We start from the raw sequence: 57,671 nt of genomic DNA, 5'->3' as shown, positions 1-57,671 counted from the left end.
TGGTGTTCGAGAGATAGACCGACGACACCTTGTCGAAGGTGAGTTCTCCGTCCGGCTTCGGATAGTCGATCGGCTTGCAGTCCTTCGCCGGCTTCAGCGTGGCGTAATCCGGTTTGCCGTGGCCTTTGGTGCCGAAGAAGGAAAAGCCGAACAGCGAATTCGTCCACATGTCGAGCCCGCCCAGCGCGATGCCGGCCATGGTGCCGAATTGCGACCAGAGCGGCTTGACGTTGCGCACCGGCTTGAGGTCGTCCCCGATCGGCGAAGACCGCCATTCTTCCTCATAGGCGTTCAGCCGATCCTGGGCCCGGCCCGCCTTGATCGCTTCCGCCGCTTTCTCCGCTGCGAGCATCCCCGACGTCATGGCGTTGTGCACGCCCTTGATGCGCGGCACGTTGACGAAGCCGGCCGAGCAGCCGATCAGCGCACCGCCCGGAAACACGAGCTTCGGCACCGACTGGAAGCCGCCCTCGGTGATCGCCCGGGCGCCATAGGCGATGCGCCTGCCGCCTTCGAGTAGCTCGGCGATGTCCGGATGGGTCTTGAACCGCTGAAACTCCTCATAGGGCGAGAGATAGGGGTTCGTGTAGTTCAGATGGACGACGAAGCCGACATAGACCTGGTTCTCGCCGAGGTGATAGACGAAGGAGCCGCCGCCGGTGGAATTGTCGAGCGGCCAGCCGAAGGAGTGCTGGATCAGGCCGGGCTTCGACTTTTCGGGTTTGACCTCCCACAGTTCCTTCATGCCGAGGCCGAACTTCGCCGGCTCGCGGCCCGCATCGAGCCCGTAGGCCTCGATCGCGCGCTTGGCGAGGGAACCGCGCACGCCTTCGCCCAGGAAGACGTATTTGCCGAGAAGCGCCATGCCGCGCTGGAAGCTGCCGCCGGGCTCGCCCGCTCGCGTGACACCCATATCGCCGGTGGCGACGCCGATCACGTTGTTCCCGTTGTCGAAGAGAAGCTCGGCGGCCGCGAATCCCGGATAGATCTCGACGCCGAGCGCCTCGGCCTTTTCCGCCATCCACTTGCAGACGAGGCCAAGCGAGACGACGAAATTGCCGTGGTTCGACATCAGCTTCGGCATCATGAAATTGGGCAGCCGAAGCGAACCATGCGAGCCGTAAAAATAGAAGCGGTCCTCGCTGACTTCGGTCTTGATCGGTGTCTCCTCGTCCCGCCATTCGGGAAGCAGGCGATCGAGCGCGGAGGGATCGAGAACATTGCCCGAAAGAACGTGGGCGCCGACTTCCGCACCCTTTTCCAGAACGACGACGGAGAGTTCGGGATCGATCTGCTTCAGCCGGATCGCGGCTGCGAGCCCTGCCGGCCCGGCCCCGACAATCACCACGTCGAATTCCATCGACTCGCGTTCCGGCAAAGCCTCCGCCTCGCTCATGTTCTCTCCTAGCGTCCTTGGTGTCGTCTCCGCCGTGCGTTGCGCGGCATGTTTGGCCCCATTCCAAACAGAGCATTGGTCTCCGTTCTAGCTCGTTTTCCGCAAAGGTCGATGTTTCCCCCTGCAAACGGGCGCAATCGGACCCGTGAGACGCTTGACCACGCGCGGCCGGAGGGTGCTACAGCTTCGCCATTCTCGAACACGGAGTGATGGATGAACGCGCTCTTTCTCGGCGTTGCGATCGTCTTCGAAATCGTCGGCACATCCGCACTGAAGGCGTCGGATGGATTCACCCGGCTCTGGCCATCACTGATGACCGTCCTGTTCTACGCCTGCGCGTTCTACTTCCTGTCCCTGCCGCTGAGGACCATGCCGGTCGGCATCGTCTATGCCATCTGGTCGGGCTGCGGCATCGCGCTTCTCGCCATGATCGATCTCTTCTGGTTCAGGATCCACATCGATTTTGCCGGCTTTCTCGGCCTGGCTCTGATCGTCGGGGGTGTTCTGGTTATCAATCTCTTCTCTTCGACAGTCGGCCACTGAATTCATGTCGACATCTCGCCGAGGAGGTAACATTCGCTTAGCGAACCCCCTCTAAGATCACGGACTGACCACCCAGTTTGCATGAAGGTGCGCCATGTCCGCTCAACGCTATCGCCTTGTGACCCGCAGCGACTTCGACGGTCTCGTCTGCGGCATGCTGCTGAAGGAACTCGATCTCGTCGACGAGATCACCTTCGTGCACCCCAAGGACATGCAGGACGGCAAGGTGGCGATCACCGATCGCGACATCACCACCAATCTGCCCTACCGGTCCGAATGCCATCTCGCCTTCGATCACCATTCAAGCGAAATGCTCAGGAATAACGGGACGGCAAAGAATCACGTCATCGACCCGAAGGCGCCATCCGCGGCACGGGTCGTCTACGACTATTATGGCGGCGCAGAACGCTTCCCGATGATCCGGCAAGATCTGATGGATGCCGTCGACAAGGGCGATTCGGCCCAGTTCAGTCGCGACGAGATCCTCGACCCCACCGGCTGGGTGCTTCTAAACTTCCTGATGGATTCGCGCACCGGCCTCGGCCGTTTCCGCCAGTTCCGGATCTCGAACTACGAGCTGATGATGCAGCTCATCGACTATTGCCGCGAGCACTCGGTCGAAGAAATCCTGGCCCTGCCGGACGTCGCCGAGCGCGTCGACCTGTTCCGCGAGCAGCAGGAGAAATTCGTCGACCAGCTCATGCGCTGCTGCGAGGCCCATGGTCCCGTGGTCGTCCTCGATCTGAGGAACGAGGAGATCATCTATTCGGGCAACCGCTTCATGGTCTATGCGCTCTTCCCCGAGTGCAACATCTCGATGCATGTGATGTGGGGCCTGAAGCAGCAGAACACGGTGTTTGCTATCGGCAAGTCGATCCTCGATCGCAGTTCGCCCGTCGATGTCGGCGCCCTCTGTCTCGCCTATGGCGGTGGCGGGCATCATGCGGCCGGCACCTGCCAGGTCGACAATGATCGCGCCGACGAGGTGAAAGCCAAGCTGATCGAAACGGTCAAGGCGGGCGGCGGCGCTGCGACGGCCGAGGAACGCTTGAGCGCCTGAACCAGCAGCGCCGCACACCACCGCTGTGCCGAGAGACGATGGCGCAAAAAGCCATCGCCTTGCCTGCGCCCCTGCGGTAAGACCGCCGCATGAGGAATGCCGGCCCCCATTCACGTGAAGACGTCGCGGCCGCGCTTCTTGGCTGGATGCGGGACTCGGGCCTCGAGACCTTCCTGACCGAGACGCCCCGCAACCGTTTTGCCGAAACCGCGGCGGAGCGGGAGAAGCGGCAGGCGGCACGCCGTCCCGCTCAGGCGCCGGCGCCGAGCCCACGACCGGCTTCGCAAGCCCCCTCTCCATCCGAGCGGCGTCCCGAGCAGGAAGCTGCGGCGCGATCTGCGGAGCAGTCGGGATTTCCGACGGGCCGCGTCAGCGTGCCGGATGACGTCGCGGTGGCGGATGCGCGCGAGCGCGCCCGGGCCGCTGCCTCTCTCGGCGAACTCCGCGAAATGCTCGAAGCCTTCGACGGCTGCAATCTCAAGGTTACGGCCAAGACTACGGTCTTCGGCGAAGGACCCGAGACGGCGGACCTCATGCTGATTGGCGAGGCGCCGGGTCGCGACGAGGATCTGGCGGGCGTTCCCTTCGTCGGGCGCTCCGGCCAGCTTCTCAACCGCATGCTCTCGGCGATCGGCCTGGAGCGAGAGAATGTCCGCGTGACCAACGCGGTGCCATGGCGCCCTCCGGGCAACCGGCCTCCGACCCCGGTCGAGACCCGCATCTGCCTGCCCTTCATCGAGCGCCAGATCGAGTTGGTCGCGCCGAAGCTGCTGGTCTGTCTGGGTTCTCCCTCTGCAAAGGCGATCCTGGGCTCGCAGGAGGGAATTCTGCGCATTCGCGGGAAATGGACGACCTACAGCTTCGGGCTGGAGGAGTCGGCCACCATTCCGGCGATGGCGATCCTGCATCCGGCTTATCTCCTGCGCCAGCCCGCCCAGAAGCGGCTCGCCTGGCGCGACCTCCTGGCGCTGAAGACCCGGCTGGACACAGTTTCGTGATCATGGCTCGAAGCCGCTGAAACGTCACGAAATTGCCTCCCGCCGACACCTCGCCAAATCAGCGGCGAGGCTCTAGAGGCATCGGTCTCGATTCGATTTCGCCAGAGCGTGAGTCCTCCATGCCGCTTCTCCCCGTCGCAGCGCTTTTGACCTCGACGTTTTTCCTGATGGCCGGCGCCGGCCTCATGGGTATTCTCCTGCCCGTGCGCGGTTCGATCGAGGGGTGGTCGAGCTACGAGATCGGCGCCTTCGGAACGAGCTACGCTCTGGCGTTCACGGCCGGCTGCGTCATCATTCCGTGGATCGTGCGCTCGGCCGGCCATGTTCGGACCTTTTCCAGCCTCTCGGCGCTGCTCGCGATCTCGATCCTGCTCTGCGCGATGGTGGTCGATCCTTGGGCCTGGGTCCTGTTTCGCGCCTTTTCGGGTTTTGCACTCGCCGGCAGCTACATGGTCATCGAAAGCTGGCTCAACGAGCGCGTCACCAACGAGACCCGGGGAACGATCTTCTCGGTCTACATGATCGTCACGATGTCGGCGATGATGGGCGGTCAGTACGTGATGCCGCTGACTCAGCCGGAACTGACCAATCCCTTCATGCTCTGTGCCATCGTCTTCGCGCTGGCGGTGATCCCGACCGCCTTGTCGCGGGCCCAGTCGCCGACCCCACTCGCCACGGTGAAGGTCGACGTCTTGGCCCTCTTCAAGAACTCACCAGTCGCGGCCGTCGGCATTCTGCTGGCGGGCATCCTCTCGGCCGGCTGGGGCAATATGGCACCCGTCTTCGGCCAGCAGGTCGGCCTTTCGACGACGGAGATCGCGACACTGACAGTGTCCGCGATGGCCGGCGGCGTCGTCTTCCAGATCCCGCTCGGCCGCGCTTCGGACCGCACCGACCGGCGCTATGTCATGACCATTGCCGGGATCATCGGCGTCGCTGCGGCCGTGGCGGGCGTCTATATCTCGGACAAGGGTTCCCTCGCTCTGTTCGGCACGGCCTTCGTGCTGGGCGGCATCATCTATCCCGCCTATTCACTCGCGGTCGCCCATGCCAACGACTATGCCGACGACGCCGACTTCGTGAAGGTTTCGAGCAGCCTGCTCATCCTCTACGGCATCGGCACGATGATCGGTCCCATCTATGCCGCTGTGCTGATGGAACAGATCGGCCCGATCGGCATCTTCCAGGCGATGGGTTCGGCGATGGCGATCTACGCGGCCTTCGCCTTCTATCGGACCTTCCGCCGCGTCGCGATCCCCGCCAACGAGCGGCCGGACTTCCAGAACATTCCCTTCGCACGGGTCCAGACGCCGGCGAGCTTCGCCCTGGATCCGCGCGCCGAGGCGAGCCTCGAGGCCGCGGCGGAGGAATCACAGGATCACGCATCGAGCCCCGCCTATGTGGATGCCAAATAACCGCCCGGCCCACAGCGAGGGGCTGTCAACGTAGCTCGCCACAGCGCAAGGCTTGCCCAAAGAGCCATCCAAAGCCCTTTGGCCGCTCCGAGGCGGTGTCGGCTTGTCGATGGATACGGCTCGACCCGGCGGCAGCAGTCTCGGCGGGTTGATCTCGCATGTGCGAAATGGCACAGACGAGGCTTCCAAGGTTTTGTCCGCCGGCCGACCATTTCGTGGTCGGGCCATGTCCCGCCGTTGAGGTGTCGCCTTTCCGGTGCATCTCCATTTCGTGCAAGCTGAAGATCTCGATGAATATTGCTGAAACGCTCCGCCGCGAGTGGTTCGGGAACGTGCGCGCCGATCTGCTCGCCGGTCTCGTCGTCGCTCTCGCCCTCATTCCGGAAGCGATCGCCTTTTCCATCATTGCCGGCGTCGATCCGAAGGTCGGCCTCTACGCCTCCTTCTCGATCGCCGTCCTGATCGCCTTTACCGGCGGGCGGCCGGGCATGATTTCGGCCGCGACGGCGGCGACCGCCGTCCTCATGGTCACGCTCGTTCGCGATCACGGGCTGCAATATCTGTTCGTCGCGACGGTTCTGGCCGGTATCCTGCAGATGGCTGCCGGAACGCTGAAGCTCGGCAACGCCATGCAGTTCGTCTCCCGCTCGGTGATGACCGGCTTCGTCAACGCGCTGGCGATCCTGATCTTCATGGCACAGCTGCCGGAACTCATCGGCGTGCCGTGGATGACCTATGTCATGGTCGCGGGCGGGCTCGCGATCATCTACCTGTTCCCCCGCCTGACGACGGCCATCCCGTCGCCACTGGTCACGATCGTCGTGCTGACCGCCATCTCGCTCACCTTCGACATGGGCCTGCGCACCGTCGGCGACATGGGCGAACTGCCCTCCACCCTGCCCGTCTTCCTCCTCCCGGACGTGCCGTTCACGCTGGAAACGCTGCTGATCGTGCTGCCCTATTCCGCAGCGATCGCCGTGGTGGGCCTTCTGGAATCGCTGATGACCGCGCAGATCATCGATGATCTCACCGACACCCCGTCGGACAAGAACCGCGAATGCGTCGGCCAGGGCATCGCCAATTTCGTGACCGGCTTCTTCGGCGGGATGGCCGGCTGCGCGATGATCGGCCAGTCGGTGATCAACGTGAAGTCGGGTGGCCGCGGCCGGCTGTCCACCTTCTCGGCCGGCATCTTTCTCCTCTTCCTCATCGTCGTTCTTGGCGACTGGGTGGCGATCATTCCGATGGCGGCGCTCGTCGCGATCATGATCATGGTCTCGATCGGCACCTTCTCCTGGGCTTCGCTCAAGAACCTGCGCGACCACCCGCGCCGCTCCTCCACCGTCATGCTGGCAACGGTTGTGACTGTGGTCTGGACCCACAATCTGGCCATCGGCGTCATTATCGGTGTCATGCTGTCCGGCGTGTTCTTCGCCTGGAAGGTGGCGCAGTTCTTCCGTGTGACCTCCGAGCTTTCGGAGGATGGCCTGACCCGGACCTACAAGGTCGAGGGACAGGTCTTCTTTGCCTCGACCGAGCGCTTCGCCAGCGCCTTCGACTTCCGTGAGGCGCTGGACAAGGTCGTCATCGATGTCGGTTCGGCCCATATATGGGATCTGTCCGGCGTCGGGGCCCTGGACCGGGTCGTGCTCAAGTTCCGCCGTGAAGGCGCTGATGTCGAAATTCGCGGCATGAACGAAGCGAGCCGCACGCTCGTCGACAAGATCGCGATCCACGACAAACCCGGGGCCCTGGACGAGATCGGCGCCCACTGACCTTGTCTGTAGTGCAACGGGACGCGGCCGAAGAGCCGGCTCCAAGGGAGGGAACAATGGAAAAGATCATGGCCTGCGTGGACGGTTCGGTCTACGGCCAAAGCGTCTGCGACCATGCCGCCTGGGCGGCGGAGCGTCTGGGTGTTCCCGTCGAGGTGCTGCATGCGCGCGGTCGCCGTGAAACCGGCAGCGTGCCGGCCGACTTCAGCGGCAATCTCGAGTTCGGCGATCGATCGATGCTGATGAACGAGTTGGCGGAGTTCGACGAGCAGCGCTCCAAGCTTGCCACGAAGCGCGGGCGCGTCGTTCTCGAACAGGCGGTCGCCCGTTTGAAGGAAGCCGGCGTCACCGCGGTGACGCAGACGCTTCGCGACGGCGACATTTCCGATGCGCTCACCGATCTCGCCGATGAGACCCGTTTCATCATCATCGGCAAGCGTGGCGAAGCCGCGGACTTCTCCAAGGGCCATCTCGGCTCCAACCTCGAACGCGTGGTGCGCTCGTCCAAGCGCCCCGTGCTGATCGCATCCCGCGCCTTCAAGCCGATCAAGCGTTTCATGGTGGCCTTCGACGGTGGCCGATCGTCGCCCCAGATCATCGAGCGGCTGGTCGCCAGTCCGCTCCTGAAGGACGTCCACTGCGATCTGTTCATGGTCGGCAAGCCGAGCGGCGATGCCGGCCAGCGGCTGCACGAGGCCGAAATGCGGCTGCGGGAGGCGGGCTATGCCGTCGCCGTCTATGCCGAAGAGGGCGACGCGGAAGAATGCATCGCGCGGAAGGTCGAGCGCGATCACATCGACCTCATCGTCATGGGGGCCTACGGCCACTCGCGCATCCGCACGCTCTTCGTCGGCTCGACCACGGCCGAAATCATTCGCGGCTCGACCATCCCGGCCCTCATCATCCGGTAGAAAAACCGGCATGGGCGGGCCGCCTCTCTCAAGGCGGCGCCGAGCCACTGATATTTTCCCGCTGTCCAAACATCCGAGGCCATCTCTACCCACACCACTTCCGCATGCACTACGAGAGCGGCGCGAAGTGGTTGGACACCTGGTCCTGCAAGGGCGATGACGAATGCCCTGACTGTGCAAGCGACACTACTCGCCGATCGAAGTGGAGGACATCGAACGACGATGGACCACGCCATAGAGATCCTCGGGATTGAAAACACTAGGGCCTCTCCAGAACATGGTGAGGACACTTTCTCTGCACACCAAAAATTTGTCCGACCTATAAGTATCTGAGGGTAGCAATCAATTAATCAGAACGGAAAAAATAGAATAAAATTCTTGGGCGCTATATTTGACCAATTTATAACTATGAATTTTCGGTCCAGAATTGAAATAAAAGTATAATTACAGACGAATGCAAACTATGATTTGCTCAGCCTTTGTAGAGCATTTTGAGCGTTCTCATTTCCCTGTTCAGCCGCCTTCCGATACCATTTGACGGCATCAGCCTGGTCCTTCGAAACACCTTCGCCGTTCTCATATAACCAGCCAAGACTATATTGTGCTGTCGCATATCCCTGGTCGGCTGCCTTCCGATACCACTTGACCGCCTCAATCAGGTCCCTCGAAACGCCTTCGCCCCTGTAATACATGAAACCAAGACTGGTTTGCGCGGATGCATTTCCATGATCGGCCGCCTTTCGATACCACTTGACGGCCTCGATCGCGTTCTTCGAAACACCCTTGCCCATGTGATACATGTGACCAAGACTGTCTTGCGCAGCGGTATGTCCTTGGTCAGCCGCCTTCCGGTACCAACTGACGGCCTCAAGCCAGTCTCTCGAAACATTTTTGCCGTGGGAGTAAATTAAGCCGAGAGTAAATTGTGCGGCTGGGTATCCTTGAGCAGCAGCCTTTCGATACCACTTGACAGCCTCGTTAAATCGTTCTGATCGTTGCAATGCACGCCCGAATTGATAGCTCAAGCGCATTTCACTTGGCTTTGCAGCAACAGCGGCTTCGCACGACTTGATAGCACTAACGACTTGAATATCCTCGTAGGCCACGCCGGCAAACTTGAGATTTCTGTCAGGATCGGCTGGATGTCCAGCCAACTCATCACAAAGGCGGATCGTGTCCATCTCCTCTTCAGAAAGCGCCTGCGAAGTTGCCCGATTGATGGCCAGCCGCTCAATCTCCACGTCGCCAAAGATATGCATCTGATCAGGCGGTGTCGTCAGCATGACTGTGAACACTCCCGGGCTCGTCTTCGTCTGTTGAAAGAAGCGAGAGACACGGGCTAAAACCGTCTGCGTGAAAGAGACGTCTCCGGACTTGGTCGAGGCGACTTGATGCACGCCGAGTTTCCCGCGAAGCTCACGACTCTCACCCGCGAAAAACAAGAACGCGCAGGCTGAAAGGCACTCCGCGTCTTCGGGAACCACGGTCGCGAAGCCCTCCTCCGCCATCGTTTCTGCGATTGTAAGCGCCACAATTATGCTGCCACCCCGACTGTCGAGAACAAGGGTCCGGGGTTCCGTCGTCGCCTTCTTCGCGTCACTGAAATTGAAAAGCTCCAGTGGGCCAATCTCTCCTTCGAGACGAATAACCGAAGGCTGATCACTCTCGACAACAAAGGGACCGAAACGGCGCTCCGCCGCAACAGAGGCCGAGGAGAGATTTGCCAATAAGACGGCGACAACTCCCCCAACGCATGCTCTTCTGATCATCGGCGCGCTCACTCATGGTCGCAATCCAACCAGACGCTAACGCTGCGGCAGCTCACGCACAAGCAACGCCGCAAGGTGGCAGACTCACAATCTCGCTCTCGGCCAATGACAGCAGGCGGCGGGTTTGATCCGTGTGGTGGCTCGCACGGGCGAGTCGACGCAGTTCTGCTCCGTCAGAGTCCGATCGAAGCGGGATGGGAGACGACATGGCAAATTCCCGTTTGCCATAGGGGTCAGGGTTTCGCGTCTCTGGGAATCCCAAAGAGTCGGACATCGCTCCCGTTGGTATGAGCAGTCCTGAAATGAATAACGGGCGTCGCCGGCCAAACCCCGCGACGCCCTCTTTCTTTTCTCAGTTCATGCGGCTGCCCGGCGCATCATGCTCCGAGCAGCGAAGCCCTGGAACTACGCGCCGATCTTGCCGCCGCCCTGCTTGGTGATCGCGACGACCGACGGGCGAACCGGCATGTCGTCCCTGAAGTCGGGCCAGCGGGTCGAAAGATCCTCGTAATAGGACGGGCGGCCGAAGCCTTCCCAATCCTCGCCGCCATCGGCCGGATGCTGGACCGCGACGAAGAAGGTCGCGAGATCCGGCGTCGGCAGCGGACCGCACATCTCGGCGCCGACCGGCACGCGGAAGAAGAGCTTCGACGTGCCGCGGGCATCGCCCTCCGTGTCGACCGCAAAGAGACCGTCGGTGCGTCCGGTGGCCTTCGGCGAGTTGCCGTCGGTCGAGACCCAGAGCCGGCCGTCGGCATCGATCGCGCAATTGTCCGGCATGCCGAACCAGCCGTTCTTCGTGGTCTCGGTGGAGAACGTCGCTCCGACCTCGGCGATCGACGGGTCGCCGCACTTCACCAGGATTTCCCAGGTGCCCTTGGTGGCGGCGAAGTCGCCACCCTCTTCTGCGATCTCGACGATGTGGCCGAAGGCGTTGTCGACGCGCGGGTTGGCGGCGTTGGCTTCCGTGCGCTTGGTATTGTTGGTGAGCATCACGTAGACGCGGCCGGTCTCGCCGTCCGGGCCGATGTCTTCGGGACGATCCATCGGCGTCGCTTCGAGGAGATCGGCGGCACGGCGGGTCTCGATCAGGACGTCAGCCTGGCTCTCGAAGCCGTTCTCGGCCGTCAGCGGGCCCTCGCCGAAGGTGAGCGGCAGCCATTCCATGGTGCCGTCTTCCTCGAACTTCGCGACATAGAGCGTGCCCTCGTCGAGAAGGTCCATGTTCGCGGCGCGGTCGTCCGGATTATAGGTGCCGGCGGTCACGAACTTGTAGACATAGTCGAAGCGCTCGTCGTCGCCGAGATAGAAGACCACATGGCCGTCCCTGGAGACGATGTTGTCGGCGCCCTCGTGCTTGAAACGGCCGAGCGCGGTACGCTTCTTCGGCACCGAATTCGGGTCTTCCACGTCGACCTCGACGATCCAGCCGAAGCGGTTCGGCTCGTTCGGTTCCTTCGACAGGTCGAAGCGATCGTGGAACCTGCCCCATTCGTAGGACCCGTCCGGCACGCCGTAGCGCTCGTAGTTCTGGGCCTCGCGGTGGCCTTCCGGCAGCTCGCCGAGGAAGTAGCCGTGGAAGTTCTCCTCGGCCATGATGTAGGTACCCCAGGGCGTGACGCCGCCGGCGCAGTTGTTGATCGTGCCGAGGACCTTCGTGCCACTCGGGTCGGCCGTGGTCTTGAGCCGCTCATGGGCGGCAGCAGGGCCGCGCAGCTCCATCTCGGTGTTCGCGGTGATCCGGCGGTTGTTGGCGCCGTCGCGCACGACCTGCCACTTGCCGCCCTCTTTGCGGATCTCGACGATCGTACCGCCATGGGCGGCCATTTCGATGTCGACGCGCTTCTGGTCGGCCGGTGCGATCTCGACTTCGCCATCCTTCACGGTGACGATGCCCGGGAACATCAGATGCTCGTTGGTGTACTCGTGATTGACCACCAACATGCCGTGCTCGGACGAGCCGTCGATCGGAATGTAGCCGACATAGTCGTTGTTGTAGCCGAACTGGCGGGCCTGGGACTCGGGCGTCTGATTGGTCGGGTCGAACTCCGGCGAATCGGGGAACAGCCCGTCGCCCCAGCGCAGCAGCACGTCGGCGTCGTAGCCCTCGGCGACGTGATGGGTCTCGTCGACGCCGGCCTCGACCTCGGTGAAGGTGAATTTCGAGCCGGTCGCGGCCTTGGCTTCCTCAGCGCTCATCAGCGCCATCGGGCTCACCGTCGCGGCAATGGCGGTCGCCGCCATCGATCCGCGCAGGAAATCACGGCGCGAAAACCGCGCGGCGATGATCTCGCCCATGGTCCGGTTGTTGGTCGGGTTGAGGCCGTCGCCGTCGGCCTCCTCAAGCTTGCTGGTGCGGAACACCGTGCGCCCTGCAACGTGTTCGTTCATCGTCATCCCCTGTCGCAAACGTGGAATAGGAACCCGCATGGCCGAGGCGAGAGCCTCAGAATCTGGAAAGGTTCCAAGGTCTGATAGCGAGGCTGTGCGACAGATGCATGACGTCCGCCGCCGGGTCTGAACAATGAAAGTTCAACGAACGGAAGGCCGGCGGAGAGCGGTTTCCGCTTCGCTGCAAGCGTACTGCCCGCAAGCAGCCAGAACGGATGAGTTATCCGTTCGGAGGTGCCGCGCGCCGCGCCTTGCGCCGTTCCAGACCGAGCCTGTGCTCGCGCCAGATGATGAAGATGCCGGCCGAGACCACGATCGCGCCGCCGGCGAGCGTGGTCGAGTTGACGGCTTCGTCGAAGATGAAGAAGCCGATCGTCACGGCGAGGATCAGCGAGACATATTCGAAGGGCGCGACGGTCGAAGTATCGGCATAGCGGTAGGCCGCCGTCAGAAGCAGCTGTCCGACTCCCCCGCACAGACCTGCCGTGACCAGCAGCGCAGCCGCTTCCGGGCTCGGCACTTCCCAACCCAGGAAGATCGTCAGGAGCGATAGAAGCGAACAGGTCAGCGAAAAATATATGACGATGGTCGCCGTCTTTTCGGTGCGCACCAGTCGCCGGATCTGGATGAAGGCAATGGCGGCGATGATCGCGGAGCCGAGAGCTGCGAGGGCTCCAATGGTCTCGGGCCCCTCGAAACCTTCCTCGAGAAGCGTGAGGTTGGGCAGGGAAACAATGATAACCCCTGTCAGACCGATGATCGCGGCGGTCCAGCGATAGATCCGGACCGCCTCCTTGAGGAAGATCGCGGCAAAGACGACCGTCAGAAGCGGCGCGCCGTAGGAGATTGTGATCCACTCTGGATAGGGCAGTCGCGTCAGGGCGAAGAACCCCAGCACCATGGAGCAGACGCCGACCATCCCGCGGATCATGTGGCCGACGAGATCATCCGTCTTCAGTGCGGTCTTCAGGTCGCCCAGCCAGGCGAGATAGACGACCACCGGGATTAGGGCGAAGAACGACCGAAAGAAGACGAGCTGTCCGGCGGGGATCCCTTCGCCTCCTGCTTTCAGCGCCGTCTGCATGCCAACGAAGACGACCACGGACATGCATTTCAGGCCAATGCCGAGCATCGGGTTCGGCGCATCGGCCGATTCTCCCGCAACCATGGTCTTCCTTCCGGAGGGTCTGCCGCCTGCGAACCGACTTGGATGCGGCTCTTCGTACGAGGTTTTTCAAGCCCGCCGAGCGACGGGCGGGGATCACGCGAAGGCAACGCCTGAAGCGAGAAAGACTCCCTCGCGCGGCGCCTCCTGGCGGAGAGCGATGTCAGCGAAGCTGGCTGTCCTTGTTAGCGCGGCGATTGAAGCTCGACTGGGCCGGCTTCGCATCGCGCGCCGATTGGCATTCGATGCAGGTGCGCACGCCGGGGACGGCCTTGCGCCGAGCGGCGGGAATCTCCTCGCCGCATTCGTCGCAATGGGTCGCCCCCATCCCCGCCGGCAGCTTCGCGCGCGCGTTCTTCAGCGCGTCCGAAACCGTGTCGTCGATCTGATCCTGAACCGCGCCGTCGCGCGTCCACCCACCAGCCATGCCCGCACCGTGCCTTTCGTAACTCTACCGTATATTATTGCGACCAGAGACAACGGCTTTCAAGGTCCACCGCCACATCGTCGTGCGGCGGACCCATGGTCGTCAGGAGAGGCCGCGGAATCCCGCATCCTGAAGCGCCTGCCAGACCCTCAAGGGTGTCGCGGGCATGTCGATCTGCGTGACCCCTGCCGGACGCAGCGCGTCGGCCACCGCGTTCATCACGGCCGGCGCCGCACCGATCGTACCCGCCTCCCCGGCACCCTTGATGCCAAGCGCATTTGTGGTCGAGGGAACGTTGCGGGTCTTGAAGTCGAACATCGGCAGGTCCCAGGCGCGCGGCATGGCGTAGTCCATGAAACTCGCCGAGACGAGCTGCCCGTCTTCGGAGTAGACCGCGTCCTCGATCAGCGCCTGGCCGATGCCCTGGGCAACGCCGCCGTGGATCTGACCGGCAAGCAGCATCGGGTTCACGGTGACGCCGAAATCGTCGACGATCGTGTAGGCGACGATTTCGAGCGCCCCGGTCTCGGGATCAATTTCGACTTCGCAGACGTGAGTCCCGTTCGGATAGGTGCACTCGTCCTGCTTGAACTCGCCGGTGGCCTTGAGGTCGTCGGCGGTCTTGGCTGCCGCCGCGAGGGCCGCAAAGTCTATCGCCCGGTCGGTCCCGACGACGCGCGCCTCGCCGGCCTCGAGCTCGATGTCGGCGATTGCCGCCTCCAGCTCGTCGGACGCGAGCTTCTTGATCTTGTCGGCGAGCCCCTGGCTGGCACGACGCACCGATACGGCGCCGAGCGGAATCGAGCGCGAACCACCCGTGCCGCCCCCCGTCGGCGTATCGTCGGTATCGCCCTGGCGTACGACGATCCGGTCGTAGTCGAGTTTCAACGCCTCGGCGACGAATTGCGCATAAGCCGTCGCATGGCCCTGCCCGTTGGTCTGCGTTCCGATCTTCAGCTCGATGCGGCCGTCGGATTTGAGCTCCACATAGGCGGGCTCCGATCCGGGGAAGGCGCAGGCTTCCACATAGGTCGCCATGCCGATGCCGCGCAGCTTGCCGGACTTGGCGGCCGCAGCCCGCCGATCTTCGAACCCGTCCCAGCCCGAGCGCCGCATGGCTTCGGCCATGTGGCCGGCAAAGTCGCCGGTGTCGTACATCCGGCCAAAGGCGGTGTGATAGGGCAACTGGTCGGGCTTGATGAAGTTGCGCCGCCGGATCTCGTCGCGGCCGACACCAAGATCCCGCGCGCATTGATCGACCAGCCGCTCGATCAGATAGGCGGCTTCGGGCCGGCCGGCGCCGCGATAGGCGTCCACCGGCACCGTGTTGGTGTAATAGAGGTCGCAAGTCACATCGATCGCCGGAATGTCGTAAAGACCGGTCGCCATCGACATGCCGAACCACGGGATCATCGGCCCGAACTGGGACGAATAAGCGCCGAGATTGGCCGCTATCTTGATCCTCAGCGCAGTGAAGCGCCCGTTCTCGTCCATCGCCACCTCGCCGGTGACGAGATTGTCGCGGCCATGGGTGTCGGTGACGAAGTGCTCTCCGCGGTCGGAGGTCCATTTGACGGGCCGCCCGAGCTGCTTTCCCGCGAAGAGGACGAGGGCGTATTCGCGATACAGGAACGCCTTGGTGCCGAAGCCACCTCCGACATCGTGGGTCACGACGCGGATCTTTGCCGGGTCGATCTTGAAGACCTTTTCGGCCAAGGTATCGCGCAGACCATGAACGCCCTGACTGCCCGAGGTCAGAACGTAGCGGTCCTCGCCTTCCACGAACTCGCCGATGGCCGAACGCACTTCCATGTAGTTGCAGACCAGCCGGTTCTGAACGAGATCGATCCGGGTCGTTCGCGCCGCTTCCGCGAAGGCTGCATCCGTCGCCGAGGCATCGCCCACATGCATCTGACCGGCGAGGTTGCTGCCCGCATCCGGCCAGACCAGCGCGCTCCCTTCGACCTGCGCAGACTTGAGATCGGCAACGGCGTCCAGAGGCTCGTACTCCACCTCGATCAACTCGGCCGCATCCCTTGCCTGCAGAGCCGTGTCGGCCACCACGAAAGCCACCGCATCGCCCACATGGCGCACGACGTCCTTGCACAGAACCGGCGCATCGCGCGGCTCGAAATTGCCACCGGACGTCATCTTGGGGCGGGCAAGACAGGGAATGTCTCCCAGTTCGGCGACATCCGCCTGGGTCAGCACGAGCTTCACGCCGGGCGCGGCCTTCGCGCTCTCGAGGTCGGTGATCGTGAAGCGCGCATGGGCATGCGGCGATCGCACGAGCGCCGCGTGCAGCATGTTCGGCCGGGTCTCGTCGTCGGTGTATTGCCCTGCGCCGCGCAACAATCTGTCGTCCTCGGTGCGCAGGACCGACGCGCCAAGGCCAAACTTCGGAGTCATGACATTCATCTGGAACCAGAACCTCTTCGACGCGGGGCCCGCATACGCGCCGCGAGCCCTCCTCCCCTCCTCGGCACATGTGGGTTCAGCGCCAAGGTGGAGACAAGACGGAATTATTGCAGGAAGCAATTCCGTCGAGTGAGAAACTGCGGCCCGCCCTTGCGGTCAAGCGAATGAAGGAGGTCGCGGCCAGAAACGTCAATGGCTTTATGCAGGTCGCACGCTTGGAATCGCCGGTCCCAAGGGCTACCTCCCACGCAACACGCAAAAGGGGACATCCATGCTGCGCACCGACGACGGTCAGACCGTGAAGCTTTCCGAGTATCGCCCGACGGATTTCATCCTGTCAGGTGTGGAGATGACCATCCAGCTCTTCGAGGGTCGGGCCGACATCGTCACCCATCTGCGGCTTCAGCGCCGGGCGGGCGTCGCAGCGGATGCGGCCCTGCACCTCGACGGCGACGATCTGCTCCTCGAAAGCCTCGCGCTCGACGGCAACATCGTCGCGCCGCAAAACTATGAAGCGACGCCGGGAAGCCTCGTCGTGTCCAACCTGCCCGAAAGCGAACCCTTCACGCTGACGGTCGAAACCCGAATCGTGCCCGAGCAGAACACCCGGCTGATGGGGCTCTATCGGTCAAACGGGATCTGGTGCACCCAGTGCGAAGCCGAAGGCTTCCGGCGCATCACCTATTTCCTGGATCGGCCGGACGTGCTGGCGCCCTACAAGGTCCGCATCGAGGCGGACAAGGCGGCGGCGCCGGTGCTTCTTTCGAACGGCAATCCGGTCGAGACTGGCGACCTGCCGGACGGACGGCACTTCGCGGTCTGGGACGATCCTTTCAACAAGCCGTCCTATCTCTTCGCCATCGTCGCCGGTGATCTCGACGCGATGCTCGAAACCTTCACGACCGCGAGTGGCCGCGAGGTGACGCTCGGCATCTACACAGAGAAAGGCCGCGCCGGCCAGGCCGGCTATGCCATGGACGCGCTGAAGCGGTCGATGGTGTGGGATGAGCGGCGCTTCGGCCGGGAATACGATCTCGACGTCTTCAACGTCGTCGCCATCGCGGACTTCAACATGGGGGCCATGGAGAACAAGGGCCTCAACATCTTCAACCATAAATACGTTCTGCTCGATTCCAACATCGCCACCGACGCGGACTATGGCGGCGTCGAGACGGTCATCGCCCATGAATATTTCCATAACTGGACGGGCAATCGCATCACCTGTCGGGACTGGTTCCAGCTCTGCCTGAAGGAGGGCCTGACCGTCTATCGCGACCAGGAATTCTCGGCCGACGAGCGCGAACCCACCGTGCAGCGCATCTCTTCGGTCCGGCGTCTCAAGGCGCACCAGTTTCCGGAGGACCAGGGTCCGCTCCAGCATCCCGTCCGTCCGGGCGAGTATCGCGAGATCAACAACTTCTACACGGCGACCGTCTACGACAAGGGCGCCGAACTGGTTCGCATGATCGCGACCATCCTTGGTCGCGAGGGCTTCCGCAAGGGCATGGACCTCTATTTCGAGCGTCATGACGGCGAAGCGGCGACGATCGAGGATTTTCTGAAATGCTTCGAGGACGCGTCAGGGCGGGATCTGACCCAGTTCGCGCTCTGGTACGCGCAGGCCGGCACGCCCACCCTGTCAGTCTCGGAAAACTATGATTCCGCGGCGCGCCGCCACGAGGTGACCTTCCGCCAGGTCCTCAAGAAGGGCGCGGCAGGCACCGGCACCGCGCCGATGCCGCTGCCGATCCGCTTCGGCCTGGTCGGCCGCAACGGCCAGGACAATGATGCGCCCGCCAGGGCGAGCGGCCCTGCCTCCGTGGATGGCGATGTGATCCTGCTCGAAGGGGCCGAGGCGACCGTCTCCTTCGAAGGTCTCGGCGAACGCCCCTATCTGTCCGTCCTGCGGGACTTCTCGGCCCCGGTGACGCTCGAGCACGATCAGAGCGAGACGGACCGGCTGGCCCTTGCTCGCCTCGATCCGAACCTGTTCAACCGCTGGCGCCTTCTCAGCGATCTGGTCGGCGACGCCTTGGCCACGGCCGGCAGGCGGCCCTTGGGCGACCAGACCGCCGCTCTCGGCGACGAGGTGGTCGATGCGATCCTCGCCTCCATCGGGGACCGCGGACTCGAGCCGGCCTTCCGGGCGCAGGTTCTCGGTCTGCCCGGCGAGCCGGAGGTCGCCCGCCAAGTGGGCGAGAATGTCGATCCGGATCGGGTCCATGAGGTCCTCGAGAGCGCGCGGGCGGCCATCGGCAGCAAGGGAATGGCGCTCTTCGAGAGCCTGCGCGACGAACTCGCCAGCGACGCGCCGTTTTCACCCGACGCTGCCAGCGCCGGGCGCCGTGCCCTGTCCAATGCAGCCCTCGCCTACATCACGGCCGGCTCCGGCGACGCACAGTCCGCCGTCGATCAGTACGAGAGCGCGAGCAACATGACCGACCGCCTGGCTGCGCTCGCGATCCTCTCGCACCGCTTCCCCGAACACCCGGCGACGAGCGAGTCGCTGGACGATTTCTACAAGCGCTTCGAAACCGACGAACTGGTCCTCGACAAGTGGTTCGCCCTGCAGGCCGTGGCACCTGCGAGCAATGCCGTGGAGGCTGTCACACGCCTTACGGAACATCCGCGATTCACGCTGCGGAACCCCAACCGGGTGCGGGCGGTCGTGGGCAGCTTTGCCGCCGGCAATCAGGTCGCCTTTCACCGGCCCGACGGGAGCGGCTATCGGTGGGTCGCGGACAGGCTGATCGAACTCGACAAGATCAACCCTCAGATCGCGGCCAGGATCGCGACCACCTTCCGTGCCTGGCGCAGTCTGGAGCCCGGCCGGCGTGGAAAAGCTGAGGAAACCCTGAGGAAGCTTTCCGAATCCAATAGCCTTTCCAAGGACTTGCAGGATATTGTGGATCGCTCTCTGAAATAATTGATCAATTTGTTGATTTTTTTCGCGAGTGCACAGTGTCAGCTATGGACAAGCTGATTCGTGTCTGATCAATTCGTTGCGATTCGGTAAAGCGGCTTATCGAATCAGTGATGCGGCAACGAGGGGTCTTGCATGCGAGCGGATGCGTCAAGCGCACCGAACGGGGAAGGTTTGCTTGCCTGGATCGGGGGTCTGATTGGCGATCGGGGCCTTCCCGGTGAAGGGCTGGCTCAGCTTGCTGGCGCGGACCCGACAGCGCAGTCCGACCACATGTTGCGACGCGTCGTTCCGCCTCTGGTGATCCTGTTTCTTCTTGGTCTCGCGGCGACCCGCCTGATCATCGCGACGAACGACCAATCCCGAATTCTGGACGATGCGCGCCACGATCTTGCGATCGCCGCGCGTCTCCTGTCCGTCGGCGGCGAAGCGGCTGCCGAAGGCCTCGCCGAGTTCGACGTCGCCGCCTTCCTTGTCGGCTTTGCCAGCACCAAGATCGTGCCGGACTCCGCAACCGCGGTGGTCGCGGACCGCAACGGCCTCGTCACCCATGCCATGGCCGGCTCGGAAGACTATGTGGGGCTGAACGTTCACGACATAATGTCCGATTCGCGCCATCTCGTGGGGTTCGATGCCGGCTCTACCGCGATCGATACGAGCTTCCGGGGTGTTCCGGCGATCGCCGCGGCGGCCGAGCTGCCGAACCGGGCCGGCAATATCGTGATCATTCGTACCGAAGCGGAAGTCCTCTCCGTCTGGCGCGACTCGCTCTCGCTCGCCGTCACTCTCTTCGCGCTCACCAGCCTGATCATGCTGGTCATTCTCTACGCCTATTTCCGTCAGACCCGGCGCGCGGAAACCTTCGACACATTGTGCAGCGAGACAAATCAGCGGGTCGACATCGCGCTCTCGCGCGGCAAGTGCGGCCTGCTCGACTGGGACATCGCTCGCGGCCGCATGTACTGGTCGCGTTCGATGTACGAAATTCTCGGCATGGAACCGGGGAATGGCGTTCTCTCCTTCGCTGACGTCGCCCCGCTGGTGCACCCGGAGGATGTCGGTCTGTTCGAGATTGCCCGTGCGGCCGCCGACGGTCGTATCGAGATGCTCGACCGGGTTTTCCGGATGCGCCGCGCCGATGGCGACTATGTCTCGATTCGAGCCCGTGCCGACGTGACGACCTGCTGCGACGGCGGAACGCACCTGATCGGCATTGCCGTCGACGTCACCGAGCAGCAGGAACTGGCGCGCAAGACCAACGAGGCCAATATCCGCCTGCAGAACACCATCGAGCATATTTCGGAAACGTTCCTGCTTTGCGATCGCGACGCCCGCGTGGTCGTCTGCAACTCGATCTATCGGCAGACCTTCGGCCTCGACGAAGCCGACGTCCTTCCGGGGACGCCGGTCGAAGAGGTTCTGCGCAAGGCACATGGGCCCAGCCGTGTGAAGCCGCTTCAGGGCGATATGGCCGAGAGCGAGAGCGCTGTCGAAGCCGAGATGCCCGACGGGCGCTGGCTCCTGATCTCCGCCCGTCGCACGGCCGATGGCGGCAGCGTCTCGATCGGCACCGACATCACCCAGATCAAGCATCATCAGACGCAGATCGCCAATTCCCGCGAACAGCTTCTCGAAACGATCAAGGAACTCGAGGCCGCCACCGCCGACGCCGAGCGCAAGGCCGCCCAGCTCTCCGACCTCAATCTGCGCTACATGGCCGAGAAGGATCGCGCCGAGACCGCCTCGCGCGCCAAGACGACCTTCCTCGCCAACATGTCCCACGAGCTGCGCACACCGCTGAACGCCATTCTCGGCTTTTCCGACCTCATCCGCCACGAGACCTTCGGCGTCCTCGCCAACGACAAATATTCCGAATACGTCCAGGACATCCACAAGAGCGGGACTCATCTCCTGCGGATGATCGACGACATTCTCGAACTGGCAACGATCGAGTCGGGACGTCTCGAACTCACGCGGGAATCGATCGAACTCGCCGATATCGTGCGCGACAGCGCGGCACTCGTCGAACCGCTGGCCAAGGAAAAGCAGGTCCGGATGAGCATCGAGACGCCGGAGCGGCTAACCATGACGTCGGACCGTCGCGCGACGACCCAGGTCGTGCTCAACCTTCTGTCCAATGCGGTCAAGTTCGCGGCGGAAGGCGGCGCGGTCCGCTTGCGCCTGCGGCGGCTCGGCGACACCGCGATCCTCACGATCGCCGACAATGGCTCCGGCCTCTCGAAACAGGCCATGGCATCCCTCGGTCTGCCCTTCGGCGAACTGGACAACGAGTTGGTGCGATCGAAGCATGGCGGCCACAGGCTCGGTCTCGCGATCGCGCGCTCCCTGGTGGGCCTGCATGGCGGCAGGATCAGGCTCTCCTCCCGGGTCGACGACGGCACGGTCGTCACCCTGCGGCTGCCCACGATCGCGTCGGCGAAGTCGCACGAACACACTGCGGACTCTTGGATGACGCGAGCCCTCGATCCCGCTCTCCCCGCATCGCGGCGCCTCGCCTCAGGACGGAAGGGCAGGACACAGGCCGCCGCCTGACCTTGCCGCCGCACGGCCGCGACCGACAGCCGTCGCGGTTCTGACGACCCCCCGCCTCAACGCCTTTTTTCATCGACCGCCGGACGAGATGCGCGGCGGGTATCCATCACTCCGCGGAGTCCTCCTCGCTTGCCGTCCCGACGACCGATTCGAAACAGTCGCGCACCATCCGGGTCTCCGCATCGACCCATCCCGTGAGCGCGTCGACATCGTCGAAGCCCAGCGAGCGGGTGATCGCCTCCAGCAGACCGAGCGGCACGTCGGAAAACTCCTTCGCGCCCGAAGGGCCAAGGCGCAGCAACTGGGTGATCCGCGTCAGGCGGTTCATCGCGTCGGCGAGGCGCACGCCGTCCACTTCGGGCGGTGGGAAGACCGCCGCCGCCAGCACCGTTTCGGTCGGACGACCGCAAAAGACAGGATCGACCCGCCCTGTCAGGATCGCCCATTGGGCGAGAAACTCCAGGTCGATCAGCCCGCCGGGACGGAGCTTGAGATCGAGAGCGCCGCCCGCCGGCTTGGCGCGAGCGATGCGATCGCGCATTTCGGCGACGTCGCGCGTCACCTCCTCCGGATCGCGCAGGTCGCCCACGATCGCCGCAATCGTGTCGGCGACTTCACGCATCAAGTCCGGATCGCCGGCGATCGGGCGCGAGCGTGTCAGCGCCATCCGCTCCCACGTCCAGGCTTCCTTGGCCTGATAGAGGCGGAACGCTTCGAGATCGGTCGCGAGCGGCCCCTTGTTGCCGGAAGGCCGGAGCCGGAAGTCGACGTCGTAGAGGATGCCTTCGCGCATGGGGGCGGTGAGCGCCGCGATGAGCCGCTGCGTCAGCCGGGCAAAATAGGCGGCAGGCGACAGCGCTTTTCGCCCGTCCGAGGCGTCCGCGTCCGGGTCGTGATCGTAGAGAAGGATCAGGTCGAGATCGGAGCTCGCCGTCAGTTCCTGGCTCCCGAGCCGCCCCATGCCCAGGAGCGCGATCCGCGCGCCGGGGACGCGTCCGTGGACCTCGACAAAGGCTCGCTCGACGATGGTGAGCGTCGATTCCAGCACGACATCAGCGATGTTGGAGAAGGCCGGGCCGGCTTCGTCGGCATCGACGATGCCGCTCAGCATGCGGGCGCCCACAAGAAAGCGCTGCTCGGATGCGAAGATCCGCAGACGTGTCAACTCGTCCTCGTAGTCGCTCGCCATCGCCATAAAGGCAGACAACCGCTCGGCCAGGAGTTCGCGCTCGGGCAGTTCGCCGAGAAAGGCCGGATCGAGGAGCGCGTCGAAGACATGAGGTCTGGCGGCGATCGTCTCACGCAATGTCGGGGCCGAGGTCATGATGACGGCCAGAAGCTCGAGCGTCTTCGGATTGGACGCGATCAGCGAGAAGAACTGAATTCCGGCGGGCAGGCCGGCGAGAAACCGATCGAAGGCGACGAGCGCGCCATCGGGATCGGGGGCCTTGCCGAAGGTGACCAGCAGGACCGGCAGCACCTCCGACAGGCGCTGCCGCGCGGCGTTCGTCTGGGTGGCGCGATACCGTCCCAGCGTCCAGGAGTGGACGACTCGTGCGATATCATTCGGCCGCTCATAGCCGAGGCTCTCCAGCGCAGCGATGGCTGTAGGATCGTCCGGTGTCCGCGACAGCGTGGCAAGCGCAGAATGGTCGTCGCCCCTGTCCGCCTCGTCCCGTCCCTCGCTGAACAGGCCGCTGTAATGCCGGTCGACGCGTTTCAGGCATGGCAGGAGCGCCTCGCCTAGCGCATCGACGCCCGAAAAGCCCGCGAGATGAGCGACGGCGGCGAGCTTTTCGTCGTCTTCGGGCAACGTGTGGCTCTGCTCGTCGGCCTGCATCTGGATGGCGTGTTCGACACGCCGCAGGAACCAGTAGTCGCTAGTGAGTTCCTCAGCCGTCTTGCCGGCGATCCAGCCGCCGCTGGCGAGTTCCGCGAGCGCTTGGTCCGTGCGCCGCTGCCTCAGCTTCGGGGCCCGTCCGCCAGCGATCAATTGCTGGGCCTGGGCGAAGAACTCGATCTCACGGATGCCGCCCCGCCCGAGCTTCACATTGTGGCCGGCGAGACCGATCGATTCGAAGCCGCGATGCCGGTCGATGCGCTGCTTCATGTCCTGGATGGCGGCAACGGCGGAGAAATCGAGATATTTCCGCCAGACGAAGGGGGTGACCTCCTTCAAGAACGCCTCGCCAGCCTGGCGATCGCCGGCGATCGTCCGCGCCTTGATCATCGCGGCGCGCTCCCAGTCGCGGCCCGACCCCTCGTAATAGGTGAGCGCCATGTCGGTGGACATTGCGAGCGGCATCGCGCTCGGGTCCGGCCGCAGCCGCAGATCGGTGCGGAAGACGTAGCCGTCGCCAGTTCGCTCGTTGAGGATCCGCGTCAGCTTGCGCACGAGCCTTGCCAGCGTCTCGGAAGCATCCATCGGGTCCGGCGTCAGAGGCTTGTCGGCGTCAAAGAAGACGATGATGTCGATGTCGCTCGAATAGTTGAGCTCGCGCGCACCGAGCTTGCCCATTCCGAGGACGAAGAGGCCGCATTGCTTCTCCGGTTCGTCCGGAAAGGGCAGCGTGATCTTTCCCGACGTGCCAAGATCGACAAGGCAGTATCGCAGGGCGGTCCCGACCGCTGCTTCGGCGAAGTCGGACAGGGCGCCGGTCGTCTCTTTCAGACTCGCGCCGCCGAACGTCTCAGAAAGGGCAAGTACCAGCGCGACCTTGCGCTTGGCTTCGCGCAGTGCCGTCATCAGCGCGCGCTCGTTCATGTCTGAAATCGCAAGCCCGGCAACGGACTCGATCGTTCGCGCGACAATCGCATCGGCGCCATCGGTGAGAACGTCCTCCAGCCACTCCGGATTCTTGAGGATGATCCCGTTGAGGAACGGCGAGAGATCGAGAAGCGCCGACAACCGGGCCGAATCCGGATGACCACTCTCAAGGAAGGCACCGAGGCGATTCAGCCCGCGCTCTTCGGCTGCCTCCCGAAGATCCGCGATCCATCGCCGGGCCGCGTCTTCATCGAGCGGTTTCGGGTGCTCGCCGCTCCCCAGGCCGAAGCCGCCCTGCCCTCGATCGTCTGTCTCCGGATTCGTCTCAGCTTTCGCCACCATCGCTCGTCTGCCGCTCCTCCTTCGGCATTTCGAGGACAACAGTAAGCCCCGGCGCCGCATCCTCAAGGACGAGGCTTCCGCCATGGACCCGGGCAATCGCCTGGACGAGCGACAGGCCAAGGCCTGAACCCGGCATGGAACGGCTCTGGTCGAGGCGATAGAAACGCTCGAGTACGCGCTCGTGCTTGTCCGGCGGAATGCCCGGCCCGTCGTCGGAGACGGCCAGCCGCCACCTCGTGCCGCCATCGGAAATGGCGACCTTGATCTTCGTCCGGCGATCCGGCGCGGCAGCATATTTCAGCGCATTGTCGATCAGGTTGGAGATCGCCTGCGCGATCAGTTCGCGACTGCCCGTCACGAGAAGGCGCGGCGGCGCCTCGAGTGTCAGCGAGGCGCCGGCGTCTTCGGCCAGCGGCTCGTAGAGATCGACCACGTCGGCGGCGATCTCGGCCACGTCGATCTCCGATTTCAGCACCGAATGGGACCCGGCCTCGACGCGGGAAATCATCAGGATCGCGTCGAAGGTCCGGATCATCTGGTCGGACTCTGCGATCAGCCCCTCCAGCACCTCGCCCGCTTCCGCTTCGGTCGGCCGTGCCGCCAGCGCCGACTCGGCCTTGCTGCGCAGCCGGGTCAGGGGGGTTCTGAGATCGTGGGCAATATTGTCCGAGACCTGCTTCAGCCCCTCCTGAAGGAGAGATATCCGCGCGAGAAGCGTGTTGAGGTTTTCCGAAAGCCGGTCGAATTCGTCGCCGGCGCCGGTCACCGGCAGGCGTTCGGAGAGATCGCCGGCCAGGATCCGGGCGCTTGCCGCCGTCACCCCGTCGAGCCGGCGAAGTGCCCTCCGGCCAACGAAAAACCACGCGATCAGCGCCGCAAGCCCCATCAGCGCCAGCGCCAGGATCAGGGCGCTGCGAACGACGCCGCGGAACCGCACCTGTTCGCTCTGGTCGCGGCCGACCAGGACGCGCATGCCATTAGGCAGGCTGACCACCTCGGCAATTGCGAGATGATAGCGGTCATCGTCATCCTCGGCATAGCGCTCATAGGCAAAGGCGTCGCTGGTGGGCCCGGCATCGTCCAGCACGCCGGGCTGGAGATTCTCGACATTGCCCGCAATGATGCGACCGGTCGCGTCGGTGACCAGATAGAGCGAGGCGCCCGGCTGGCGGGAGCGCCGATCGATCGTGCGCACCAGTCCGATGATCCCCCCCTGGCGGTAGACCTGGGCCAGTTCGTTCAGCTCTTCCGAAATCGTCGCCCGGCTCTGATCCTCGACGATCCCCGAGGCGGTCGCCGTCACGTAGAAGACGAGCACCACAGCGCAGATCGCGAACAGCAGGAAGTAGACCGCCGAGAGCCGGACGGCGGTCATGCGCATCAACGCTCTCAGCCGTGCCATGACGCCTCCGCGGGGCGGCGATAGGGCGATGCGGATCGAAGAGAACACAGTGCCGATTGCACGAACCCGTCACGGTCGGAGACCGAGCTGGACCGTTGCGTTACCCCCCTCTGTCGGCTTCGCCGACATCTCCCCCGCAAGGAGGGAGAGTGGTGGTGCCAGGCCTCGATGCCAGCCTTTCTCCCCCCTTGCGGGGGAGATGCCGGCAGGCAGAGGGGGGTGACCTCAGAGACGCGACGCAAGAGGACGAAACAACGAAACCTCATCGCCTCGGATCAGCCATCGGCGCGCATGATGTAGCCGGCGCCGCGGACGGTATGCAGGATCGGCGAGCCGAAGTCGCGCTCGATCTTCGAGCGCAGCCGCGAGATGTGCACGTCGATGACGTTGGTCTGCGGGTCGAAATGATAGTCCCAGACATTTTCCAGAAGCATGGTGCGGGTCACCACCTGGTTCGCATGCTTCATCAGATATTCCAGAAGCCGGAACTCGCGCGGCTGCAGGACGATCGGCTTTCCGGCCCGGCGCACTTCGTGGGACAGGCGGTCGAGCTCCAGATCGCCGACGCGGTAGCTGGTCTCGACCTCCTTGCCGACCCGCCGCCGGCCGAGCACCTCGATGCGCGCCAGGAGTTCGGAGAAGGAATAGGGCTTAGCGAGATAGTCGTCGCCGCCAGCGCGCAGACCCTTCACGCGATCGTCCACCTGGCCCAGGGCAGAGAGGATCAGGGCCGGCGTCTCGTTGTCCTCTTCGCGCAGCGCCGCGATCACCGACAGCCCGTCGCGCTTCGGCAGCATGCGATCGACGATCAGGACGTCGTAGTCGCGCGTCTGGGCCGCATGGAGGCCCTCCTCACCGTCTGCGGCATGGTCGGCGACATGACCGGCCTCTTTCAGCGCCTTCACCAGGTAGGATGCAGCTTCGCGGTCGTCTTCAATGATCAGGATTCGCATGGAGTCGGTCGAAGCTTCGCCAGCCGGGTTTCGCGTCATGTTACGCACCTAGAAATCTGCGAGAAAAAGCAAAGCGGGCGGCGCATGAACACCGCCCGCCGGAATTGTTTCGGCACGATCTGCCGCAGGCCCGCCCGAACCGGGCGGGCCAACCGAGAGCCGGATCAGCTCTTGGCGATCGGCAGCGCGACGAAACGGTTCTGGTTGTTCGTGCGCAGTTGGAAGAGCGCAGCCTTGCGGCCGGACTCCGCGGCTTGCGACAGCGCGTCGCGCACATCCGCCTGGTCCGAGACCGTCTTGCCGTTGACCGAAACGATCACGTCGCCCGGCTGCATGCCCTTCTCGGCCGCCGCCGAATCCGGCTCGATGTCCGTGACGACCACGCCCTCGCCGTCTTCGGACGGGGTGAGCGTCAGGCCATAGCCGGAGAGGGACGACGGATCGACGGGAACGCCCCGGTTCGGACCGTCCGACAGCGAAGCCGCCTCGTCGAGGCTCGACAGATCGCCGAGTTCGACATTGATCGTCTCGGCGCTTTCGTTCCGCCACACCGTCACCTCGACGCTGGAGCCGGGACGGTAGTTGGCGATCCGCCGGGCGAGTTCCCGCGGCCCTTCAATGGTCTGGCCGTCGACGGCGGTGATGACGTCACCGGTCTGGATGCCAGCCTTGGAGGCCGGAGTCTCGTTGTCCGGCAGGGTGACGATCGCACCTTCCGCCTCGGAGAGACCAACCGCCTCGGCGATGTCGTCGGTCACCGGCGCGATCTGGACACCGAGCCAGCCACGCTCGACGCTGCCGTCCTGCCTCAGCGATGCGACCACGTCCTGAGCGACCGACGCCGGGATGGCGAACGCGATGCCGACATTGCCGCCGGACGGCGAGAAGATCGCGGTGTTCACGCCGATGACCTTGCCGTCGAGACCGAAGGCCGGGCCACCGGAATTGCCGCGGTTCACCGCCGCATCGATCTGCAGGAAGTCGTCATAGGGGCCAGCGCCGATATCACGGCCGCGGGCCGAGACGATGCCGGCCGTCACCGAGCCGCCAAGACCGAAGGGGTTGCCGACCGCCACGACCCAGTCGCCGATGCGCACAGAATCCTCGTTGCCGAACTCGACATAGGTGAAGTCGCGATCGGCATCGACCTTCAGAAGGGCCAAGTCCGTGCGGGCGTCGGTGCCCACGAGCTTGGCGTCGTACTCCGAGCCGTCATCCATGACGATCGTGTACTCGCTGCCGCCGTCGACAACGTGGTTGTTGGTGACGAGATAGCCGTCCTCGGAGATGAAGAAGCCGGAGCCCTGACCGATCGCCTGGCGGGGGCCCTGGGGACCGCGCGGGCGCATGCCAGGCATGCCCTGACCGCCATCGGGCGTATCGAAGAAGCGGCGGAGCGGATGATCTTCGGGAAGGTTTTCGAAGGGGCTGCCAAAGCCGCGGCCGCCGAATTGCTGGCCGCGATCCATGGCCGGCTTCACGTCCTGGGTCACACGAACCGAGACGACCGCCGGAGAGACCTTTTCCACCACATCGGCAAAGCCGAACTGCTGCTGAGGCGCGTCGACCTTCACCGGATCGGCGAAGACCGGAATCGTGTTCGCGACAATGCCACCCGACAGGGCCATGCCGGCGACGCCAGCGGCGAGAACGCCGGCGAGAAGTCCCTTGCGCTTCGTCTGGGGCCGAGTTTCATGCTGCATCTTTGGTTCCTTTCCTGGGATGCTGAAGACCGGGGCGAGGAAGGACTGAAATCCCCGTTTCCCTCCCCGCTGTCGGAATGGAACCTAGTGACTGCAAGCTTACGGGATTTTTTCTGTCGGATGAAAAGGCGGTAAGGTTCGCGGCAACGCGATGCCAAGAACCTGAGGCGAATCCGAAAACGAGAGGTGAGTCGGTCACTCACGGACAGGTGCCCAGACCGATTACCGCATCACGAAGGGCTCTTCAGCGTTTTCCGGGCTTCAGCGCTCGTCGACGAGGGCAGCGATCTTGGCTTCTTCCTCGGGCGACAGCGCGGCCGGTCCCTTGGCCTTCCGGCGACTGGCGACGCTCACCAGGGCAAAGACAGCGCCGGCAATCAGAACGATGATCGGCGTCGCCCAGAGCGCTAGGTTTGCCCAGTCGAAGCGTGGCTGGAGCAGAACGAACTCCCCGTACCGCGACACCAGATAGTCGATCACCTCGTCATTGGTGTCGCCCGCTACCAGCCGCTCGCGCACCAGGACGCGGAGATCCTTGGCGAGATCGGCGTTGGAATCGTCGATCGACTGGTTCTGGCAGACGAGACAGCGCAAGCCTGCCGACAATTCGCGAGCCCGTGCCTCGAGCGCCGGGTCGTCTAGCACCTCGTCCGGATTCACCGCATGGGCGGACGAGATCAGCGATCCGGCCGGCAGCGCCGCAAACAGTGCGGCACAGACCCCGAGGACCAAAGCAAGGCGAGACAGGAAGCCCATCGGTCTCAGGCTCCAGCTGCGACACGATCGCGGGCCTGGCCGCGGCTGCGGGTGGGCGCCCCGACACGCAGCCGGCGATCGGCCAGCGAAACCGTGCCGCCCAATGCCATGAACACCGAGCCGATCCAGATCAGCGTCACCAGCGGCTTCCACCAGATCCGCACGACGATTGACTGTCCGTCGGCCGAAGGATCACCCAGCGAGACATAGAGCTGAGAGAACCAGGTGGTCCAGATGCCGGCTTCGGTCGTCGGCATCTGACGGGCCGGATAGAAGCGCTTGGCACTTTCCGTCTCCGCCACGGCGACGCCGCCATCGCGGATCGTGAAAGTCCCGACCTGTTCCTCGTAGTTCGGGCCGGCTCGGCGGCTCGCCCCGTCGAAATGCAGCGTATAGCCGCCGGCTTCGACGGTATCGCCCGGCCGCATGGTCGTCACGGTCTCGGTCTCGAAGCTCGAAACGGTGATCACACCGAGGACGGTGATACCGAGGCCGAAATGGGCGAGCGCCGTCCCGAAGGCCGAGCGTGGCAGACCGGTCAGTCGGGCCCAGCCCTTGCGCCAGCCGGCCTTGAAGAAGGACGCCCGGACGAAAAGATCGGTCAGGCTGCCGGCGATCAGCCAGAAGGCCAGAGCGAAGCCGAAGGCTGCGAGAACGCGGGTGCCGCCGGTGAAGGCGAGCCCCAGGATCATCGCCGCGAGGGCGACACCAGCGGCGAAATACAGCCGCTGTCCCGCCGCCAGAAGGTCGCCGCGCTTCCAGCCGAGCAGCGGCCCGAAGGGCACGGCGAGAAGCAGCGGCACCATCAGCGGCCCGAAGGTCAGGTCGAAAAAGGGGGCGCCGACCGAAATCTTCTCGCCGGTCAGGACCTCCAGAAGCAGCGGGTAGAGCGTGCCGACGAGCACCGTCGCCGCGGCCGTCGTCAGAAACAGATTGTTGAAGACCAGCGCGCCCTCGCGGCTGATCGGCGCGAAGAGGCCGCCGCCTTCGAGTTCCGATGCCCGCCAGGCGAACAGCGCCAGCGCACCGCCGATGAACAGGCACAGGATCACCAGGATGAACACGCCGCGGGCCGGGTCGGTGGCAAAGGCGTGGACCGAGGTGAGGACGCCGGAGCGCACCAGGAAGGTGCCGAGCAGCGACAGGGAGAAGGTCAGGATCGCGAGCAGGATCGTCCAGATCTTCAAAGCCGAGCGCTTTTCCATGACCAGCGCCGAATGCAGCAGCGCGGTGCCGGCGAGCCAGGGCATGAACGAGGCGTTCTCGACCGGGTCCCAGAACCACCAGCCGCCCCAGCCGAGTTCGTAATAGGCCCAGTAGGAGCCCATGGCGATGCCGAGCGTCAGGAAGACCCAGGCGACCAGCGTCCAGGGACGCACCCAGCGCGCCCAGGCGGCATCGATGCGTCCGTCGATCAGGGCCGCGACCGCGAAGGAAAAGGCGATCGAGAAGCCGACATAGCCGAGATAGAGAAGCGGCGGATGGATGGCGAGGCCGACGTCCTGCAGGATCGGGTTGAGGTCCTGACCTTCCATCGGCGCCGGATCGAGCCGCGTGAACGGGTTCGAGGTGAACAGGATGAAGAGCAGGAACGCCGTCAGGATCCAGCCCTGGACCGCCAGCACATTGGCTTTCAGCGTCGCCGGCAGATCGCGGCCGAAAAGCGCGACCAGCGCCCCGAAAAAGGCGAGGATCAAGACCCAGAGCAGCATCGAGCCTTCGTGATTGCCCCACACGCCCGTCACCTTGAAGAGCATCGGCTTGGCGGAATGGGAATTCTCGAAGACGTTGAGAACCGAGAAGTCCGAGGTCACGTAGGCAGCGGTGAGCGCGCTGAAGGCGACAGCCAGGAGAACGAAGCCGCCGGTCGCGCCGATCGAGCCGATCTCCATCAGCCGCTGGTCGCCACCGCGGGCGCCCACGAGCGGCAGGGTCGACTGGATGATCGCCACCGAGAGGGCCAGGATCAGCGCGAAATGGCCGAGTTCGACGATCATGAGCCGGCTCCCCCTGCGTCTGTCGCGGACACGGCGTCCTCGGGCGAGCTGCCGGTTTTCTTGACCATGCCCTTGCCGTCCTCCCAGAGGCCGCGCGCCTTCAGATCGTCGACGACCTCCTTCGGCATGTAGGTCTCGTCATGCTTGGCGAGCACGGTGTCGGCCTGAAACACCCGGTCGGGCGCGAGCATGCCTTCGGCCACGACCCCCTGCCCTTCGCGAAACAGGTCGGGCAGGATGCCGGTATAGGTAACGGGAACGCTTTCGATGGAGTCTGTGATCTTGAAGGTCACATGGGTCGAGCCGTCACGCACGACGGACCCTTCCTCTACGAGACCACCAAGCCGGATGCGCTGGCCGGGCCCGGGCATCTTCTCGACCACATCGGTCGGCGAGTGGAAATATGCGATCGAATCCGACAGGGCCGTCAGCACCAGCCCGGCCGCCGCGCCGATCACGAGAAGGATCGCGCCGATCGAATAGAGTCGCTTGGCCTTGCGGGTCATTGTGTTGTCGTCTCCTCCCTCGCGGAAAGGCCGATTTCCTCCGCAAAAGCGGCGATTTCCCGACCGCCCGCTGAATCGGCGGCAAAGGTCTGGCTCGCCTCGGCGAGCGCCTCACGGGCGGCCTCCGTCTGGCCGAGAACGGTATAGGAGCGGATCAACCGCTTCCACCCCTCGACGTCCTCCGGATTGTCTTTCAGCCGGGCCGCAAGCTGCGCCACCATGCCCTCGATCATCGCCTGCCGGTCCGTGTCGGACATTTGCGATGCGGCCGCAACCTGTTCCGCATCCGGTCCGCGCGCGATCGTGCCGTCGGCACCGGCTGCCGGGGCGCCGGCGCCATTCGCCATCGGCGCGACGGCGGGCGCATCGGTCTTGCCGAGCCGCATCCGCGCATCGGCGAGGCCGGCCTGGGCGATCTGCATCCAGGGCGCGTTGTCGGGGCTGGCCTGAATCAGCTCGGTCCAGCGGGTCTCGGCATCGGAAGCACGCTCTTCCTGGGACGCGTCGAGGGCGAGGAAGAATTTCGCCGGCAGATAGCCGGGGTTGATTTCCAGCGCCCGTTCGAATTGCGACTTCGCTTCGTCCGTCACCTCGCCATTCGCGAGATCCGTCAGCGCTTCGCCAAGCCCGCCGAAGCGCGAGGCCGAAGGGCCGTTGATATCGAGCGCCTTGCGATAGGCGTTGGCGGCATCCTGCGGGCGCTCGAGCCGCAGATAGATCGGCGCCAGCACCTCCCAGCCCTGTCCGTCCTCCGGCGCGTCCCGAAGCCGCGCCTCGGCGCGCTCGACCAGTTGGGCGAGTTGCAGATCGCCCTGGCTTGGCGGCTGCTGGCGGGCGGCGAGCGGCTGGTCCGGCAGATTGGCATTGCCCATCGTCGCGTAGAAAACGGTGGAAGCGACGGGGATCGCGAGGAGTACGAGAACGATCGTTGCCAGGATGGCGGGCCGCTGCCAACTGGCCGCCCCCAGCCCCTTGCCGTTGGCGTTGTCGGCGGCCCGCAGAAGGCGGCGCCCGATCTCCGCGCGGGCGGATTCGGCCTCTGCCGGCGCGAGCGTGCCGCGCTCGAGATCCTGGTCCAGTTCGCGGAGTTGAGCGCGATAGACCTCGACGTCGTGATTTTCGTGCGCCTCCGGTGACCCGCCCTGCCGCCGCACCAGCGGCCAGAGCATGGCGAGGGTCACGAGGGACGTCATCGCGGCTGCAACGATCCAGAACATCATGTCATTCATTTATGAGCTCGATGGCCAGCGAACAATGCGGACCAGCGCCGCATCTCCCCTTGCCGGAATGGAGGTTCCAGAGCGCGCTTATCAGAGGCGTGCCGCAGTGCCCACTCAATTCGCGGCGGGCCGGTACATGGACCGCTTCACGGGCAGTTTATGCGACCGGCTTCCACAGGCCGTTTTCGGTCTTGCAGGCGGTGCCGGAGGCCTTCACCGGCGCCGACGCCCCACTCACGACATGGGAATAGCCGCGGCAGTCCTGCGAACCGACGCGATAGACCTGCGTCGGCACCACCTCGCCGCTGTAGCCGTCCGACTGCCAGCGAACAGCTTCGCCCGCCTGGCCGAATTGCAGCGCCTGGAACTCGGCATCGACCGCCTTGGCCTTCGCGCCTGAAGGCATCTTCGCAACGAGAGCCGTCTGTCCGATCAGCCCGCCCCCAAGCGCCACCACGCCAGACGACTGGGACGACATCCCGCCCCCGAAACTCAGGCAGCCGGAGAGCGGCACGAGCGTTGCGACGGCGATCAGGGTGGGAAAGAGTTTCATGAAGTCGGTCCATCAGGATCAACAAGGCGCCGGCGGACCGGCATGCGAGGCTTCTCGATTTTCCGGTTCCGTCCGAGATGTCAAGCGCCGAGCGCCCCGAGAGGACAAAACACGATCGCTCCGTCAGTCTCGGCGCGCGGATGAAACCGCGGGCGATTCGCACGTCGCCCGCAGAGGGGCGCCGAGAACGCCCCTGACGACTAAGTCTTCGCATTGCTGATCAATTTCGCTATCCCGGCGGCTTGCAGTCGCCGGGCTGGATCGAGTGCGACAAGCGCGGGTGGCCAGCGAAGGGTGCCGATCCCGTCCCGCCCCTCACCTCCCCAGCGCCGCCAGGATGCGCGCCCAGGAGCGTTGGCCCTTCTGGAACGAGGTCATCTCGTATTTCTCGTTGGGCGAATGGATCGCGTCGTCGCCGAGGCCGAAACCGACGAGCAGCGACTCCATGCCGAGGCGCGACTTGAACTCGCCCACCACGGGGATCGAGCCGCCCATGCCGATCATCACCGCCGGCTTCGGCCATTCATCGGAGAGCGCCGCGCGGGTCTTTTCGAGCCAAGGGGAATCGAAGGGAAGCTGGATCGCGCCCGAGCCGCCATGGGGGTGGAATTCGACGGTGCAGTCGTCCGGCAGGCGGTCTTCGACGAATTTGCGGAACGCCGCCCGGATCTTGTCCGGGTCCTGGTCGAAGACGAGGCGGAAGGAGACCTTGGCGAAGGCTTCCGCCGGGATGACGGTCTTGAAGCCCTTGCCCGTATAGCCGCCGGAAATGCCGTTCACTTCCGCCGTCGGCCGCGACCAGGTCTGTTCCAGGACCGTCCGTCCCTTTTCGCCAGCGGGGGTCTTCAGCCCGACCGAGCCGAGGAACTCGGCTTCCGACAGGCCGAGGTCCTCCCAGCTCTTCAAGACCTCCTCTGGCACTTCGCCGACGCCGTCGTAAAAGCCGGGGATCGTGACCCGGCCGTCCGCATCGTGCATCTCGCCGAGGATCGTGGTCAGGACGTGGATCGGATTGCGCGCCGCGCCGCCGTAATAGCCCGAATGGAGATCGCGGTTCGCCGCCTTGATCACGACCTCCTCGCCGACGAGGCCGCGCAGGCCCGTGGAGATCGCCGGCGTCTGGCGGTCCCACATGTTCGTGTCGCAGACGAGCGCGACGTCGGCAGAAAGCTCGGCCTTGTTGGCTTCGAGAAACGGCACGAGAGAGGGGGAGCCGGACTCCTCCTCGCCTTCCAGGAAGATCGTGACCTTGCAGGGCAGCCCGCCGGTTTCCGCCTTGAAGGCGCGGCAAGCTTCCACGAAGGTCATCAGCTGGCCCTTGTCGTCGGCCGATCCACGCGCGACGATCCGGCGCGAGCCGTCGGACATTTCGTGGATTTCCGGCTCGAAGGGCGGGCTCGTCCATTCCTCGATCGGATCGACCGGCTGCACGTCGTAATGGCCGTAGAAGAGGACATGCGGCGCCCCCTCCGGCCCGTCATGATGGGCGACCACCATCGGGTGACCCGGCGTCTCGCGCACGGCCGCCTGGAAGCCGATGGCGGCGAGATCGCCGGCCAGATATTCGGCCGCCCGCTGGCATTCGGCGGCATAGGCCGGATCGGTCGAGATCGAGGGAATGCGCAACAGATCGCTCAAGCGGCCGACGGAACGGTCGAGATTGAGGTCGAGGCAGGCGAGAACGCTGTCGAGGTCGGCCATGATTCGTCCTTCGATGCTGGGATCGCAATGTCGGTCCCACTGGTAACGGCCCGAGCGCCGATCCGGCAAGCGGCTGGGCGAAATCGTGAGGGCGCGCGATGATGAGGGCGGGATTGCATCGATCGTCCCGCCGGCTATGTTCCCGGCGGAAGTTCGCGGCCACATGTCGACGACCATCCACCTGTCCACCATCACCGGGAATGTCTCATGAAGTACCGCCCGCTCGGCCGCACCGGCCTGTCCGTCAGCGAAATCTGCCTCGGCACCATGACCTGGGGTTCGCAGAATACGGAGGCCGAGGCGCATGCCCAGATGGATCTCGCCATCGAGATGGGCGTGAACTTTTTCGATACCGCCGAGATGTACCCGACCACGCCGCTCGCCGCCGAAACGATCGGCCGGACCGAAGAGATCATCGGCAGTTGGTTCGCCGCGCGCAAGAACCGTGAAGACGTGGTGCTTGCCTCGAAGATCACCGGCGAGGGCAACGCCAAGGTGCGCGATGGCGAGCCGATCACCGCCGCGTCGATCCGCCGGGCGGTGGATGGCAGCCTGAAGCGCCTGCAGACCGACTATATCGACCTTTATCAGCTCCACTGGCCCAATCGCGGCTCCTACCATTTCCGCCAGAACTGGACCTTTGACCCGAGCGGGCAGAACCCGGACGCGGTGAAGGCGAATATCGAGGAGGTGCTCCACGAACTCGGGGAGCAGGTGAAGGCCGGCAAGATCCGCCACATCGGCCTGTCGAACGAATCCGCCTGGGGCGTGATGCAGTTCGTGTCGATCGCAGAGCGCGACGGCACCCCGCGCGTCGCCTCGATCCAGAACGAATATTCGCTGATGCACCGCATCTTCGACCTCGATCTCGCGGAAACGGCGATCAACGAACAGGTCGGCCTTCTCGCCTACACGCCGCTGGCGGCGGGCCTCCTGACCGGCAAGTATACCGCCGGCGCCATCCCCCCCGGCTCGCGTGGGTCGATCAACAAGGGTCTCGGCGGCCGTCACACCGACTATTCGGTGATGGTCGCGGACGAATATTGCGAGGTCGCCCGCCACCACGGCCTCGATCCCGCGCAGATGGCCATCGCCTTCTGCCTGACGCGACCCTTCATGACTTCGGCCATCATCGGCGCTACGAATCTCGACCAGCTCAAGACCGCGATTTCGGCAGCCGAAATCGTGCTCGGCGACGACGTCATGAGGGACATCCACGCAGTCTATCGCCGGCATCCGCTGCCCCTGTAATGACGCGCGCCGGTCCGAACGGGTGGGCAACCGCCCGCCTCGTTCCACCCTCGAACAGAAACTTCGAGCAGACTTGCCTGTCCTCGGCGAGCCCGCCCGGTTCGCCCCATCAGGTAGATCGTGACCGACGAACCCACATCGCTGCCCTCCGCGACGGATCCGGCGCCGGACGTCCCGCCCAAGGACCCGCATGACGACCGCTTCGCGGCCTTCCGCAACCGCCGTTTCCTGCTGTATTGGCTGGCCCGCTTCGCCGCGACCTTCGCCACGCAGATCGTCATCGTCTCGGTGGGATGGCAGGTCTATGCGATCACCGGCGATCCCTGGGATCTCGGACTGATCGGGCTTTGCCAGTTCGCGCCCGCCTTCCTGCTCGTCCTCGTCACCGGTGCCGCCGCCGACCGATACTCGCGCCGCTTGATCATGGGGCTGGCCGTGGCGGCGGAAGGCATCGGCACGCTTGTTCTCCTCCTCTGGACGTTCGAGGGGCTCGGCTCGCCCCTGCCGGTCTTTGGCATTCTCGTCATTTTCGGCATTGCGCGTGCCTTCTTCGGGCCGGCCTCCCAGTCGCTCGTCGTCAACATCGTCTCCCGGGAGGAACTGCCCAACGCCATCGCCTGGAACTCCTCCTCCTGGCAGATCGCGGCGATCGTCGGCCCTGTGGCCGGCGGTCTTCTCTACGGCGTCTCCCCGCTCGTCGCCTATGGCATCGGCGGTGCGCTGTTTCTGACGAGTGCGGTTCTGGTCATTTTCATCAAGGCGCCGGCACGTCGCCGCTCGACCGAGCCGACCAGCTTCGAGACGGTGGTCGCCGGCTTCCGCTTCATCTGGAGCGAGAAGGTCGTTCTCGGCGCCATCTCGCTCGACCTCTTCGCTGTTCTCCTCGGCGGCGCGGTCGCGCTGATGCCGGTCTATGCCAGCGACATTCTCGACGCGGGGCCGGTCGCCCTCGGCCTGTTGCGCGCGGCACCGGGGATCGGCGCGATCCCGATGGCCCTGTTCCTCGCCGCGCATCCGATCCGCAACCATGCCGGCGCGATCATGTTCGCCTTCGTCGGGCTGTTCGGCGCCTTCACCGTGGTCTTCGGCCTGTCGACATCGATCTGGGTCTCGGTCCCGGCGCTGATCCTCGTGGGGGCATCCGACATGATCAGCGTCTATGTCCGCGAAACGCTGATGCAGCTCTGGACGCCGGACGACGTGCGCGGACGGGTGAATGCGGTCAACATGGTGTTCATCGGCGCCTCCAACGAACTCGGCGAGTTCCGCGCCGGCGCCATGGCGAAATTGATCGGGGCAGTTCCCGCCGTCGTCTTCGGCGGCGTCGCGACCGTGGGCGTGGCCGCGCTCTGGGCGCGCATGTTCCCCGAACTTCGCAAAATCCGCCACTTGGGCGGGCGCGAATAGACCGGCCTCACTCGGCCTCCACCGGCCCGCCTTCGATTGTGACGAGCCCGCTCTTCAGCGCGACATGGGTGAGCTGCGCATCCGTGCGCGCGCCGAGCTTGGCGCGAATGCGGTAGTGGTTGTTCTGCACCGTCTTCAGGCTGAGGGCGAGGCCGTCGGCAATCGCCTCATCGGTCATGCCGAGTGCGATCAGCCGCAGGATCTCCGTCTCGCGCGGGCTGAGACCGTCGAGCGGGTTCTGCCCTCCCTCCAGCCGGTCCTCCGCCAGAGTGCGGGCGATGTCCGGGCTCAGCGCCCGCCGGCCGAGCGCCACCGTCTCGATCGCCTTCAGGAGTTCGCCCGGGTCGCTGCTCTTTGTGACATAGCCGAGCGCGCCCGCCTCGAAGGCCTTCAGCGCATAGGCCGGGTTCTGGTGCATGGTGAAGACCAGGATCTTCGCCGCCGCATCCCATTGCCGGATATGGCGCAGCGCCTCGAGTCCGCCGACGCCCGGCAAGGACAGGTCCATCACCACGAGGCCGGGCTCCGCTTCGCGATAGAGGCGGTACGCCTCCCCTGCATTGTCGGCCTCGGCGACGATCCGCCAGCGGCCGCGGCTTTCGATCAGCCGGCGATAGCCCTCGCGCACGACCGGGTGGTCGTCGACGAGCATGATCGTGCGCGCCGTCATGCCGCCACCTGGGCGGGCGGCGCGGCGAGTGGGATCGAGGCGGCAATGCGCGTGCCGTCACGATCCGTCACGATCTCCAGCGAGCCGTCGACGGCCGACACCCGCTCGCGCATGCCGATCAGACCCGAGCCGCCATTGCGGAAACCACCGGCCTCGTCGCCAATGCCGTCATCGGTCACGACGACCTCGATCGTCGGTCCGCGACCTGTCGGCGAAACGTCGACATCGACCAGAACATGGCGCGCCTCGGCATGCCGCGCGGCGTTGGTCAGCCCTTCCTGCACGACGCGATAGACCGCGATGGCGACATCGTCGGGAATTGCGTCGAGCCCCTCGCCCGCGCGAAGCTCGAAGCGCGTTCGTCCAGCGACGCTCGCGTTCCACTCCGCGATCAACGCGTCGAGCGAAGCGGCCATGCCGATTTCCGACAGATCCGGCGGCCTCAGCCGGGTGAATGCACCTCGCAGGGTCGCCATCATGCGCTGATGAATGCGCGCGATCGCCCGCGCGTCACCGGCGATGCCGGGTTTGTCGCGCCCCGCCTCGCCCTCGATCGAGGCAGCGAGGGCCCCGGCTGCGGTCAGGCACTGGCCGAATTCGTCGTGGAGGTCGCGCGCGAGATTCCGGCGTTCCTCTTCCTGCACGGCAAAGAGCCGCTTCATCAGCCGCTTGCGGTCTTCCACCGAACTTTCGAGCCGTGCCGCGAGATCATCGATCGCGCCGGCGATCCGGTCGAACTCCCGCGTGCCGGATCGTGGCAGCCGGCTCTTCAACTCCCCCGCCTCCAACGCCCGCAGGCCCCTCACGAGCCGCGAGACAGGCTGCAGCGTCCGCGTCACCACGAGGGCGGAGATCAACGCGATCGCGATGGCAAGTCCCGCCGAGAGGCCGCTCGCGATCCGCACCTGCTGCCAGATCCGCGTGACGGCCGCCACCGGGTCGTAGCTGGTGCGCAGATGGTAATCGGCCGCACCGATGATCGGCACCTCCTTCTCGATCGGCTCGAACGGTCCGACGAAGCCCGTCACCGCCCGGCGAAACCAGCCCGGCGCCACTTCGCCGAAGACATTCCATCCCGCGCACAGACGGCGATCGGAAAAGCCGACCTGTCTGCGATCGAACACCGCGCAGGTCCCGGGTGCCATCACCAGAACGATCTCGATAGCGCCTTGCCGGAAGAGATCGAGATCGGGCGGCGGATTGCCGTTGCCGGAGCGGTGCATGCGTTCGAGCTGGTAGGAGATGCGGGCCTCGGTGCCCGCGAGATCGCTGCGAATCGCAGCCGTCGTATCAGCCACGACCCATCCGATCGCGACGAAGAAACTTCCAAGCGCGACAATCAGCAGACGGATGACGAGTTTGGCCCAAAGGCTCAAGGGGGCGACCTTCATGTTTCGGCGTTCCGGCAAATAGGCGCGAAACTCGCAGGCTCTGCAACAGACACGGCTGGGCTCGGGCAAATTGCCCGGCAATCATGGGGAAGTTCGCCGCTTTGCTTTCCGTGCGATCCCTGCATATTGGAGCGATCGCCGCGCCGGGGTCCGGCACCACCTCGAGGCACGGCGAGAGGGAGGTCCTGAATTGATGAATTCGCTCGCCGAATCGCGCGTGCCGTCCGACCCGCATGCCGGATCGACGCCTTCCAACCCCGGCGCGACCGCGCAACCGCTGGCCCGGCTGCGTGAGGCGGTCGAGGCCGGTCTCATCGGCCGCACCGGCCTGGTGGAGCGGCTGCTGATCGCGCTGTTGACCGGCGGCCACCTGCTTCTCGAAGGCCCGCCCGGACTCGCCAAGACTCGAGCGGTCAAGCTGCTCGCGGGGGGCCTCGAAAGCTCCTTCTCCCGCATCCAGTGCACGCCCGATCTGATGCCCGCCGATCTCACCGGCACGCAGGTCTTCCGCCCCGAGGCCGGGCGCTTCGAATTCGTCGAGGGGCCGATCTTTCATTCGCTGGTGCTGGTCGACGAAATCAACCGCGCCCCGCCCAAGGTGCAGTCGGCGCTTCTCGAAGCGATGGCCGAATCGCAGGTGACGGCCGGCGGCGTGACCTACCGCCTCCCGGAACCCTTCATGGTGGTCGCCACCCAGAACTCGATCGAGCACGAAGGCACCTTCCCTCTCCCGGAAGCCCAGCTCGACCGGTTCCTGATGCATGTGATGATCGACCTGCCGGACGCCGCCTCGGAGCTCGCCATCCTCGACCTCGTCGAAAAGGAAGGCGCCGGCGAGATGCCGGCCACTCCCGAACCGATCAGCGCCGAGACGGTCATGGAAGCGCGACGAAAGGTGGCGGCGATCCATCTCGCGCCCGCCCTCAAGGATTACGTGGTCCGCCTCGTCATGGCGACGCGCCGGCATGAGGCGGCACCCGAGGTCGCCGACAAGATCGAACACGCCGTCTCGCCCCGCGGCACGCTGGCGCTGGCAGCCGGCGCCCGGGCGCGGGCCTTTCTCGCCGGCCGCGACTTCGCCATCCCCGAGGACGTCGCGGAGATCGCGCCGGACATCCTGGCCCATCGCGTCATCCCGACCTGGCGTGCGAGTGCCGACGGAGTGACCGGGCGCAGCCTCGTCGCCGAACTTCTGAACCGGGTCGAGCCTGCCTGATGGCGATCGCGCCGATGCCGCAGGCAGAAGATGCGACAAGGGTCGATGCCGACCGGCTGTTCGCGCTGCGCAACGTCGTCCGCAACATGCCGGCGCGCACGCTGAGCCCCACCGGACGGCCGGGCGGGTTTGCCGGAAAGAAGCGCGGCAACGGCCTGGAGATTGTCGATGTGCGGCTGTTCTCCGACGGCGACGATGCCCGCCATATCGACGCGGCAGCAACAGCCCGCACCGCCAAGACCCATGTGCGGACCTTCCGCGACGAGCGGGACCGCGCGGCGCTGCTCGTCGCCGACTTTCGCCCCGCCATGCTTTGGGGCACGCGCCGGCGCCTGCGCTCGGTAGCTGCCGCCGGGGCTCTCGCGCTCGCCGGCTGGCGGGTCGTCGAATCAGGCGGTCGCGTCGGCCTGATGGCGTCGGGTGCCGGTGAGATGATACATCTGCCGCCGCGCCCACGCGAACGCGCCATGGCCGCCGTCGCGGCCGCAATGGCCAAGGCGCATGACGCCGCCACCTCGCGTTTGGTCGAAGGTTCGACGGATGCGCCGGGCCTGGCGAGCATTCTGGAATCCGCCCTCGCCCGCACCTTCGGCGGCACGACGATCTATCTCGCGACGGGCCTCGACGAGGAGGGCGAGAGCTTCGACCGGCTGGCCGCCGCCGCGAGCCGCCGCTTCGATCTCACCGTTCTTCTGGTGCGCGATCGCTTCGAAACCGAAGCGCCCCCCGGCGCCTATCCCTATCGCATCATCGGCAACCGGACCAAAGATCTCGGCTGGGCCTTCATGAGTCGCAATCGCGCGGAGCGCCAGGACGAGCGCGTGGAGCGTCTGCGCGCAGCGGGCGTTTCCGTGCGGGTCGTTCCGGCCGATCGCGACTGGACCGAGATCGCCGCAGCGCTGGAGGGAATGGATGGACGCTGATCCGGATCTTCTCGCCCAATTGCGCCGCGTGCGTCTGCCCCCTGGCTTCGACACGCTCGACTGGCATGGCGGTCTGGCGATCTTTTCATTGGCAGTTCTCGGCGGGCTTCTGATCGTTCTTCTGGTCTACGCCGTCACCGAGCCGCGACGCTCGCCCCGCCGCGAGGCCGAGACGGCGCTCAGACGAGCCGCAAGCCTTTCTCCCGGCGAGCGGCTTCTCCATCAGGCCAGGGTCGTCGCAGGGCTTCAGGGGACTCTTACCAGCTCCCGCCATGCGCCCCTCAACGACCGGCTCGCGGTGATCAAGACAGAGATCGAGACGGCTCTCTATCGCCCCCACCCGGCCGTCGATTGCGAAGCGATGGACGCCGCGATCCTCTCTGCCTTATCGCGGCAGCGGGGGTGAACCATGCTGAGTTTCGCAAGCCCCCTTGTCTTCCTGCTCCTGCCGCTGCCGCTCCTCGCCATGCGTCTCCTGCCCGGAAAGGAGGCCGTGACCGGCGCGCTCCTGGTGCCCGGCTCGATCGGCCACGCCCTGCCCACAGGGGCACGGCAGAGCATCCGGGTCCGCGTCCGGCGCGTCATCCCGCTCCTCCTCTGGGTCGCACTGATCACCGCCCTCGCCGGCCCCCAAAGGCTGGAGGCTGTCGAGGCACTGCCGACCACAGGCCGCGATCTGGTGCTCGCGATCGACCTGTCGGGCAGCATGGAACGGGACGATTTCGTGCTCGACGGCCGCACGGTCTCTCGCCTCGATGCGGTGAAGGCGGTCGCCAAGCGTTTCGTCACCGGCCGGGCGGGCGACCGGGTTGGACTCGTCCTGTTTGCAGAGGATGCCTACGCCGCGACACCACTGACCTTCGACGTCGCCGCCGTGAGCCGCGCCGTGGATGAGGCGACCATCGGAATTTCCGGTCGATCGACCGCAATCGCCGGCGGTCTCGGGCTCGCCCTGAAGCGACTTCAGAACTCCGAAGCACGCTCGCGCGTCGTCATCCTCCTTTCGGACGGCTCCGACACCTCGGGCACAGTGCTGCCGCGCGGGGTCGCGCGCCTTGCCAAGCGTCTCGGTGTCACCGTCCACACCATCGCATTGGGACCCGCCGATCTCGAAACCGCGCCGAAGACCCGCGACGCCGTCGATACTGCCACCCTGCGCATGATCGCCGAGACCAGCGGCGGCGAGACCTTCCGCGTGCGCAACACGTCCGACCTCGAAGCCGTGGCACGCGCAATCGATCGCCTGGAGGCGAGCGGCCTCGACCAGCCCCCGGCCACGCTGAAGCGCGACTACTGGCCCTATCCGGCCATGTTCGCGCTGGCCTGCTCGATCGTGCTGGTCGCCAGCCGCAGGGCGATGTGATGGCTGATCTGGTTCTGCTTCGCCCCTGGTGGTTGCTCGCCTTGCCGCTGATCGCGCTCATCGGCGTTTTGGCCCTCCGGCGCGCCCGCGGCCTCGGCGCCTGGGAACAGGCCGTCGATCCGGCACTGATGCGGGCGATGGAGCGCTTCGGCCGCATTGTCCCCGGTCGGGCGCGGCGGCTGTTCATTCCGGTTGCGGTCGCGGTCATCGTAGCCGCTTCCTTGACTGGCCCGGCCAAGCGCCTCGCCAACCCTCAGACCTTTCGCAATCTCGACGGCATCGTGATCGCCCTCGACCTGTCGCGATCCATCGTCGAGGGCGGCAGCCTCGACGATGCCCAAGCGGCCACCCAGCTCATCCTGCAGGAGGCGGCGGGCCGCCCCGTTGCGGTCATCGTCTATGCCGGCGAAGCTTATGTGGCGAGCGCCTTCACCACCGACGCGCCGGCCCTGTCGCCGCTTCTCGCCGTTCTTGGCGCCGACATCGTCCCCAATCCCGGCAGCCGCGCCGATCGGGCTATCACGCTGGCCGGCCACATCTTCGAGGAAGCCGAAATTCTGCGCGGCGACGTCATTCTCGTCACCGATGGCGACAATCTCTCGCAGGAGGCTTTCGACAGCGCCGAAACGCTCGCCGCGAAAGGCATCCACGTCAACGCCTATCTCGTTCGACCGACAGACGGCCATGGCGACATGCCGGAGCCCGACGACGCGGGCCTCGAACGCCTGACGGAGCTTGGCGACGGTTTCTTCGGCGAAGCGCGCGATCCCGTGGCGCTGGCGGAGAGCGTCGGACGCCGGGCGGCAAGCGAGCTCGCCAAGGGCGACACCGCCGCCTTGTTCTTTCGAGATTTCGGCCGCTATCTCCTGGCCTTCGCCCTCGTCCCGGCGCTGCTTCTCTTCCGAAAGGCGACGTGAGATGCGAGCCGCTGTCATCCTTGTGGGTCTCGGGCTCTCTGCCGCCGCCGCGATCGCCGCCGGCCCGGATGCTTTCGGGCGGCTCGCCCTCGCGCTTCAAATGCCGGGCCTTGCCGCATCGCTGATCGAAACACCTCACGCTCGAGGCGTCGCATTGTTCGAAGCGGGCCGCTACGGCGAGGCCGATCTGGCTTTCGAAGCCGCCGGCCGTGACGCCACCTATGATCGGGGCATGTCGCTCGCCATGACCGGGCGGTATGCGGATGCCATCGCCTATTTCGACGCTGTGCTCTTTGCCGAGCCCTCCGACGCCGACGCTCGCCACAATCGCGAGGTGCTGTCGAAGCTCGTTCCTGACGTGGTCGGGGAGTCCAACTCGATCGACGGCGTGCCGGCCAATGTCCTGGGCGAGGAATCGGCCGCTGTCGCCACCGAACGGGACATTCTGAAGGGGCTTACGCTGGCCGAACAGCGAGGCGTCATGGATCCGCGGGTCAAACGCATGACCGCTGCCACCGAGGCATGGCTGACGACGCTGACGGACGAGCCGGCGCTCTACCTCAAACGCCGCATCAAGGCCGAATACGAGCGCCGTCAGGATCTCGGCCTCGCCAACCCGCCGGAGGACAATGCATGGTAGGCGGTCTGAAACGCGTGTCGGCCCTCCTCTGTCTTGCTCTCGTTCTCGCCCCTTTCTTCATGGGGCCAGCGCAAGCCCAGCCGAAGGTCGATCCCGGCGATCTCACGCTTTCGGTCGAGATCGATGCTGCAAGCCCGGAACCCTATGTCGGGGAGATGATCCTGGTGACGCTGCGCGGCACCTATGATGCCTTCATCGCGCTGGAAAAGTTCGAAGGCATCGAGCTGCCGAACTTCACCTGGATCCAGCTCGGCCGCGACGTCTGGTCCAAGGACCGGGTGAACGGACGCCTGTTCACGACCGTCGAGCGCCGGCTGGCACTTTATGCCGAAAAGCCGGGGCAACTTGCGATCGGCCCGTTCCGCCATCATCTCACCCTCGATGCCGGGGACGGGACGCGATTCACCCACGACGTCGTGTCCGAGACCGCGACCATCACCATAACGCCCAAGCCGACCACGAACGGCGGCTGGTGGTTTCCGGCCAAGGACGTGACCCTGGTGCACGAGTGGAACGTCGATCCGGCGCAGCTTGCCAACGACGCCACCGCCATTCGTACCGTCACCATCACGGCCGTCGGTCAGCCCGCGGAAGCCCTGCCGCCCCCGCCCAGGATGCGTGCGCCCTGGCTGATCTCCTTCATCGCCCCGGAGGAACGATCGACCGAACTCACCCCCGATGGCCCGGTCGGCACGGTGCGCTGGCAATGGCGCATGCGGCCGTCGATATCGCAGCCGGGAGAACTCGATGCCTTCCACATACCCTGGTTCGACATGACCCGCCGCGAGATGCGCGACGTCGTCCTGCCATCCCAGCGCATCGCCTATGCCGCGATCGAGGAGGCGTCATCCGCGGAGACGAAGAGCGGGCCGCTCGCATGGGCGCTTCCCCTCCTTCTCGGCCTCGCGCTGCCGGCCGCCTTCGTCATCCCACAACGGCGGCTTCGCTCATGGCGAACGATCCGGGAAGACGTCTCCCGCTTCCTGCCCCGGCGCGAGGACTTCGCCATGCGCTGGGCGATCTGGCAGGGCGATACCGCCAGCTATCGACGGCTCGCCGCGAAGCGCTTGCGCGACCGTGGTCTCTCGCCGGAGCCCGTCATGAGCGAGATCGACGCGCAGCTTTATGGCGGGACTGCCACATCATCCGTCGACCTGCGTGCGATTCATCGGAAGTTCCGGTCCGCCCTGAAGAACAAAGCACCGACTTCGCGGCGTCATCCTGGCTTTGAGCCGCGATCCGTGCCGAATCGTTGATCAAGCACCGCGAGTTCTCAAAAGAGCCGGATATTTGAGCGCGCGAGGCATGGAACTCGGCTCAAGGCCGGGAAGACGCATGCGACAGGGATATCGGCCTACCCGTCGGCCCCGGCATTGCCTGCCAAAACCCAAGACAGCTCGCTATTCCGCCCCCTGATCCCGATCCGTCACCACCAGCATCGGGCCGAGCCGATCCTGGCGATAGTCGATGCCACCTGCGGGATAATAGAGGCTCGACACTTTGCCGTCGAAGAACAAGGCATCCCGGCAATCCAGCCGATCGCGGAAGAAGACTGCAAAGTCCCAGAAATTGACCGGCTTGCGCGACAGGACCAGTGTCACCGTCCGGCCCTCGTCGCGGGCGCAGACGCCGTTTCGCACGAAGCGGCTGTCGGACCCATCGATGAAACGCGGATGGAGTTCGCCGTCGATCAGAAGCATCGGCCCGGACTGGGTGGCGAGTTCCGGCTTGTGCCCCTCGTCGAGATAGCACTGCGACTCCCGCACGTGGGCGCGGCCGTTCTCGATGTAGAAGACGCCGTTCGGTCGCATGGAATAGTTTCCGGACCCGGTGCCCAGAACTGCCTCGTGGACCATCCGCCCATCCTGCACCGCGAGCCCCACGGGACGGCGATCCTCGTGATACATGCCGGCGTTCATGATGAGCCGGGCTTCACGTCCGCCCAGGCTCTCCCGCACGGCCGCAAAGGTCTGATAGGACTTGCCCGATTCGTCCACCGCCCGCAATGAGACCGCATGGCGGTCGAGCGGCACGTCACAGACAATGTACTCCACCCCGGCCATTTCCTCGGTGCGGCAAAGGCCGGTGTGGCTCTCGGACAACTCCGGAGTCTGCTGAAGCCAACTGAACAGTCCCACTGTAACCGCCAGTGTAGATTTCAAAGCTGCCAGTGGAAGCATAACCCAGCCTATCGCTACGGACCAACTTGCACACGTAACAAACTTCTCGCTCTCGGGGCAGTGCGCGGCCAATCCACTCCGTCCGCGCAAACCTCTTTCGCTTACCCATATACGGTCAGTGATTAAATTTTGGATTGCAATCTCAACCTAGACGAGCTTATGATATATAACGCTGAGTAAGGTTGCTGTGCGATGTCCCAATCCACCGTAAGTTCGATCATCGAGAACGAGAAAGATTCCCGCGGCGTCGAAATTATCTGTGTCTACAACCGCAACCCTCCCAAATACGCTGTATATCGAGCTGCCGATCAGGTAATGGTCCAGTTTGCTGATGATACGGAGTTGGATAAAGACGGTGAAAAAATCAACTCTCAACAGAGACAAGCGCTCTTGCCTCTCATGCCGATCCGCGGCGAGATCAATGGCCTGATCGATGGCTGGCGTAACAACTCGACCGAAAACTTAGACGACAACTCCAAATCTAAACGCAGAAAAACAATCAGAAAGAGTAAGGCGCAGGCCCTCGCGAAGCTCTTTGATCGACGAACAGCCGACGCACTTGTGTTAGCGCTAGAGGGCGACATTGAGCGTGCAACTGCGTTGCTTGAAGGTTTAAAGGAGGATGTGAGCGACGAGCGACGTTCGGTGGCCAAAGTACAATATTTGAGCTGGGCTCTTCTTAGCGCCTTCGTCTTGATCTATCTATCGCTGATTATCCCGCTCCTATTTCTGCTTGCGGCGCATCTCAACAATTCAGACACAGCAATGGCCGTTTTCAGCGAGATGCAACTCTCTACCGCAGTCACTTTTGGCGTATTGGGAGCATTGTTTTCAATTGCACTCGACATACGAAACAAAAGCATCACAACTGACTTCAAGAAACGGGACAATATTGCCGACGCGGTTCTGCGAACCACAGTTGGCGCACTGTCGGCGATCATTCTATTTTCATTGCTGAAGAGCGGAATCTTTGGGCTAAGAATTAACAATAACGAGATCGCACTTGCGCCTGGTTCGAATAAACTCTCTCACACTGCCATTATTATCGCTTTTCTTGCAGGGTTCTCCGAGCGCCTAGTAGGCGGCGTTCTCTCCAAGATCGAAAACAGCGTCAGCAATTCGAAGGATGCACGGGAAAACCGCGGGACTAACAGCCAACAGACGACGACATCGGGCATATCAGGCAGCTGATAGGGACACCGAGCGGACAGCTCTCGAGAGAGTACCGCCCGTTCGGCGCTAAATTCGAGCTCAGACTTTAACTCCGCAGCAGCTCGTTGATCGAGGTCTTCGAGCGGGTCTTCTCGTCGACGCGCTTGACGATCACGGCGCAGTAGAGGTTCGGCCCCGGCGCGCCGTTGGCCATCGGCTTGCCCGGCATCGAACCCGCGACGACCACCGAATAGGGCGGTACTTCGCCGTAGGAGACCTCGCCGGTGGTCCGGTCGACGATCTTGGTGGACTTGCCGATGAAGACACCCATGCCGAGGACGGAGCCTTCGCGCACGATGCAGCCTTCGACCACTTCGGATCGCGCGCCGATGAAGCAGTCGTCCTCGATGATGGTCGGGCCTGCCTGCAGAGGCTCCAGGACGCCGCCGATGCCGACGCCGCCGGACAGGTGCACGTTCTTGCCGATCTGGGCGCAGGAGCCGACCGTCGCCCAGCCGTCGACCATCGAGCCCTCGTCCACATAGGCGCCGAGATTGACGAAGGACGGCATCAGGACGACGTTCCGCCCTATGAAGGAGCCGCGGCGCACGATCGAGCCGGGCACGGCGCGCAGGCCCGCCTCCCGGAAGCGGCTTTCGTCCCAGCCCTTGAACTTCGAGGGAACCTTGTCCCACCAGACCGCGCCGCCCGGCCCGCCCTCGATCAGCGACATGTCGTTCAGCCGGAAGGAGAGAAGTACGGCCTTCTTCAGCCACTGGTGAACAGTCCAGTTTCCGTCGCCGCCGCGGCTCGCCACCCGTGCTTCTCCGGAATCGAGCATTTCAAGCGCGGTTTCGACCGCATCGCGCACCTCGCCGGTGGTCGAAGGCGTCACGCTGTCGCGCTCGTCGAAAGCGCGTTCGATGGTCGATTCGAGAGCGGCGCGGTCGGGCGCGGTCATCGGCAGGCTCCGTTGGATATCTGGGAAACAGGCCGCTTGCCGGCCCTGTCGAAACTGGCGCGGACCCTAGTTGTTGCCTCTCAGAAGGTCAATCGAGGACCGCCGCGCGCATGTCATCCGACGAACATCGCAACAAGCATGGCTGGGACCCCTTCCCGAGCTCGCGCCGGGACCGCGAGGAGGCGGCCGGGCAATATGGCCAGACGCCGCAGACGCGATCGCCCACCTATCGGCTGGCTTTCGACGACGACGATTTCCTGACGCGCGAGGAAACGCGGGGCGTGCGCCTCCAGCTCGAGCTGATGAAGCCGGAGCTTGCCTTTCAGGAAGCCGGTATTCTTTCCACGGTCGTGCTGTTCGGCGGCGCGCGCATCCCGGCGCCCGGACAGGCGGCCTGGGCCGCGAAGAACGAGACCCAGCGCAAGAACCTGGAAGCGAATGCGCATTTCTACGACGAGGCGCGCCGTTTCGCCCAGATCGCGTCGCGGCATTCGGCGACATCGTCCGGCGGCAAGGAATTCGTCATCGTCACGGGCGGCGGACCCGGTGTGATGGAGGCCGGCAATCGCGGCGCGAACGACGTCGGTGCACCGTCGATCTCGCTCAACATCACCTTGCCCCACGAACAGGAGCCGAACCGCTACGCGACGCCGGAGCTGTGCTTCAACTTCCACTATTTCGCGGTCCGCAAGATGCATTTCCTCCTGCGGGCGAAGGCGATGGCGATCTTCCCCGGCGGCTTCGGGACGATGGACGAGTTGTTCGAGGCGCTGACGCTCATCCAGACGCGGCGGATGCAGAGAATTCCCGTCATCCTCTTCGGCGCGCGTTTCTGGAAGCGGGTTTTGAACCTGAACGTCCTGGCGGAAGAAGGCACGATCGCACCGGAAGATCTCGACCTGATCACCTTTACCGAGACCGCCGAGGATGGATGGGAGGCGATTGCCCGGTTCTATGGATTTGCGCCGGGCAAATAGGAGAGGGGGAGGCCCCAGCTCCTGGACCTTCATCCCGCCCTGTAACGAGCGGGATCTCCGATCGAGGCGAGCGCCAAAATCAGGCGCGTCGGATCAATCCGTCGGATTCTGCTCGGCCATGCGCTCGCGCAGCTCGGCGCAATGGTCGGTCAGGTCGCCACGGGGGGTGAAGATCGTGAAGTCGAAGGGCGCCGGCGCTTCGGAGCGCAGGCCGTAGTCCGACGGCTGCTCCTCGTTCTCCGCAACTTCCAGCATCTGAACCGAGATCGAACCCGACTGCGGATCCGTCTCGTTCAGGATCGACGGCACGGCCCGATCGTTCCGCACATGGCCCGAACCGGCGATGAGAACTGCCTTGTCGGTGGTTTCCGCCGCCTCGAGCATGGCCGCGGCAAGCGCTCCGTCCCGGGCGCGCTGCGCACCGACCATGGGCGCGATCGCAACGTCTGGCATCAGGCCGCAATGGGCCTGGCGGACGGTCTCGGCCATGGCGTCGAGAATCGCCGGATCGGCGGGGCGATCGAGCGACAGCCGCTCACGCTCGGCCCGTGACAGGCTTTCGAGGCCATCGCGCACGATGGCGCGGACGGCTTCGGCGTCCAGATTGCCTGGGCGAACGGCGATGCCTTCGCGCTTGGCCGTCTCGAACAATGGCCGGTACATGGAGTAATCCGGCCAGCCGCGCTCGGCCCATTCCAGTCGCTGGCCGAGCCCGTCCAGATCGACCGAATTGGCGCGTCCGGTTCCAAATCCCGCGACCGCTTCGCCGAGATTCTGCGGAATCATCTCGAAGACGAGCGACATGGTGACGCTGGCATCGGCGGCGAGATCGTCGACGATGTCTGCCTGCAGGCGATGATGATCCGGATTGTCGTGCGTCTCGCCCAGGAGGACGTAACGCGCAGCTTTCGCCGCGCCGATCAGCGACGCCGCGTCGGTCTGCCGCCCATCGCCGTGAAAGATGCCGCCGACCAGGGGGTTGTCAGCATAAAAGCGGGACTGCCAGGCCGGCTTTTCAGCATCGAGAAGCCGTGTTGCCAGCGGCGTTGTCTCGAAAGGCCGTTCGGCTGCGCCCATCTCGCTGGCCGCCTTGTTGCCGGCTTCTGCGACTCTCTTCAGAAGAGCGCTGGCGTTCTCTTTCGACGAAGTCTGGGGGAAGTCGTCTGCCGGAGCAAAACCGGCCGCAGAGGCCGGCATCGCATCCTGTTCGACGGCGACCGACGCGACGATCTGCCTGTCGATTGCGGGCAGATCGGCGAAAGGCTCGACCGTCGAGACGCGAACCTCTTCGAAATCGGCGTCGACATCCTTCTTGCGATAACCGAGCGAGACCCGATCGGAAGGGCGCGGGGGCACAAATTCTGCCTTTTCGGCCGCATCCGGTACGTCCTGTTCCGGCGTCGCGACAACGCCGTCGGCCACCGCATAGCCCAGACCTGCCAGGACGGTTACCACTGACGGGATCACCCAGTCGCGTCGTTTCAAAACGATTGCCCCCAGTCTTGCTTCCATGAGCGATCGAACCGATTCCCCAATCGATCCGCCCCCTTGTAGCCACCAAGCTGACGCCAGCTTGTGGCAAAACTATTGCAAAATGCCCTCATGGTCGAATTTTATCGCACGCGCTTCCATCGCGACAGCCTGGAGTAAGCCTCGGTCGCAGGCATCGTGGTGACGGCAGCGCGTCACGCCGGAATATCATCGGCGATTCTCTGCCAGTCATATTCGCATTGTCCAGGCGCATTCAGGCCGTCCAGGCCTGTCCGTAGCGTCTCGACATCCGCGTGGCATGATCGAAATTCCCCGTTCATCCGAGCCGGCGCGGCGAATTGACAATGCGGCAAAGCCTCGTTATCTGCGGCGCATCATCATTTGACGTGCCCGCGATGGCGCGTCGCCAACCTTGTGCGGCGGAACGGAAGGACCCGATCGTCGCGACGATCGATCCGGTGAAGTCATGAAGATCAAGAATTCCCTGAAAGCACTCAAGTCCCGTCACCGTGCGAACCGCATGGTTCGGCGCAAGGGCCGCATCTACATCATCAACAAGCAGGCGCCCCGCTTCAAGGCGCGCCAAGGCTGAAGCTTCGGCTTCGGACTGCCGTCGAGCAGTTTGCGCGAAACGCTTAAAAAACCTGTCGGGCGATCACCCTCCCCGGCAGGTTTTTTGCGTCTTGGCCTCACGTGAATGGTGAATTGACACCCTTCAGGCGATCGGGGAATCTCCTCCCCATGCGTATCGCGACATCCATGAGCCTCGCGCTCCTCATCAGCTTCGGAACCGTTGCCGCCGTCCCCGCGCAGGAAGCGGCACCTCCGGCCCCGGAACTCGCTCCGGATGTCGATGACGGCATGCCGGGCGACGACACGACGCCAGGCGACTCGCCGCCCATGGTGATCCCCGCCCCTGACGCAGAGCCCGAGACCTCCCCGGACGCTTTCGGCAGCGCTCCCTCCCCTGACGACGAGGCGATCGACGATTCGCCGATGGATCAGGCCCAGGAGGATGAGGAGGTCGATCGATCGAAGGAGACAAGAGCGGAGAGGATCGATCGGCTGTTTTCGGAATTGCGCCAGGAAGCCGACCCGCAGAAGGCGCGCCGCATCGCCTCGCGCATCGAGCGCACATGGCGGCGTTCCGGCAGCGCGACGATCGACCTTCTGATGCAGCGCGCCGCCAAAGCGATGTCCGAGAAGAAGAACGTCGCGGCTCTCGACCTGCTCGACCAGGCGCTCGTTCTCAAGCCGGACTATGCAGAGGCCTGGAACCGCCGGGCGACTCTGAACTTCGGCATGGATCGCTGGGGCAAATCGCTGGCCGATATCGAACAGACGCTCGCCCGCGAACCGCGCCACTGGGGGGCGCTGATGGGCCTTGCCATGATTCTGCAACGGCTCGACGAGGACCAGAAGGCGCTGGAGACCTACATGCGTGTCCTGGAGGTCTATCCGGCCCTCAAATCCGCCCAGGATGCGGTGGGCAAGCTCTCCGAGGAACTGACAGGTCCAGCCATCTGACGAGTGCTTTGTGGCGCCGCCGGCGGTTTCACGGAGAGGGCACCGGCGTGTGATCGCGCCTCAGACCGATCCGTGTCGGCCAACTCGAAGCCTCGGCTTCTCCCCCGTGCCGATTGCCCCTTTTGCCCCGCGAATACGATATGATTGCCGACGAACCAAAGCAGATGATAATTGCCAAGCTAAGCGCTCGTAATGTTTCGGCAACATTCGTTCAGGAACGTCTCCCCACCCTCATGGTTATCTTTGCGAAGTCACGCGGCAGAGGCGTGACCAGCAAGTAGATTATAAATTCCTGAGGAGGAAATCCGATGAAAAAGACGATTCTCGCGACCACGATGCTTGCATTCACTGCCGCACCTGCCTTTGCGCAATCGGATAACAACACGGACGCGGCGACGAATGAGACCGCGACCAACCAGTCCTCGTCGCAGTCCAGCATGTCCACCGAAGACATGGTGGCTTCGCAGAACAAAGTTCTGAGCGCGCTCAAGAGCGCCGGCTATTCCGACGCCGCGATCATGGATGCCGCCTATCTGGTCAGCGCGACCACGCCCGACGGCGAGCGCGTCATCATGATGATCGACACTCAGGGCCGCGTCATGGGCGCTTCCAGCCAGAATGGCGCAGCCGCCGCCGGATCGGGTGATGCCGCGAATTCGGGCAACTCCGACATGTCCGGTTCCAACAACTCGAATATGTCCGGTTCCGATGACTCGGACATGGAGGATAGCGACATGGACGACTCGGAGTCCTCGGCGCAGTAATTCCGCTACAGCTCTCAGGCGGTGCGCAAAGCGCATCACATAGAAAAGAACCCGGCCTCGGTGCTCCCGACGCCGGGTTTTTCTTGTGCCGTTTGGCGAAGGCAAAGCGCCGGGTGGGTGTCACCGCCGCACCCTATCCGCTCAAACCGCCGACAGCCCGTCCGAGCCGATATAGGCGATACGCAGCATGTTGGTCGCGCCGGGCGTGCGGAGCGGCACGCCTGCGGTGACGATGATGCGGTCGCCCGCCCGGCCGTACTTCTCCTCGACACTGATGCGGCAGGCCCGGTCGACCATGTCGTCGAGATCCTGTGCGTCTTCGGTGATGACGCAGTGCAGCCCCCAGACGAGCGACAGTCGCCGAGCCGTCTGCGTGACTGGACAAAGGGCGAGGATCGCGATCTGCGGCCGTTCGCGGGCCGTGCGCAGGCCCGTCGTACCCGTCGCGGTATAGGTGACGATCGCGGAAACGCCGAGTGTCTCGGCCATCTGCCGTGCCGCGAGCGAGACCGCGTCGGCCCCGGTCGCCTCCGGTTCGGGACGCTGGGCGAAGATGATGCCGGGATAGAGCGGGTCCTTCTCGACGCGCTGGGCGATGCGGTCCATCGTCGCCACCGCGTCGATCGGATATTGCCCTGCGGCCGATTCCGCCGACAGCATGATCGCGTCGGCGCCTTCATAGACGGCGATCGACACGTCGGAGACTTCAGCGCGGGTGGGCACCGGCGCCGAAATCATCGATTCCAGCATCTGGGTCGCCACGACCACGGGTTTGCCGGCCCGGCGACAGGCACGGGTGATGCGCTTCTGAATGCCGGGAACCGCTTCCAGCGGCAGTTCGACGCCCAGATCGCCGCGCGCGACCATGATCGCGTCGGACAGTTCGATGATCTCGTCGAGGCGATCCACGGCCTGCGGCTTTTCGACCTTGGCCAGCAGCCATGCCCGCCCGCGAGCGATCTTGCGCGCCTCGGCGAGGTCGTCCGGCCGCTGGATGAAGGACAGTGCCACCCAATCGACGTCGGCAGCGAGCACGGCGTCGAGATCGGCGCGATCCTTGTCGGTCAGCGCGCCCACCTGCAGGGTCGTGTCGGGCAGGCTGACGCCCTTGCGGTCGGAAATCGTGTCGCCGGCGACGACCTTGCACTCGATCCGCGTCTTGTCGGTCGCCACGCATTCGAGCTGCAGTCGCCCGTCATCGATCAGGAGACGGTGACCGACTTCGACCGCTTCGAGGATTTCGGGATGCGGCAGGTACACGCGCTCCGCATTGCCGGGTTCGGGATTGTCGTCGAGGGTGAAGGTCTGGCCGATCTTGAGCGAGACCTTGCCTTCCGCGAAACGGCCGACCCTGAGCTTCGGTCCCTGCAGATCGGCGAGGATCCCGATCGGACGGCCGACATCCGCCTCGACCTTGCGGATCCGCGCGACAAGCGTGCGCATCAGGTCGTGATCGGCATGGCTCATATTGATCCGGAAGACATCCGCGCCCGCCTCGTGCAGGCTCCGGATCATCTCTTCCGACGAGGAGGCCGGCCCCAACGTCGCCAGGATCTTGACCCTGCGATTTCGCTTCATTCTGTCCCCGATTCCGTCCGTGGTGCTTCGGTCAGCTGGACCATCCAACTTGCCTGTTCGCCCGTGTCGTATTCACGAAAGCCCATGCGCTGATAGCCGCGCTTCAGGCATTCCTCGACACCGGTGATCTTGAATTCGTTCTCCGCGATGCAGAGGTTGATCGGCCCGGCCCAGCGGCTGCGGCCATCCGCGTCCTCGGCATAAAGATAGTAAAATCGGGAGGACAGCGGCCCTTCGATGATCGACTTGCAGGTCGTCGCCGGGATGCGCCACCAGCCTTCCGTCGTCCAGCCCGCCTCGGCGCGATAGCCGATCGCGACCCCGACCAGCGACTGGGTGCCGTTACAGACCCGGAAATCGGCCTTCGCCGATGTCGCCGACAACATCGGCATCACGACCATTGCCGCGGCGATGGCCAGCGCGCGACCCACCCAAAGCTTCGTTCTCCTCGAACCGCTGAACTTCATTTGGCCGTTCCCGATAGTATCCCGAACATCGATCCTCAGTTCCGTAGTCTTCGCACAGCTTCGAATCGAGTCAACGAGCACCCGGCGTATCGCATGAGGCGTCGTTCATTTGCGTGACACCCGCGGCTTCGCGTTTCGGGCGGGCGATGAAGATTCCAACAAGGATCAGACAACCACCGAGAACTTGCGAGAGGCCGACCGCCTCCCCTGCGAATATCCACCCGAACAACGCGGCCGCGACAGCTTCCACGAAAATGACGAGGGAAGAGAAGGAGGCCGATAACACACCGAGCGCAACTGATAGAAGCCCCTGCCCGCCCGCATGGCTGACAAGGCCGAGCGCCGCGAGATTGAGCGCGCCGGACGTCGTGTCGGGCAGGAGCGCATTGCCGGAGAGAATTGCGGCCACGAACAGAACGGCCGCGGTGACGATCGTCAGGAAAAAGGTCGTGGTGCCGGCGCTGAGGCCGCGGCGGGCCTCCCGCACCGCGAGGAAATAGAGACCGAAGAAGAGCGAGGTCGTCAGCCCGTAGGCATCCCCCAGCATCGTCCCTCCGCCCCACCCCGAATGCAGGACCAGAAGCGCCGCCCCCGGCAGGCACAGTGCCAAGCCCTTGAGCGTGCGCCGCGAGACCGCCTCGCCGATCGTCAGGCGCGACAGGAGCGCCACCCAGATCGGCGCAAGACAGGCGAAGAAGGTCGCATTGGCGATCGAGGTGTGGACGATCGCCAGATGCCAGAAGATCAGGTCGCCGGCAAAGAATGCCCCCGCCAGGAAGACGGCCTTCGGATTGATCCGTGGCGACGCGACTTCCCGTCGGTCGCGTCGCAAACGTCTCTGGCGTCGCATCTCGAAGGCGGCCCAAAGAAAGAGCAGCGGGAGCGAGCCGAAGGCGCGCCAGAAGGCGCTGGCGAACGGTCCGACCTCTGCGTTGCGCACGAAGACCGGCGAAATCGCCATGGCCATCGCGCCCAGCACGAGAAGCGCCAGCGCCGTGCCGGCCGAAATTGCCACGACAGCCGCGCCGGGCGCAGAGGCTTGCGGCGTCGACAGCGCGACATCAACGCGGCAGGTTAGGCCTTCGGAAGGCTCGGCGGACACGACAAACCCATGTGGGAGAAGATCTTCTCCTTGAAGCCATAGGCGCAAAC

At 64.6% G+C, this 57,671-nt stretch carries 46 protein-coding genes (1 of these 46 running past the window's edge); 22 read left to right on the top strand and 24 right to left on the bottom strand.

Translation table 11 applies throughout. The features are described from left to right. Nucleotides 1-1,396 carry the 5' portion of an electron transfer flavoprotein-ubiquinone oxidoreductase gene (locus MF134_RS08230; protein WP_255338942.1) on the bottom strand. Its footprint begins 266 nt before the window's first position, so the window shows 1,396 of its 1,662 coding nt (coding positions 1-1,396); it begins with the start codon at nucleotides 1,394-1,396; the stop codon falls past the left edge of the window. Between the two features lie 213 nt (nucleotides 1,397-1,609). Between MF134_RS08230 and MF134_RS08225 the strand changes: the two genes are divergently transcribed. From MF134_RS08225 to MF134_RS08200, 6 genes are all read left to right on the top strand, one after another. Then, a complete protein-coding gene (locus MF134_RS08225; RefSeq protein WP_255338941.1) occupies nucleotides 1,610-1,939 on the top strand; it encodes a DMT family transporter in 330 nt (109 codons plus the stop codon). A 94-nt stretch (nucleotides 1,940-2,033) separates the two neighbouring features. Continuing rightward, on the top strand, nucleotides 2,034-2,999 hold the full coding sequence (locus MF134_RS08220) for an exopolyphosphatase (RefSeq protein ID WP_255338940.1): 966 nt from the start codon (nucleotides 2,034-2,036) through the stop codon (nucleotides 2,997-2,999). A gap of 89 nt (nucleotides 3,000-3,088) precedes the next feature. After that, nucleotides 3,089-3,997: a uracil-DNA glycosylase gene (locus MF134_RS08215; protein WP_255338939.1), complete on the top strand. Its 909-nt coding sequence runs from the start codon at nucleotides 3,089-3,091 to the stop codon at nucleotides 3,995-3,997. 119 nt (nucleotides 3,998-4,116) lie between these two features. Then, nucleotides 4,117-5,412 carry an MFS transporter gene (locus MF134_RS08210; protein ID WP_255338938.1) on the top strand — a complete coding sequence of 432 codons (1,296 nt, stop codon included), beginning with the start codon at nucleotides 4,117-4,119 and terminating at the stop codon, nucleotides 5,410-5,412. A gap of 290 nt (nucleotides 5,413-5,702) precedes the next feature. Then, a complete protein-coding gene (locus tag MF134_RS08205) occupies nucleotides 5,703-7,187 on the top strand; it encodes a SulP family inorganic anion transporter (protein WP_255338937.1) in 1,485 nt (494 codons plus the stop codon). Nucleotides 7,188-7,243: 56 nt separating this feature from the next. Further along, nucleotides 7,244-8,098 (top strand): universal stress protein, encoded by an 855-nt coding sequence (locus tag MF134_RS08200; protein ID WP_255338936.1) that lies wholly within the window; start codon nucleotides 7,244-7,246, stop codon nucleotides 8,096-8,098. A 461-nt stretch (nucleotides 8,099-8,559) separates the two neighbouring features. On the opposite strand, the gene MF134_RS24000 is transcribed toward MF134_RS08200, so the two are convergent. The 5 genes from MF134_RS24000 to MF134_RS08170 all read right to left on the bottom strand — a co-directional run bounded on the left by MF134_RS24000 (nucleotide 8,560) and on the right by MF134_RS08170 (nucleotide 16,268). After that, a complete protein-coding gene (locus tag MF134_RS24000) occupies nucleotides 8,560-9,879 on the bottom strand; it encodes a hypothetical protein (RefSeq protein ID WP_255338935.1) in 1,320 nt (439 codons plus the stop codon). 393 nt (nucleotides 9,880-10,272) lie between these two features. Next, a complete protein-coding gene (locus MF134_RS08185) occupies nucleotides 10,273-12,258 on the bottom strand; it encodes a PhoX family protein (protein WP_255338934.1) in 1,986 nt (661 codons plus the stop codon). Nucleotides 12,259-12,478: 220 nt separating this feature from the next. Further along, nucleotides 12,479-13,426 carry a DMT family transporter gene (locus MF134_RS08180; RefSeq protein WP_255338933.1) on the bottom strand — a complete coding sequence of 316 codons (948 nt, stop codon included), beginning with the start codon at nucleotides 13,424-13,426 and terminating at the stop codon, nucleotides 12,479-12,481. Nucleotides 13,427-13,586: 160 nt separating this feature from the next. Continuing rightward, the gene (locus MF134_RS08175; protein WP_255338932.1) at nucleotides 13,587-13,850 is read right to left on the bottom strand and encodes a DksA/TraR family C4-type zinc finger protein; all 264 of its coding nucleotides are present in this window, start codon (nucleotides 13,848-13,850) and stop codon (nucleotides 13,587-13,589) included. Between the two features lie 102 nt (nucleotides 13,851-13,952). Beyond that, nucleotides 13,953-16,268 carry a xanthine dehydrogenase family protein molybdopterin-binding subunit gene (locus MF134_RS08170; protein WP_255338931.1) on the bottom strand — a complete coding sequence of 772 codons (2,316 nt, stop codon included), beginning with the start codon at nucleotides 16,266-16,268 and terminating at the stop codon, nucleotides 13,953-13,955. A 271-nt stretch (nucleotides 16,269-16,539) separates the two neighbouring features. On the opposite strand from MF134_RS08170, the gene pepN reads away from it, so the two are divergent. Beyond that, nucleotides 16,540-19,194: an aminopeptidase N gene (pepN, locus tag MF134_RS08165; protein WP_255338930.1), complete on the top strand. Its 2,655-nt coding sequence runs from the start codon at nucleotides 16,540-16,542 to the stop codon at nucleotides 19,192-19,194. A gap of 270 nt (nucleotides 19,195-19,464) precedes the next feature. Beyond that, nucleotides 19,465-21,744, top strand: a complete 2,280-nt coding sequence (locus MF134_RS08160) for a sensor histidine kinase (RefSeq protein ID WP_255338929.1) — start codon at nucleotides 19,465-19,467, stop codon at nucleotides 21,742-21,744. 106 nt (nucleotides 21,745-21,850) lie between these two features. Here the strand turns inward: MF134_RS08160 and MF134_RS08155 are convergent, their stop codons facing one another. From MF134_RS08155 to MF134_RS08110, 10 genes are all read right to left on the bottom strand, one after another. Further along, nucleotides 21,851-24,853 carry a bifunctional [glutamine synthetase] adenylyltransferase/[glutamine synthetase]-adenylyl-L-tyrosine phosphorylase gene (locus tag MF134_RS08155; protein WP_255338928.1) on the bottom strand — a complete coding sequence of 1,001 codons (3,003 nt, stop codon included), beginning with the start codon at nucleotides 24,851-24,853 and terminating at the stop codon, nucleotides 21,851-21,853. After that, entirely contained in the window at nucleotides 24,837-26,255 is a 1,419-nt protein-coding gene (locus tag MF134_RS08150; protein ID WP_255338927.1) for a sensor histidine kinase, read from the bottom strand. Before MF134_RS08150 ends, MF134_RS08155 begins: the two co-directional genes overlap by 17 nt. A gap of 275 nt (nucleotides 26,256-26,530) precedes the next feature. Next, nucleotides 26,531-27,247, bottom strand: a complete 717-nt coding sequence (locus MF134_RS08145) for a response regulator transcription factor (RefSeq protein ID WP_304363656.1) — start codon at nucleotides 27,245-27,247, stop codon at nucleotides 26,531-26,533. 125 nt (nucleotides 27,248-27,372) lie between these two features. Beyond that, the gene (locus MF134_RS08140; protein ID WP_255338926.1) at nucleotides 27,373-28,911 is read right to left on the bottom strand and encodes a Do family serine endopeptidase; all 1,539 of its coding nucleotides are present in this window, start codon (nucleotides 28,909-28,911) and stop codon (nucleotides 27,373-27,375) included. Nucleotides 28,912-29,172: 261 nt separating this feature from the next. After that, complete coding sequence (locus MF134_RS08135) at nucleotides 29,173-29,667, bottom strand: cytochrome c-type biogenesis protein (RefSeq protein WP_255338925.1); 495 nt, start codon at nucleotides 29,665-29,667, stop codon at nucleotides 29,173-29,175. A gap of 5 nt (nucleotides 29,668-29,672) precedes the next feature. Further along, nucleotides 29,673-31,664, bottom strand: coding sequence for a heme lyase CcmF/NrfE family subunit (locus MF134_RS08130; protein ID WP_255338924.1), 1,992 nt, complete (start codon nucleotides 31,662-31,664; stop codon nucleotides 29,673-29,675). Further along, nucleotides 31,661-32,170: a cytochrome c maturation protein CcmE gene (gene ccmE / locus MF134_RS08125; RefSeq protein ID WP_255338923.1), complete on the bottom strand. Its 510-nt coding sequence runs from the start codon at nucleotides 32,168-32,170 to the stop codon at nucleotides 31,661-31,663. Before ccmE ends, MF134_RS08130 begins: the two co-directional genes overlap by 4 nt. Further along, complete coding sequence (gene ccmI, locus MF134_RS08120) at nucleotides 32,167-33,399, bottom strand: c-type cytochrome biogenesis protein CcmI (protein WP_255338922.1); 1,233 nt, start codon at nucleotides 33,397-33,399, stop codon at nucleotides 32,167-32,169. The genes ccmE and ccmI overlap by 4 nt, the downstream gene beginning before the upstream one ends. A gap of 148 nt (nucleotides 33,400-33,547) precedes the next feature. Next, nucleotides 33,548-33,943 (bottom strand): hypothetical protein, encoded by a 396-nt coding sequence (locus MF134_RS08115; RefSeq protein WP_255338921.1) that lies wholly within the window; start codon nucleotides 33,941-33,943, stop codon nucleotides 33,548-33,550. Nucleotides 33,944-34,258: 315 nt separating this feature from the next. Then, entirely contained in the window at nucleotides 34,259-35,644 is a 1,386-nt protein-coding gene (locus MF134_RS08110; protein ID WP_255338920.1) for a M20/M25/M40 family metallo-hydrolase, read from the bottom strand. A gap of 207 nt (nucleotides 35,645-35,851) precedes the next feature. On the opposite strand from MF134_RS08110, the gene MF134_RS08105 reads away from it, so the two are divergent. Both MF134_RS08105 and MF134_RS08100 read left to right on the top strand, forming a co-directional pair. After that, nucleotides 35,852-36,895 (top strand): aldo/keto reductase, encoded by a 1,044-nt coding sequence (locus tag MF134_RS08105; RefSeq protein ID WP_255338919.1) that lies wholly within the window; start codon nucleotides 35,852-35,854, stop codon nucleotides 36,893-36,895. 141 nt (nucleotides 36,896-37,036) lie between these two features. Next, nucleotides 37,037-38,302: an MFS transporter gene (locus tag MF134_RS08100; protein ID WP_255338985.1), complete on the top strand. Its 1,266-nt coding sequence runs from the start codon at nucleotides 37,037-37,039 to the stop codon at nucleotides 38,300-38,302. A gap of 7 nt (nucleotides 38,303-38,309) precedes the next feature. Here the strand turns inward: MF134_RS08100 and MF134_RS08095 are convergent, their stop codons facing one another. Further along, the gene (locus MF134_RS08095) at nucleotides 38,310-38,972 is read right to left on the bottom strand and encodes a response regulator (RefSeq protein WP_255338918.1); all 663 of its coding nucleotides are present in this window, start codon (nucleotides 38,970-38,972) and stop codon (nucleotides 38,310-38,312) included. Continuing rightward, nucleotides 38,969-40,363, bottom strand: coding sequence for a histidine kinase (locus MF134_RS08090; protein ID WP_255338917.1), 1,395 nt, complete (start codon nucleotides 40,361-40,363; stop codon nucleotides 38,969-38,971). The genes MF134_RS08095 and MF134_RS08090 overlap by 4 nt, the downstream gene beginning before the upstream one ends. Nucleotides 40,364-40,556: 193 nt before the next feature. Between MF134_RS08090 and MF134_RS08085 the strand changes: the two genes are divergently transcribed. Genes MF134_RS08085 through MF134_RS08055 form a run of 7 tightly spaced genes read left to right on the top strand, consistent with a single transcriptional unit; the run spans nucleotide 40,557 to nucleotide 46,678 of the window. Next, nucleotides 40,557-41,579 carry an AAA family ATPase gene (locus tag MF134_RS08085; RefSeq protein ID WP_255338916.1) on the top strand — a complete coding sequence of 341 codons (1,023 nt, stop codon included), beginning with the start codon at nucleotides 40,557-40,559 and terminating at the stop codon, nucleotides 41,577-41,579. Next, the gene (locus tag MF134_RS08080; RefSeq protein WP_255338915.1) at nucleotides 41,579-42,502 is read left to right on the top strand and encodes a DUF58 domain-containing protein; all 924 of its coding nucleotides are present in this window, start codon (nucleotides 41,579-41,581) and stop codon (nucleotides 42,500-42,502) included. Before MF134_RS08085 ends, MF134_RS08080 begins: the two co-directional genes overlap by 1 nt. Then, nucleotides 42,492-42,908, top strand: coding sequence for a hypothetical protein (locus MF134_RS08075; RefSeq protein WP_255338914.1), 417 nt, complete (start codon nucleotides 42,492-42,494; stop codon nucleotides 42,906-42,908). Before MF134_RS08080 ends, MF134_RS08075 begins: the two co-directional genes overlap by 11 nt. Nucleotides 42,909-42,911: 3 nt before the next feature. Continuing rightward, complete coding sequence (locus MF134_RS08070) at nucleotides 42,912-43,865, top strand: VWA domain-containing protein (RefSeq protein ID WP_255338913.1); 954 nt, start codon at nucleotides 42,912-42,914, stop codon at nucleotides 43,863-43,865. Continuing rightward, nucleotides 43,865-44,782, top strand: coding sequence for a vWA domain-containing protein (locus MF134_RS08065; protein ID WP_255338912.1), 918 nt, complete (start codon nucleotides 43,865-43,867; stop codon nucleotides 44,780-44,782). Before MF134_RS08070 ends, MF134_RS08065 begins: the two co-directional genes overlap by 1 nt. Before the next feature lies 1 nt (nucleotide 44,783). Further along, nucleotides 44,784-45,422, top strand: coding sequence for a hypothetical protein (locus MF134_RS08060; RefSeq protein ID WP_255338910.1), 639 nt, complete (start codon nucleotides 44,784-44,786; stop codon nucleotides 45,420-45,422). Continuing rightward, nucleotides 45,416-46,678: a hypothetical protein gene (locus tag MF134_RS08055; RefSeq protein ID WP_255338909.1), complete on the top strand. Its 1,263-nt coding sequence runs from the start codon at nucleotides 45,416-45,418 to the stop codon at nucleotides 46,676-46,678. The genes MF134_RS08060 and MF134_RS08055 overlap by 7 nt, the downstream gene beginning before the upstream one ends. Nucleotides 46,679-46,822: 144 nt before the next feature. Here MF134_RS08055 and MF134_RS08050 read toward each other — a convergent pair whose 3' ends face one another. Beyond that, nucleotides 46,823-47,560: a phosphodiester glycosidase family protein gene (locus MF134_RS08050; protein ID WP_255338908.1), complete on the bottom strand. Its 738-nt coding sequence runs from the start codon at nucleotides 47,558-47,560 to the stop codon at nucleotides 46,823-46,825. 234 nt (nucleotides 47,561-47,794) lie between these two features. Between MF134_RS08050 and MF134_RS08045 the strand changes: the two genes are divergently transcribed. Continuing rightward, nucleotides 47,795-48,793, top strand: a complete 999-nt coding sequence (locus MF134_RS08045) for a hypothetical protein (RefSeq protein ID WP_255338907.1) — start codon at nucleotides 47,795-47,797, stop codon at nucleotides 48,791-48,793. A 67-nt stretch (nucleotides 48,794-48,860) separates the two neighbouring features. On the opposite strand, the gene dapD is transcribed toward MF134_RS08045, so the two are convergent. After that, entirely contained in the window at nucleotides 48,861-49,715 is an 855-nt protein-coding gene (gene dapD / locus MF134_RS08040) for a 2,3,4,5-tetrahydropyridine-2,6-dicarboxylate N-succinyltransferase (RefSeq protein WP_255338906.1), read from the bottom strand. A 110-nt stretch (nucleotides 49,716-49,825) separates the two neighbouring features. Between dapD and MF134_RS08035 the strand changes: the two genes are divergently transcribed. Then, on the top strand, nucleotides 49,826-50,692 hold the full coding sequence (locus MF134_RS08035) for an LOG family protein (protein WP_255338905.1): 867 nt from the start codon (nucleotides 49,826-49,828) through the stop codon (nucleotides 50,690-50,692). 93 nt (nucleotides 50,693-50,785) lie between these two features. On the opposite strand, the gene MF134_RS08030 is transcribed toward MF134_RS08035, so the two are convergent. Further along, nucleotides 50,786-52,177, bottom strand: a complete 1,392-nt coding sequence (locus MF134_RS08030) for a ChaN family lipoprotein (protein ID WP_255338904.1) — start codon at nucleotides 52,175-52,177, stop codon at nucleotides 50,786-50,788. A 472-nt stretch (nucleotides 52,178-52,649) separates the two neighbouring features. On the opposite strand from MF134_RS08030, the gene ykgO reads away from it, so the two are divergent. The 3 genes from ykgO (at nucleotide 52,650) to MF134_RS08015 (ending at nucleotide 54,474) form a co-directional block, all read left to right on the top strand. Continuing rightward, nucleotides 52,650-52,775, top strand: coding sequence for a type B 50S ribosomal protein L36 (gene ykgO / locus MF134_RS08025; RefSeq protein WP_229154763.1), 126 nt, complete (start codon nucleotides 52,650-52,652; stop codon nucleotides 52,773-52,775). Between the two features lie 149 nt (nucleotides 52,776-52,924). Then, nucleotides 52,925-53,710 carry a tetratricopeptide repeat protein gene (locus MF134_RS08020; protein WP_255338903.1) on the top strand — a complete coding sequence of 262 codons (786 nt, stop codon included), beginning with the start codon at nucleotides 52,925-52,927 and terminating at the stop codon, nucleotides 53,708-53,710. Between the two features lie 308 nt (nucleotides 53,711-54,018). Further along, the gene (locus MF134_RS08015) at nucleotides 54,019-54,474 is read left to right on the top strand and encodes a hypothetical protein (protein WP_255338902.1); all 456 of its coding nucleotides are present in this window, start codon (nucleotides 54,019-54,021) and stop codon (nucleotides 54,472-54,474) included. A gap of 141 nt (nucleotides 54,475-54,615) precedes the next feature. Here the strand turns inward: MF134_RS08015 and pyk are convergent, their stop codons facing one another. The 3 genes from pyk to MF134_RS08000 form a co-directional block, all read right to left on the bottom strand. Continuing rightward, nucleotides 54,616-56,052, bottom strand: a complete 1,437-nt coding sequence (pyk, locus tag MF134_RS08010; RefSeq protein WP_255338901.1) for a pyruvate kinase — start codon at nucleotides 56,050-56,052, stop codon at nucleotides 54,616-54,618. Further along, the gene (locus MF134_RS08005) at nucleotides 56,049-56,519 is read right to left on the bottom strand and encodes a DUF1036 domain-containing protein (RefSeq protein ID WP_457589958.1); all 471 of its coding nucleotides are present in this window, start codon (nucleotides 56,517-56,519) and stop codon (nucleotides 56,049-56,051) included. Before MF134_RS08005 ends, pyk begins: the two co-directional genes overlap by 4 nt. A 70-nt stretch (nucleotides 56,520-56,589) precedes the next feature. Continuing rightward, on the bottom strand, nucleotides 56,590-57,534 hold the full coding sequence (locus tag MF134_RS08000) for a DMT family transporter (RefSeq protein ID WP_255338900.1): 945 nt from the start codon (nucleotides 57,532-57,534) through the stop codon (nucleotides 56,590-56,592). Nucleotides 57,535-57,671 lie beyond the last annotated feature (137 nt).

This window comes from Jiella marina, assembly GCF_024359545.1.
Classification (GTDB): Bacteria; Pseudomonadota; Alphaproteobacteria; order Rhizobiales; family Rhizobiaceae; genus Jiella.
Note: the sequence above shows the minus strand (reverse complement) of the source record. Positions and strands in the feature narration are given on the sequence as shown.

What these genes read in the sequence shown, in the direction of transcription:
- MF134_RS08005 (WP_457589958.1), bottom strand. Translation starts at nt 56,519, where the DNA reads ATGAAGTTCAGCGGTTCGAGGAGAACGAAGCTTTGGGTGGGTCGCGCG.
- MF134_RS08090 (WP_255338917.1), bottom strand. Translation starts at nt 40,363, where the DNA reads ATGAAGGTCGCCCCCTTGAGCCTTTGGGCCAAACTCGTCATCCGTCTG.
- ccmI (WP_255338922.1), bottom strand. Translation starts at nt 33,399, where the DNA reads ATGAATGACATGATGTTCTGGATCGTTGCAGCCGCGATGACGTCCCTC.
- MF134_RS08140 (WP_255338926.1), bottom strand. Translation starts at nt 28,911, where the DNA reads ATGCAGCATGAAACTCGGCCCCAGACGAAGCGCAAGGGACTTCTCGCC.
- MF134_RS08055 (WP_255338909.1), top strand. Translation starts at nt 45,416, where the DNA reads ATGGTAGGCGGTCTGAAACGCGTGTCGGCCCTCCTCTGTCTTGCTCTC.
- MF134_RS08170 (WP_255338931.1), bottom strand. Translation starts at nt 16,268, where the DNA reads ATGAATGTCATGACTCCGAAGTTTGGCCTTGGCGCGTCGGTCCTGCGC.
- MF134_RS08215 (WP_255338939.1), top strand. Translation starts at nt 3,089, where the DNA reads ATGAGGAATGCCGGCCCCCATTCACGTGAAGACGTCGCGGCCGCGCTT.
- ccmE (WP_255338923.1), bottom strand. Translation starts at nt 32,170, where the DNA reads ATGACCCGCAAGGCCAAGCGACTCTATTCGATCGGCGCGATCCTTCTC.
- MF134_RS08210 (WP_255338938.1), top strand. Translation starts at nt 4,117, where the DNA reads ATGCCGCTTCTCCCCGTCGCAGCGCTTTTGACCTCGACGTTTTTCCTG.
- dapD (WP_255338906.1), bottom strand. Translation starts at nt 49,715, where the DNA reads ATGACCGCGCCCGACCGCGCCGCTCTCGAATCGACCATCGAACGCGCT.
- MF134_RS08175 (WP_255338932.1), bottom strand. Translation starts at nt 13,850, where the DNA reads ATGGCTGGTGGGTGGACGCGCGACGGCGCGGTTCAGGATCAGATCGAC.
- MF134_RS08205 (WP_255338937.1), top strand. Translation starts at nt 5,703, where the DNA reads ATGAATATTGCTGAAACGCTCCGCCGCGAGTGGTTCGGGAACGTGCGC.
- MF134_RS08130 (WP_255338924.1), bottom strand. Translation starts at nt 31,664, where the DNA reads ATGATCGTCGAACTCGGCCATTTCGCGCTGATCCTGGCCCTCTCGGTG.
- MF134_RS08200 (WP_255338936.1), top strand. Translation starts at nt 7,244, where the DNA reads ATGGAAAAGATCATGGCCTGCGTGGACGGTTCGGTCTACGGCCAAAGC.
- MF134_RS08180 (WP_255338933.1), bottom strand. Translation starts at nt 13,426, where the DNA reads ATGGTTGCGGGAGAATCGGCCGATGCGCCGAACCCGATGCTCGGCATT.
- MF134_RS08080 (WP_255338915.1), top strand. Translation starts at nt 41,579, where the DNA reads ATGGCGATCGCGCCGATGCCGCAGGCAGAAGATGCGACAAGGGTCGAT.
- pepN (WP_255338930.1), top strand. Translation starts at nt 16,540, where the DNA reads ATGCTGCGCACCGACGACGGTCAGACCGTGAAGCTTTCCGAGTATCGC.
- MF134_RS08045 (WP_255338907.1), top strand. Translation starts at nt 47,795, where the DNA reads ATGTCCCAATCCACCGTAAGTTCGATCATCGAGAACGAGAAAGATTCC.
- pyk (WP_255338901.1), bottom strand. Translation starts at nt 56,052, where the DNA reads ATGAAGCGAAATCGCAGGGTCAAGATCCTGGCGACGTTGGGGCCGGCC.
- MF134_RS08150 (WP_255338927.1), bottom strand. Translation starts at nt 26,255, where the DNA reads ATGGCACGGCTGAGAGCGTTGATGCGCATGACCGCCGTCCGGCTCTCG.
- MF134_RS08185 (WP_255338934.1), bottom strand. Translation starts at nt 12,258, where the DNA reads ATGAACGAACACGTTGCAGGGCGCACGGTGTTCCGCACCAGCAAGCTT.
- MF134_RS08145 (WP_304363656.1), bottom strand. Translation starts at nt 27,247, where the DNA reads ATGACGCGAAACCCGGCTGGCGAAGCTTCGACCGACTCCATGCGAATC.
- ykgO (WP_229154763.1), top strand. Translation starts at nt 52,650, where the DNA reads ATGAAGATCAAGAATTCCCTGAAAGCACTCAAGTCCCGTCACCGTGCG.
- MF134_RS08110 (WP_255338920.1), bottom strand. Translation starts at nt 35,644, where the DNA reads ATGGCCGACCTCGACAGCGTTCTCGCCTGCCTCGACCTCAATCTCGAC.
- MF134_RS08225 (WP_255338941.1), top strand. Translation starts at nt 1,610, where the DNA reads ATGAACGCGCTCTTTCTCGGCGTTGCGATCGTCTTCGAAATCGTCGGC.
- MF134_RS08065 (WP_255338912.1), top strand. Translation starts at nt 43,865, where the DNA reads ATGGCTGATCTGGTTCTGCTTCGCCCCTGGTGGTTGCTCGCCTTGCCG.
- MF134_RS08220 (WP_255338940.1), top strand. Translation starts at nt 2,034, where the DNA reads ATGTCCGCTCAACGCTATCGCCTTGTGACCCGCAGCGACTTCGACGGT.
- MF134_RS08160 (WP_255338929.1), top strand. Translation starts at nt 19,465, where the DNA reads ATGTTGCGACGCGTCGTTCCGCCTCTGGTGATCCTGTTTCTTCTTGGT.
- MF134_RS08015 (WP_255338902.1), top strand. Translation starts at nt 54,019, where the DNA reads ATGAAAAAGACGATTCTCGCGACCACGATGCTTGCATTCACTGCCGCA.
- MF134_RS08115 (WP_255338921.1), bottom strand. Translation starts at nt 33,943, where the DNA reads ATGAAACTCTTTCCCACCCTGATCGCCGTCGCAACGCTCGTGCCGCTC.
- MF134_RS08060 (WP_255338910.1), top strand. Translation starts at nt 44,784, where the DNA reads ATGCGAGCCGCTGTCATCCTTGTGGGTCTCGGGCTCTCTGCCGCCGCC.
- MF134_RS08105 (WP_255338919.1), top strand. Translation starts at nt 35,852, where the DNA reads ATGAAGTACCGCCCGCTCGGCCGCACCGGCCTGTCCGTCAGCGAAATC.
- MF134_RS08135 (WP_255338925.1), bottom strand. Translation starts at nt 29,667, where the DNA reads ATGGGCTTCCTGTCTCGCCTTGCTTTGGTCCTCGGGGTCTGTGCCGCA.
- MF134_RS08035 (WP_255338905.1), top strand. Translation starts at nt 49,826, where the DNA reads ATGTCATCCGACGAACATCGCAACAAGCATGGCTGGGACCCCTTCCCG.
- MF134_RS08070 (WP_255338913.1), top strand. Translation starts at nt 42,912, where the DNA reads ATGCTGAGTTTCGCAAGCCCCCTTGTCTTCCTGCTCCTGCCGCTGCCG.
- MF134_RS08075 (WP_255338914.1), top strand. Translation starts at nt 42,492, where the DNA reads ATGGACGCTGATCCGGATCTTCTCGCCCAATTGCGCCGCGTGCGTCTG.
- MF134_RS08085 (WP_255338916.1), top strand. Translation starts at nt 40,557, where the DNA reads ATGAATTCGCTCGCCGAATCGCGCGTGCCGTCCGACCCGCATGCCGGA.
- MF134_RS08020 (WP_255338903.1), top strand. Translation starts at nt 52,925, where the DNA reads ATGCGTATCGCGACATCCATGAGCCTCGCGCTCCTCATCAGCTTCGGA.
- MF134_RS08155 (WP_255338928.1), bottom strand. Translation starts at nt 24,853, where the DNA reads ATGGTGGCGAAAGCTGAGACGAATCCGGAGACAGACGATCGAGGGCAG.
- MF134_RS08095 (WP_255338918.1), bottom strand. Translation starts at nt 38,972, where the DNA reads ATGACGGCGCGCACGATCATGCTCGTCGACGACCACCCGGTCGTGCGC.